General features: G+C 67.6%; 57 protein-coding genes and 1 riboswitch (1 of these 58 only partly in view). Of the genes, 33 read left to right on the top strand and 24 right to left on the bottom strand.

The window, feature by feature from the left end:
• The 4 genes in view from cobI to AUL36_RS20270 are tightly spaced (at most 4 nt apart) and all read right to left on the bottom strand, a layout consistent with a single transcriptional unit that may run on beyond the window.
• Window positions 1–351, bottom strand: partial view of a precorrin-2 C(20)-methyltransferase gene (cobI, locus tag AUL36_RS20285; RefSeq protein WP_062223715.1) — the beginning only. The gene continues 366 nt to the left of window position 1, outside the view; the window shows 351 of its 717 coding nt (coding positions 1–351); the start codon lies at window positions 349–351; its stop codon lies off the left edge, out of view.
• Entirely contained in the window at window positions 348–1,565 is a 1,218-nt protein-coding gene (locus AUL36_RS20280) for a bifunctional cobalt-precorrin-7 (C(5))-methyltransferase/cobalt-precorrin-6B (C(15))-methyltransferase (RefSeq protein WP_062223712.1), read from the bottom strand. Before AUL36_RS20280 ends, cobI begins: the two co-directional genes overlap by 4 nt.
• On the bottom strand, window positions 1,562–2,215 hold the full coding sequence (locus AUL36_RS20275; RefSeq protein WP_062223710.1) for a precorrin-8X methylmutase: 654 nt from the start codon (window positions 2,213–2,215) through the stop codon (window positions 1,562–1,564). Before AUL36_RS20275 ends, AUL36_RS20280 begins: the two co-directional genes overlap by 4 nt.
• Window positions 2,216–2,219: 4 nt before the next feature.
• Entirely contained in the window at window positions 2,220–3,482 is a 1,263-nt protein-coding gene (locus tag AUL36_RS20270) for a sirohydrochlorin chelatase (protein ID WP_062223708.1), read from the bottom strand.
• A gap of 463 nt (window positions 3,483–3,945) precedes the next feature.
• On the opposite strand from AUL36_RS20270, the gene AUL36_RS20265 reads away from it, so the two are divergent.
• The 4 genes from AUL36_RS20265 to AUL36_RS20250 all read left to right on the top strand — a co-directional run bounded on the left by AUL36_RS20265 (window position 3,946) and on the right by AUL36_RS20250 (window position 8,303).
• Window positions 3,946–5,163: an MFS transporter gene (locus AUL36_RS20265; RefSeq protein WP_062223706.1), complete on the top strand. Its 1,218-nt coding sequence runs from the start codon at window positions 3,946–3,948 to the stop codon at window positions 5,161–5,163.
• 145 nt (window positions 5,164–5,308) lie between these two features.
• Window positions 5,309–6,055, top strand: coding sequence for a TSUP family transporter (locus AUL36_RS20260; RefSeq protein ID WP_062223757.1), 747 nt, complete (start codon window positions 5,309–5,311; stop codon window positions 6,053–6,055).
• The gene (locus AUL36_RS20255) at window positions 6,052–7,554 is read left to right on the top strand and encodes a cobyric acid synthase (RefSeq protein ID WP_062223704.1); all 1,503 of its coding nucleotides are present in this window, start codon (window positions 6,052–6,054) and stop codon (window positions 7,552–7,554) included. Before AUL36_RS20260 ends, AUL36_RS20255 begins: the two co-directional genes overlap by 4 nt.
• Before the next feature lie 161 nt (window positions 7,555–7,715).
• On the top strand, window positions 7,716–8,303 hold the full coding sequence (locus tag AUL36_RS20250; protein ID WP_062223702.1) for a cytochrome b: 588 nt from the start codon (window positions 7,716–7,718) through the stop codon (window positions 8,301–8,303).
• Window positions 8,304–8,334: 31 nt separating this feature from the next.
• On the opposite strand, the gene AUL36_RS20245 is transcribed toward AUL36_RS20250, so the two are convergent.
• Both AUL36_RS20245 and AUL36_RS23990 read right to left on the bottom strand, forming a co-directional pair.
• Entirely contained in the window at window positions 8,335–9,186 is an 852-nt protein-coding gene (locus AUL36_RS20245; protein WP_062223699.1) for an SDR family NAD(P)-dependent oxidoreductase, read from the bottom strand.
• Window positions 9,187–9,378: 192 nt separating this feature from the next.
• Entirely contained in the window at window positions 9,379–9,591 is a 213-nt protein-coding gene (locus AUL36_RS23990; protein ID WP_192843499.1) for a hypothetical protein, read from the bottom strand.
• Between AUL36_RS23990 and AUL36_RS20240 the strand changes: the two genes are divergently transcribed.
• The 9 genes from AUL36_RS20240 (at window position 9,581) to cobO (ending at window position 20,387) form a co-directional block, all read left to right on the top strand.
• Window positions 9,581–11,329, top strand: a complete 1,749-nt coding sequence (locus AUL36_RS20240; RefSeq protein ID WP_192843877.1) for an HWE histidine kinase domain-containing protein — start codon at window positions 9,581–9,583, stop codon at window positions 11,327–11,329. The genes AUL36_RS23990 and AUL36_RS20240 overlap by 11 nt on opposite strands.
• 104 nt (window positions 11,330–11,433) lie before the next feature.
• The gene (locus tag AUL36_RS20235) at window positions 11,434–11,811 is read left to right on the top strand and encodes a response regulator (protein WP_082655970.1); all 378 of its coding nucleotides are present in this window, start codon (window positions 11,434–11,436) and stop codon (window positions 11,809–11,811) included.
• A gap of 236 nt (window positions 11,812–12,047) precedes the next feature.
• Complete coding sequence (locus AUL36_RS20230) at window positions 12,048–13,079, top strand: sensor histidine kinase (protein WP_058601136.1); 1,032 nt, start codon at window positions 12,048–12,050, stop codon at window positions 13,077–13,079.
• 43 nt (window positions 13,080–13,122) lie between these two features.
• Window positions 13,123–13,357, top strand: a riboswitch (cobalamin riboswitch).
• On the top strand, window positions 13,315–13,575 hold the full coding sequence (locus AUL36_RS24895; RefSeq protein ID WP_306302843.1) for a CbtB domain-containing protein: 261 nt from the start codon (window positions 13,315–13,317) through the stop codon (window positions 13,573–13,575). It overlaps the preceding riboswitch by 43 nt.
• A 108-nt stretch (window positions 13,576–13,683) precedes the next feature.
• Complete coding sequence (locus AUL36_RS20220) at window positions 13,684–14,424, top strand: CbtA family protein (RefSeq protein ID WP_062223689.1); 741 nt, start codon at window positions 13,684–13,686, stop codon at window positions 14,422–14,424.
• Window positions 14,421–14,933 (top strand): bifunctional adenosylcobinamide kinase/adenosylcobinamide-phosphate guanylyltransferase, encoded by a 513-nt coding sequence (cobU, locus tag AUL36_RS20215; protein WP_062223686.1) that lies wholly within the window; start codon window positions 14,421–14,423, stop codon window positions 14,931–14,933. The genes AUL36_RS20220 and cobU overlap by 4 nt, the downstream gene beginning before the upstream one ends.
• 4 nt (window positions 14,934–14,937) lie before the next feature.
• On the top strand, window positions 14,938–16,017 hold the full coding sequence (cobW, locus tag AUL36_RS20210) for a cobalamin biosynthesis protein CobW (RefSeq protein ID WP_062223684.1): 1,080 nt from the start codon (window positions 14,938–14,940) through the stop codon (window positions 16,015–16,017).
• Window positions 16,018–16,023: 6 nt separating this feature from the next.
• Window positions 16,024–19,749 carry a cobaltochelatase subunit CobN gene (cobN, locus tag AUL36_RS20205; protein ID WP_062223681.1) on the top strand — a complete coding sequence of 1,242 codons (3,726 nt, stop codon included), beginning with the start codon at window positions 16,024–16,026 and terminating at the stop codon, window positions 19,747–19,749.
• Entirely contained in the window at window positions 19,746–20,387 is a 642-nt protein-coding gene (gene cobO / locus AUL36_RS20200; protein ID WP_062223679.1) for a cob(I)yrinic acid a,c-diamide adenosyltransferase, read from the top strand. The genes cobN and cobO overlap by 4 nt, the downstream gene beginning before the upstream one ends.
• Before the next feature lie 90 nt (window positions 20,388–20,477).
• Here cobO and AUL36_RS20195 read toward each other — a convergent pair whose 3' ends face one another.
• The 3 genes from AUL36_RS20195 to AUL36_RS20190 form a co-directional block, all read right to left on the bottom strand.
• Window positions 20,478–21,773 (bottom strand): NAD(P)/FAD-dependent oxidoreductase, encoded by a 1,296-nt coding sequence (locus tag AUL36_RS20195; protein ID WP_062223677.1) that lies wholly within the window; start codon window positions 21,771–21,773, stop codon window positions 20,478–20,480.
• 121 nt (window positions 21,774–21,894) lie between these two features.
• On the bottom strand, window positions 21,895–22,038 hold the full coding sequence (locus AUL36_RS23450) for a DUF3096 domain-containing protein (RefSeq protein ID WP_082640594.1): 144 nt from the start codon (window positions 22,036–22,038) through the stop codon (window positions 21,895–21,897).
• Window positions 22,039–22,068: 30 nt separating this feature from the next.
• Complete coding sequence (locus AUL36_RS20190; protein WP_062223675.1) at window positions 22,069–22,848, bottom strand: 3-hydroxybutyrate dehydrogenase; 780 nt, start codon at window positions 22,846–22,848, stop codon at window positions 22,069–22,071.
• Window positions 22,849–23,041: 193 nt separating this feature from the next.
• Here AUL36_RS20190 and folD point away from each other — a divergent pair, with 193 nt between their 5' ends.
• Together folD and AUL36_RS20180 are read left to right on the top strand one after the other, a co-directional pair.
• Window positions 23,042–23,944 (top strand): bifunctional methylenetetrahydrofolate dehydrogenase/methenyltetrahydrofolate cyclohydrolase FolD, encoded by a 903-nt coding sequence (gene folD, locus AUL36_RS20185; RefSeq protein ID WP_062223673.1) that lies wholly within the window; start codon window positions 23,042–23,044, stop codon window positions 23,942–23,944.
• A gap of 21 nt (window positions 23,945–23,965) precedes the next feature.
• A complete protein-coding gene (locus AUL36_RS20180) occupies window positions 23,966–24,514 on the top strand; it encodes an RES family NAD+ phosphorylase (RefSeq protein ID WP_062223671.1) in 549 nt (182 codons plus the stop codon).
• Window positions 24,515–24,520: 6 nt separating this feature from the next.
• Here AUL36_RS20180 and AUL36_RS20175 read toward each other — a convergent pair whose 3' ends face one another.
• Window positions 24,521–25,426: a LysR family transcriptional regulator ArgP gene (locus AUL36_RS20175; protein ID WP_062223669.1), complete on the bottom strand. Its 906-nt coding sequence runs from the start codon at window positions 25,424–25,426 to the stop codon at window positions 24,521–24,523.
• A 102-nt stretch (window positions 25,427–25,528) separates the two neighbouring features.
• Here AUL36_RS20175 and AUL36_RS20170 point away from each other — a divergent pair, with 102 nt between their 5' ends.
• Entirely contained in the window at window positions 25,529–26,137 is a 609-nt protein-coding gene (locus AUL36_RS20170; protein ID WP_062223755.1) for a LysE/ArgO family amino acid transporter, read from the top strand.
• Between the two features lie 66 nt (window positions 26,138–26,203).
• Here AUL36_RS20170 and grpE read toward each other — a convergent pair whose 3' ends face one another.
• Together grpE and hrcA are read right to left on the bottom strand one after the other, a co-directional pair.
• Entirely contained in the window at window positions 26,204–26,941 is a 738-nt protein-coding gene (grpE, locus tag AUL36_RS20165; protein ID WP_062223667.1) for a nucleotide exchange factor GrpE, read from the bottom strand.
• 115 nt (window positions 26,942–27,056) lie between these two features.
• A complete protein-coding gene (hrcA, locus tag AUL36_RS20160) occupies window positions 27,057–28,178 on the bottom strand; it encodes a heat-inducible transcriptional repressor HrcA (protein WP_082640595.1) in 1,122 nt (373 codons plus the stop codon).
• A 127-nt stretch (window positions 28,179–28,305) separates the two neighbouring features.
• Between hrcA and rph the strand changes: the two genes are divergently transcribed.
• The 6 genes from rph (at window position 28,306) to AUL36_RS20130 (ending at window position 32,885) form a co-directional block, all read left to right on the top strand.
• Window positions 28,306–29,025, top strand: a complete 720-nt coding sequence (rph, locus tag AUL36_RS20155) for a ribonuclease PH (protein WP_058601149.1) — start codon at window positions 28,306–28,308, stop codon at window positions 29,023–29,025.
• Window positions 29,026–29,290: 265 nt separating this feature from the next.
• Entirely contained in the window at window positions 29,291–29,944 is a 654-nt protein-coding gene (gene rdgB / locus AUL36_RS20150; protein ID WP_058636784.1) for an RdgB/HAM1 family non-canonical purine NTP pyrophosphatase, read from the top strand.
• Entirely contained in the window at window positions 29,941–31,143 is a 1,203-nt protein-coding gene (hemW, locus tag AUL36_RS20145) for a radical SAM family heme chaperone HemW (RefSeq protein ID WP_062223665.1), read from the top strand. Before rdgB ends, hemW begins: the two co-directional genes overlap by 4 nt.
• 91 nt (window positions 31,144–31,234) lie before the next feature.
• The gene (locus tag AUL36_RS20140) at window positions 31,235–31,555 is read left to right on the top strand and encodes a YnfA family protein (RefSeq protein ID WP_062223751.1); all 321 of its coding nucleotides are present in this window, start codon (window positions 31,235–31,237) and stop codon (window positions 31,553–31,555) included.
• Entirely contained in the window at window positions 31,552–32,499 is a 948-nt protein-coding gene (gene rsmI, locus AUL36_RS20135) for a 16S rRNA (cytidine(1402)-2'-O)-methyltransferase (RefSeq protein WP_082655969.1), read from the top strand. The genes AUL36_RS20140 and rsmI overlap by 4 nt, the downstream gene beginning before the upstream one ends.
• Window positions 32,496–32,885 carry a YraN family protein gene (locus AUL36_RS20130; RefSeq protein ID WP_062223663.1) on the top strand — a complete coding sequence of 130 codons (390 nt, stop codon included), beginning with the start codon at window positions 32,496–32,498 and terminating at the stop codon, window positions 32,883–32,885. The genes rsmI and AUL36_RS20130 overlap by 4 nt, the downstream gene beginning before the upstream one ends.
• Before the next feature lie 26 nt (window positions 32,886–32,911).
• Here the strand turns inward: AUL36_RS20130 and AUL36_RS20125 are convergent, their stop codons facing one another.
• Window positions 32,912–33,511 (bottom strand): hypothetical protein, encoded by a 600-nt coding sequence (locus AUL36_RS20125; protein ID WP_062236163.1) that lies wholly within the window; start codon window positions 33,509–33,511, stop codon window positions 32,912–32,914.
• Between the two features lie 214 nt (window positions 33,512–33,725).
• On the opposite strand from AUL36_RS20125, the gene gshB reads away from it, so the two are divergent.
• Window positions 33,726–34,664 carry a glutathione synthase gene (gene gshB / locus AUL36_RS20120; RefSeq protein WP_058636788.1) on the top strand — a complete coding sequence of 313 codons (939 nt, stop codon included), beginning with the start codon at window positions 33,726–33,728 and terminating at the stop codon, window positions 34,662–34,664.
• A gap of 147 nt (window positions 34,665–34,811) precedes the next feature.
• Window positions 34,812–35,453, top strand: a complete 642-nt coding sequence (locus AUL36_RS20115; RefSeq protein ID WP_062223659.1) for an SH3 domain-containing protein — start codon at window positions 34,812–34,814, stop codon at window positions 35,451–35,453.
• A gap of 41 nt (window positions 35,454–35,494) precedes the next feature.
• On the opposite strand, the gene AUL36_RS20110 is transcribed toward AUL36_RS20115, so the two are convergent.
• Window positions 35,495–36,109: a LysE family translocator gene (locus AUL36_RS20110; RefSeq protein ID WP_062223657.1), complete on the bottom strand. Its 615-nt coding sequence runs from the start codon at window positions 36,107–36,109 to the stop codon at window positions 35,495–35,497.
• 152 nt (window positions 36,110–36,261) lie between these two features.
• Here AUL36_RS20110 and AUL36_RS20105 point away from each other — a divergent pair, with 152 nt between their 5' ends.
• Complete coding sequence (locus AUL36_RS20105; RefSeq protein WP_062223655.1) at window positions 36,262–37,794, top strand: YifB family Mg chelatase-like AAA ATPase; 1,533 nt, start codon at window positions 36,262–36,264, stop codon at window positions 37,792–37,794.
• Window positions 37,795–37,993: 199 nt separating this feature from the next.
• Here the strand turns inward: AUL36_RS20105 and AUL36_RS20100 are convergent, their stop codons facing one another.
• Window positions 37,994–38,995 carry an adenosine kinase gene (locus tag AUL36_RS20100; protein ID WP_062223653.1) on the bottom strand — a complete coding sequence of 334 codons (1,002 nt, stop codon included), beginning with the start codon at window positions 38,993–38,995 and terminating at the stop codon, window positions 37,994–37,996.
• Between the two features lie 174 nt (window positions 38,996–39,169).
• Between AUL36_RS20100 and AUL36_RS20095 the strand changes: the two genes are divergently transcribed.
• Window positions 39,170–39,949, top strand: coding sequence for a sulfate transporter family protein (locus tag AUL36_RS20095; RefSeq protein ID WP_062223651.1), 780 nt, complete (start codon window positions 39,170–39,172; stop codon window positions 39,947–39,949).
• Here AUL36_RS20095 and nth read toward each other — a convergent pair.
• Window positions 39,879–40,601: an endonuclease III gene (gene nth, locus AUL36_RS20090; RefSeq protein WP_244497184.1), complete on the bottom strand. Its 723-nt coding sequence runs from the start codon at window positions 40,599–40,601 to the stop codon at window positions 39,879–39,881. The genes AUL36_RS20095 and nth overlap by 71 nt on opposite strands.
• Before the next feature lie 377 nt (window positions 40,602–40,978).
• Between nth and AUL36_RS20085 the strand changes: the two genes are divergently transcribed.
• Complete coding sequence (locus AUL36_RS20085; RefSeq protein ID WP_058636805.1) at window positions 40,979–41,485, top strand: DUF2244 domain-containing protein; 507 nt, start codon at window positions 40,979–40,981, stop codon at window positions 41,483–41,485.
• A 9-nt stretch (window positions 41,486–41,494) separates the two neighbouring features.
• Here the strand turns inward: AUL36_RS20085 and AUL36_RS20080 are convergent, their stop codons facing one another.
• On the bottom strand, window positions 41,495–41,992 hold the full coding sequence (locus AUL36_RS20080; RefSeq protein WP_062223647.1) for a cyclic nucleotide-binding domain-containing protein: 498 nt from the start codon (window positions 41,990–41,992) through the stop codon (window positions 41,495–41,497).
• Between the two features lie 253 nt (window positions 41,993–42,245).
• A complete protein-coding gene (locus tag AUL36_RS20075) occupies window positions 42,246–42,929 on the bottom strand; it encodes a response regulator transcription factor (protein ID WP_058636803.1) in 684 nt (227 codons plus the stop codon).
• A 79-nt stretch (window positions 42,930–43,008) separates the two neighbouring features.
• Between AUL36_RS20075 and AUL36_RS20070 the strand changes: the two genes are divergently transcribed.
• Together AUL36_RS20070 and AUL36_RS20065 are read left to right on the top strand one after the other, a co-directional pair.
• Window positions 43,009–43,569 carry a L,D-transpeptidase family protein gene (locus AUL36_RS20070; RefSeq protein ID WP_062223645.1) on the top strand — a complete coding sequence of 187 codons (561 nt, stop codon included), beginning with the start codon at window positions 43,009–43,011 and terminating at the stop codon, window positions 43,567–43,569.
• A gap of 66 nt (window positions 43,570–43,635) precedes the next feature.
• Window positions 43,636–45,963, top strand: coding sequence for an FdhF/YdeP family oxidoreductase (locus AUL36_RS20065; protein WP_062223643.1), 2,328 nt, complete (start codon window positions 43,636–43,638; stop codon window positions 45,961–45,963).
• 48 nt (window positions 45,964–46,011) lie between these two features.
• Here the strand turns inward: AUL36_RS20065 and AUL36_RS20060 are convergent, their stop codons facing one another.
• Window positions 46,012–46,815: an exodeoxyribonuclease III gene (locus AUL36_RS20060; RefSeq protein WP_058636800.1), complete on the bottom strand. Its 804-nt coding sequence runs from the start codon at window positions 46,813–46,815 to the stop codon at window positions 46,012–46,014.
• A gap of 144 nt (window positions 46,816–46,959) precedes the next feature.
• On the opposite strand from AUL36_RS20060, the gene AUL36_RS20055 reads away from it, so the two are divergent.
• The 3 genes from AUL36_RS20055 (at window position 46,960) to AUL36_RS20045 (ending at window position 48,578) form a co-directional block, all read left to right on the top strand.
• Window positions 46,960–47,841: an alpha/beta fold hydrolase gene (locus AUL36_RS20055; protein ID WP_062223641.1), complete on the top strand. Its 882-nt coding sequence runs from the start codon at window positions 46,960–46,962 to the stop codon at window positions 47,839–47,841.
• Between the two features lie 66 nt (window positions 47,842–47,907).
• The gene (locus AUL36_RS20050; RefSeq protein WP_058601590.1) at window positions 47,908–48,222 is read left to right on the top strand and encodes an ArsR/SmtB family transcription factor; all 315 of its coding nucleotides are present in this window, start codon (window positions 47,908–47,910) and stop codon (window positions 48,220–48,222) included.
• A complete protein-coding gene (locus tag AUL36_RS20045) occupies window positions 48,219–48,578 on the top strand; it encodes an SRPBCC family protein (protein ID WP_062223639.1) in 360 nt (119 codons plus the stop codon). Before AUL36_RS20050 ends, AUL36_RS20045 begins: the two co-directional genes overlap by 4 nt.
• Before the next feature lie 62 nt (window positions 48,579–48,640).
• Here the strand turns inward: AUL36_RS20045 and AUL36_RS20040 are convergent, their stop codons facing one another.
• Window positions 48,641–49,084, bottom strand: coding sequence for a GNAT family N-acetyltransferase (locus AUL36_RS20040; RefSeq protein WP_062223637.1), 444 nt, complete (start codon window positions 49,082–49,084; stop codon window positions 48,641–48,643).
• A gap of 122 nt (window positions 49,085–49,206) precedes the next feature.
• Between AUL36_RS20040 and AUL36_RS20035 the strand changes: the two genes are divergently transcribed.
• Window positions 49,207–49,827, top strand: a complete 621-nt coding sequence (locus AUL36_RS20035) for an ATP-dependent Clp protease proteolytic subunit (RefSeq protein ID WP_062223635.1) — start codon at window positions 49,207–49,209, stop codon at window positions 49,825–49,827.
• Window positions 49,828–49,834: 7 nt separating this feature from the next.
• On the opposite strand, the gene AUL36_RS20030 is transcribed toward AUL36_RS20035, so the two are convergent.
• From AUL36_RS20030 to AUL36_RS20015, 4 genes are all read right to left on the bottom strand, one after another.
• Complete coding sequence (locus AUL36_RS20030) at window positions 49,835–50,092, bottom strand: hypothetical protein (RefSeq protein WP_062223633.1); 258 nt, start codon at window positions 50,090–50,092, stop codon at window positions 49,835–49,837.
• Between the two features lie 62 nt (window positions 50,093–50,154).
• Entirely contained in the window at window positions 50,155–50,811 is a 657-nt protein-coding gene (locus AUL36_RS20025; protein ID WP_062223632.1) for an outer-membrane lipoprotein carrier protein LolA, read from the bottom strand.
• Window positions 50,812–51,019: 208 nt separating this feature from the next.
• Window positions 51,020–51,970, bottom strand: a complete 951-nt coding sequence (locus AUL36_RS20020) for a GNAT family N-acetyltransferase (protein ID WP_062223630.1) — start codon at window positions 51,968–51,970, stop codon at window positions 51,020–51,022.
• Between the two features lie 212 nt (window positions 51,971–52,182).
• On the bottom strand, window positions 52,183–54,471 hold a 2,289-nt coding region (locus tag AUL36_RS20015), incomplete at its 5' end, for a DNA translocase FtsK (RefSeq protein WP_062223749.1).

Raw genomic sequence — 54,471 nt, 5'->3', positions numbered from 1 at the left:
GTCGGCGCCCAGCCGCGCGAAGAGATGGAGAAACGAGCCGTAGAAGAACGGATCGCCTTCGCAGAGGACGGCGACGTCCCGCCCCGCTTCCAGATGCGCGGCGATCTCGGGCGCGGCGGCGTCATAGCCGCCCTGCCCCGGCGCGCGCTCGACCGCCATGCAGAGGCCGATCGGCAGCTCGATCTGGCCACCCGGCAGATGCGGTGCGGCGATGCTGCGCGCGAGCGAGGGCGCACTATCGGGCGCGGGATAGGCGATGACGGGCACGGTTTGCAGGATTCGATGGGCCTTCAGCGTCAGAAGCTCGGGGTCGCCGGGGCCGAGACCGATACCATAGAGCGTGCCGCTCATGCGCCCGCCTCCTTCGTCAGATGCCAATGGAGAACGGGCATGGAGGGACGCCAGCCGCGAAACGGACCGACGGGCGAGGCATGGTCCACCGAGACCCTCATCAGATCGCCGCCGTGCTCTGCGTGCAGGCCCAAGAGGATGGCCTCTGATTCCAGGGTCACGGCATGGGCGACGAGCCGACCGCCGGGTTTCAAAGCCTGGTAAGCCGGCGCGAAGACGCTCTCCGTCAGCCCGCCGCCGATGAACACGGCGTCCGGCGCGGCCAGCCCGTCGAAGGCTTCCGGCGCGCGCGCGGGGACGATGGTGATGCCGGGCGCGGCGAGCCGTATGCGGTTTTCGCGGATGAAGGCGAGACGCTCGGGGTTCGGCTCGATGGCGAGTGCCCGAGCAGCCGACGCCGCGCGGCACCATTCCACCGCGATCGCGCCGGAACCTGAGCCGACATCCCACAGGAGTTCGCTCGCGCGGGGCGACAGTGCGGAAAGGGCCAGCGCGCGAAGGACGCGCTTGGTCATCTTGCCGTCATGGCGAAAGGCTTCGTCCGGCAAGCCGGGGCCGGCCGGCCAGACCTTGGCGCCCTCTGCGGCCACGCATTCCACGGCGACGGTGTTGAGCGCAGCAATATCCGTGAGATCGAAGCCTTTCGCCAGCGCCGCGCGGATGCGCTCATGCGGACCGCCGAGATGTTCGAGAACATGGACGGGGCTCGCGCCATAGCCGGCCTGCGTCAGCAGCGCGGCGAGCGCAGCGGGCGAAGCGCCGTCTTCGGAGAGGATGAGGAGTTTTCGCCCCTCAGCGAAATCCGCCGCCGCATTCTCCAGCGCGCGGCCATGCACGGTGAGGCAACGGCAATCCTCCAGCGCCCATCCGAGTCTGGCGGCTGCGAGCGAGAAGGCGGAGGGTGCGGGCCAGACGCGGAACTCCGCGGCATCGAGCACGCCGCGCAGCCATTTCGCCGGGCCGAACCAGGACGGATCGCCCGTCGCCAGCACCACGGCCCGTCGCCCGCGCGCGGCGAGAATGTCAGCGGCGCTCTCCCCGAAGGGCGAGCGCCAGGGCTGACGCTCGGCTGGGTGCGCGGCGGGCAGCATGGCGAGATGCCGATGCCCGCCGAAGACGATCTCGGCGCGGCCGAGGCGCGCCGCAGCCTCCGGTGAAAGCGTCTCCAGGCCGCCATCGCCGACGCCGATTAGATCGAGCCATGGGGCCGTCATGCGAGCCCACCCCGCAGTCCGGCGGCCTGCGCATTGACCGCCGCCGCCGCCATGGCGCTGCCGCCGCGCCGGCCGAGAAGCGTCGCGAAGGGTACGCCGCGTGGGCGGGCGACGAGTTCGTCCTTGGACTCGGCCGCGCCGACGAAGCCGACCGGAAAGGCAAGAATCGCGGCCGGCGGCGCGGCCCCCTCGTCCAGCCGCTCCAGAAGATGGAACAGGGCGGTCGGCGCATTGCCGATGGCGACAACAGCGCCCGCCAACTCGCCGCGCTCGATCCAGAGATCGACCTGCGCGGCCGAGCGCGTCGTGCCAAGGCGCGCGGCGAGAGGGGCAATCTCGGGCTCGCTCAGCCGGCAAACAACAGCATTGCTGGCCGGCAGGTGCCGGGCGATCACGCCATGCGCCACCATCTGCGCATCCACCAGAACCGGCGCGCCGGCTTGCAGCGCCGCGCGACCAGCCGCGATGAGATCGGCGGACAATCGCAAGTCCGCGATCGCATCCACCATGCCGCAACTATGGGCGACGCGGATGGCCAGCTCCCGCGCCTCCTCCGGCAGGCGCTCCAGCAAAGGCGCACCCTCGCGCCGGATCGTGGCGAAGCTCGCCTCGTAGATCGCGGCGGGGTCCTTCAGATAGTCCAGCCCCACGAACTCACCCCCGCTTCAGCGAGCGCGGCCCGAGCGGATGATCGGCATGGGGATAGGGGTGGTGCGTATGCGCGTGGCCGTGAGAATGGTCATGACCGTGGGAATGGCCGTGATCCTGCGCATGGCCGTGCGTGTGACCACCCGCATGATCATGAGAATGATCCGCCGAATGCGCGTGCTCATGCGTGTGAGCATGGTCATGCCCGTGGTCGTGGCTGTGCCCGTGGTCGTGGCTGTGCCCGTGGTCGTGGCTGTGCCCGTGGTCGTGGCTGTGCCCATGGTCATGGCCGTGGTGGTCGTGCCCATGGTGGTGATCGCCATGGTGATGATGCCCGTGGTCATGCCCGTGCCCGTGGCTGTGATCGTGCCCATGATCGTGCGTCGGTTCCGCCGGACCCGTGCCGATGCCTTCGACATGGTGGTGGTGGCTTTCCTGCGGCAGGCCCACTTCCGCCTCGAAGCCGAGCACCTGCTCGCGGTACTTGCACATCTGGCAGTTCATGTTGTTCGTGCCTTCGAGGATCTCGGTCAGGCGATCCACGAAGGTTTCGACCACGAGGTCATGCGCGCCGAGATAGGAGGCTTTCAGGAACTTCACGTCCGGCTGCTCGGCGGCCACCGTGTCGGTCGAGGAATAGATGCGGTCCACCAGAATACCGGTGAACAGGAAATAGGGAAATACGACGATGCGCTTGTAGCCGAGGCGCGAGACATGGCGCAGCGCCGGCTCGACCAGCGGAAAGGTGACGCCGGAATAGGCCGTCTCGCCCCAGCCGAAGCCGAGCCCTTCCCAGAGCATGCGCATGACCTTGGCGACGTTGGAATTGGCGTCGGGGTCCGACGCGCCGCGCCCGACCACCACCAGCATCGTGTCGTGCAGCGGCTCGCCGTCGCGCCAGCCGTCCAACCGCAGCGCCTCGCGAATCCGCTCGCCGGCGGCGCGGATCATCTTGGGGTCGATGCCGAGTTCGCGTCCATAGGTGATGGAAACGTCGTTCGAGGCGGCATAGGTGTTGAGAACCGACGGAATGTCGTTCTTGGCGTGGCCGGCGGCGAACAACATGCCCGGCAGGGCCAGAATCTCCCGCGCGCCCTTTTCGCGCAGCGCGTCGAGCCCGGTGCGGATGATGGGCGTGGCAAATTCCAGATAGCCGTATTCCACCGTCCAGTCCGGCAGGCGGCGGGCCATCTTTTCGGAGAGGCCGCGAAATTCCTCCACCGCGCCGCGGTCGCGCGAGCCGTGGCCGCACAGCATGAGAGCCTTCATGGACGCATGTCCTCCGTCGTCAGGTTGCGCCGGAGAACGGACCTCGCCCATCAGCGAAGCGCCGCGTCCGACAGTTTCCGCTTCGAGCCCCCGGTTTGGGTCGGCCGTCCCGGAATCGTTTTTGCAAGAGCCCGGGCGGAATCGATCCACCTAAAGGCACCGTCAGGCCCCCGCCTTAAAGCCGGGATGAGGGCGCGCGTCAAACCGGGTGTCCGGCCAAGGCGCACCCTCGCCTTCCCCCAGGCCGGCGGGCGGGCGACGAATGCCCAACCCGTAAGCCCTGCTCTTGCGCGCCCTTGCCACTCGACGCGCCTCTGCCCAACAGGCCTCGACGCTCAGTCTCGGCACGATCGCTCGGTCCGGAAAAACGCCCCTTCCCGCTCAACAGCGCGCAGCCCGAGCTCCATCGTCGCGCGCGGGCTGCTAAAGCGAACGCCACGACCGAATCAACGGAAGGCCGCCCGTGCCCGCCCTGTCCTTTCTCACTCGCAATGCGCGCTGGCTGGCGGGCGGCTTTCTTCTGCTGTTCGCCTCGTCCTTCGGGCAAAGCTTCTTCGTGGCTCTGTCCGGGGGTGATATCCGGCGCGAGTTCGCGCTGTCGAATGGCGATTTCGGGCTGCTTTATATGGGCGTGACGATCGCCTCGGCCTTCGCGCTCGCCTGGATCGGTCCGGTGGTGGATCGCTGGCCGGCCCGGCGCTCAGGCATGCTGGCGCTTCTGGCGCTCGGACTCGGCGCGCTCGCCCTCGCCCTATCGCGCCATGGGCTCGGGCTCGTCGCGGCGCTCTTCGCCTTGCGCCTGTTCGGGCAGGGTTTCGCCGTCCACGCGGCCTATACGCTGCTCGGCCGCTGGTTCGGGCCGAGCCGCGAGGGCGGGCGCGGGCGGGCGGTCTCCTTCGCCTCGCTCGGGCTGAATATGGGCCAGGCGCTGCTTCCCTTGGCCTTCACGGCCGGCGCGGCATGGCTTGGCTGGCGCGGCGTCTGGCTCTGCGTGGCCGTGCTCCTCTGCCTCCTCCTGCCGCTCGCCGCGCTGCTGTTTTCGCGCGAGCGGCAGCCCGAGACGCCGGCCGGCACCGTGCCGGAAACGCAAGGCTGGACGCGGGAGCAGGTGCTGCGCGACCCTCTCTTTCCCTTGCTTCTCATGGCCATGCTGCCGCCGGCCTTCATTTCCAACACGATCCTGTTCCATCAGGTCTATCTGGGCGAGCTGCGCGGCTGGTCGCCCGGACTCTTCGCCAGCGCCTTTCCGCTCTATGCGCTGGTGACGGTCGGCTCGCTGCTTCTGGCCGGCTGGTTGGTGGATCGGTTTTCGGCCCACACGCTCCTGTCCTTCTATCTCGTGCCGCTCGGCCTCGGCTGCCTCGTGCTCGGCACCGTGGAAGGGCCCGCCGCCGCGTTCCTCTTCATGGCGCTCTACGCCTTGAGCGACGGATTCTCGCTGACGCTGTTCGGCACGCTCTGGCCGGAAGTCTATGGTGTCAGGCATCTGGGCGCGATCCGCTCGGCCATCGTGCCCCTCATGGTGCTCGCCGCCGCCCTCGGGCCGGGTCTGGCTGGCGTCCTGATCGACCGGGGCGTGTCCTATCCCCTGCTGCTCGGCGCACTGGGCGTCTATTGCCTCGCCCTTCTGCCCCTGATGCTGGCCGTGCGACCCGCCTTGGCAAAACGCATGGCTGGATGACGGCCCGCACCTTGCCACCCTTCCCGCAACGGGCCTAAGAGCGAAGCGGCCATAAAGCGTTCTGACGCTCCGGCCCCCGTTGCTCCTGCGCTCCTGCGCCCTCCCCCTCGGGCTCGCGTCGGCCCGCCCCGCCCATGGTCTCAAAATGCCCCTCGATCTCGTCTTTCTGCTTCTGGTCGGCGCGGCATTTCTGGCCGGGTTCATCGACGCCATCGCGGGCGGCGGCGGCATGATCACGGTGCCGGCGCTGCTTCTGGGCGGGGTCGATCCGCTGACCGCGCTCGGCACCAACAAGCTGCAATCGCTTTTCGGCTCGGGCTCGGCGACCATCGCCTATGCGCGCAAGGGGCATATGCGCATCACCGACATGTGGGCTGCGGGCCTCCTGTCGGCCGGTGGCTCGGCCTGCGGCGCGCTTCTGGCCGCCTCGCTGCCGCTCGACTTCCTGCGCACCCTCCTGCCCTTTCTCCTGATCGCCATCGCGATCTATTTCGCGCTGAAGCCCGGCCTGTCGGATGTGGACCGCGAGCGCCGAATCTCGCCCAAGCGCTTCGCGCTGGTCGTGGTGCCGCTGATCGGCGCTTATGACGGCCTGTTCGGCCCCGGCACCGGCTCGTTCTTCATGCTCGCCTTCGTGGGTCTTGCCGGCTACGGCGTCCTCAAGGCGACGGCGCACACCAAGTTTCTGAACTTCGCCTCCAATCTCGGCGGCTTCCTGGTCTTCGCCAGCGTCGGGACGATCCATTGGAAGCTCGGCCTCGCCATGGGCGTCGCGCAGTTTCTGGGCGCGCGGCTCGGCGCGGCTTCGGCCATGCGCTTCGGCTCGCGTCTCATCCGTCCGCTTCTCGTCACCGTGTGCATCGCGCTCGCCCTGCGCCTTCTCTGGTCATGAGCCGGCCGCGCGTTCCCGCCCTGATGCTGCAGGGCACGGGCTCGGATGTGGGCAAGAGCGCGCTGGTGGCCGGCCTCTGCCGCCTGTTCCGCCAGCGTGGGCTCGCTGTGCGCCCCTTCAAGCCGCAGAACATGAGCAACAACGCCGCCGTCGCGCGCATTCCCGAAACCGGCGAATGGGGCGAGATCGGCCGCGCGCAATGGCTTCAGGCGCTGGCCTGCGGCGCGGAACCGAGCGTCCACATGAACCCGGTTCTCCTCAAACCCCAAAGCGAAACCGGATCGCAGATCGTGGTGCAGGGGCGCGTCGCAGGCGCAGCGCGAGGGGCCGACTATCAGCGACTGAAACCAACGCTTCTGGGCTCCGTGATGGAGAGCTTTCATAAGCTGGGAGCAGAGGCCGATCTGATCCTGGTGGAGGGCGCGGGCTCGCCGGCCGAGATCAACCTGCGCGCCGGCGATATCGCCAATATGGGCTTTGCGCGGGCGGCCGACGTGCCGGTCGTGCTGGTCGGCGATATCGACCGGGGCGGCGTCATCGCCTCGCTGGTGGGCACGCACACGATCCTGCCGCCCGACGACCGCGCGCCGATCCGGGGTTTTCTGATCAACAAGTTCCGGGGCGACGTCAGCCTGTTCGACAGCGGGCTCGCCGCCATCACTGATTTCACCGGCTGGCCGAGCTTCGGCGTGGTGCCTTGGCTTGCCGAGGCACGCCATCTGCCGGCCGAGGATTCGGTGGCGCTGGAAGCGCGCCAGGCGCCGTCACGCGGCGCGGCGCAGCTTCTCGTCGCCGTGCCGGTTCTCGACCGTATCGCCAATTTCGACGATCTCGACCCGCTCGCCGCCGAGCCCGGCGTCGAGGTGCGCTTCGTCAGGCCCGGCGAGCGCCTGCCAGCTGAGGCCGCGCTTGTCGTCCTGCCCGGCACCAAGTCCACGATCGCCGATCTCCAGGCCTTCCGCCGCAACGGATGGGACGGGGACCTCCGCGCCCATCACGCGCGGGGTGGGCGAATCCTGGGTCTGTGCGGTGGATACCAGATGCTGGGAACACGCATTCGCGATCCGGACGGTGTGGACGGGACATGCTCCGAGGCCGAAGGGTTGGGGCTTCTCGAGGTCGAGACGGTGATGAAAGGGCCGAAGACCGTGCGCGCCGCCGCCGGCCTGTCGCATGAGGGCTTGGCCGTCACCGGCTACGAAATCCATATGGGCGCGACGGACGGGGCGGACCGCGCCCGGCCCTTCGCCACGATCGACGGGCGCATGGAGGGCGCGCGCAGCGCCGATGGGCGGGTCGAAGGCACCTATCTCCACGGCGTCTTCGGCTCGGATGCCTGGCGTCGTCGCCTTCTCCAGCGCTTCGGTCTGACGGGCTCGAACCAGTCCTATCTGGAACGCGTGGAAGCCGCGCTGGACGCCATCGCCGCCCAGTTGGAAGCCTGTCTCGATATCGACGCGTTCTGGGCGATTGCGCGGGAACGTGCCCGCAAAACCTGACTTGCCACTCAGATTACCGGAACATGGACGCAATACGACAGGAGTTTCATTCGACTCGGCCCGCCTGTCTGGACTAGCTCGCAGGATGCCCGATCCCGTGCCAGCGAAGCACGCGCGGTCTGCCGAGTCGGGCCGGGGTGTCAGAAGAAGGTAGAAGAGCCATGTCGATGCCAAGCCGCTGGGCGGACAATCCCCATGGATACGGTCTCGTCAGCCGCGCCCTGCATTGGGGCATGGCGCTGATGATCCTCTGGCAGCTCCTGACGGCCATCGTGCGCGCCACCGCCGAGCATGGCGCGCTGGACAACATCCTGTGGGGCACGCATGTCTCGGTCGGCTTCACCATCTGGTGGCTCGCCATCCTGCGCGGCGTCTGGGGTTTGGCGAATCTCTCGCGCCGCCCGCCCCATGAAGGTCATCCGCTGATGCGTGGGGCCGCGACGCTCGGCCATGTCGCGCTTTACGCCCTGCTGATCCTCGAACCCACGCTCGGGATGCTGCGCGCCTTCTTCAAGGGGCGTGAGCTGGTGATCTACGGCTTTCCCATTCTGGTGCGCGGCGATGCGCCGCGCAATGCCGTTCTGGGCTCCTTCGTCAGCGAAGCGCACGAGTTGCTGGGCTGGAGCCTCTTCGTGCTCATCGCGGGCCATATCGCCATGGCGCTCTGGCATCATCTCGTGCGCCGCGACGGCACGCTGCGCGCCATGACGCATGGCTCCACCGCGCCGCGCCTGCGAGCGGGCATCTGACAAAGGACACGGCGCGCGAGCGCCCCGCCTCTCACTCGCCGTCGAGGTAGCTCTTGAAGCGGGGGGCCCAGTTCGGCTCCCAGCGCGACAGCGGCGGGCGGTTGCTCGCGACATCCTCGGCGGCCCAGCGGATGCGCTTCTCGTCCAGCTCGCGGGTCGTCTCGTTGTCGGGGCAGAGAATGTAGAAATCGCCCGCTTCCAGCCGGTCCATCATGAAGGCGACGGTTTCCTCCGGCGTCCAGGCGCCCTCGGGCTTCTGGGTGCGGTCGCGCCGGGTCAGGTCGGTCCAGACGAAGCCGGGGATCAGCAAAGCCGCTTCGACGCGGCAGTCCGCCCGGTTGCGCAATTCGTGCTGGAGCGCCTCGGTGAAGACCTTCACGCCCGCCTTCGACACGTTGTAGGCGGGATCGCCCGGCGGCGTGGTGATGCCCTGCTTGGAGCCGGTGTTGATGATCAGCGCGGGCTGGCCATGCGCGATCATGGCGGGGCCGAAAATGCGCGTTCCGTTGATGACGCCGCCGAGATTGATCGAAAGAACCGCGTCCCACTCGCTCTGCTCGCCGAAGATGGACGAGCCGGGCTGGATGCCCGCATTGTTCATAAGCACATGAACGGGGCCGAGCGTCGCCTCGATATGCTGGGCCGTCTTGGCGAGGCCCTCCCGGTCGCTGACGTCGCAGGCGGCCGCGACGATGCGCCCCTCCTCCTCGCCCGCCAGCGCGACCAGCGCCTCGTGAGCACGAACGAGTTCCTCCATGCGCCGGTCCACGATGGCGACCTTGAGGCCCATCTCCACGAAGCGCTTGGCGGCGGCGAGGCCGATGCCGGTGGCGCCTCCGATGACGACGGCGGTGTGAAGCGGAGCGATGGCGGGGTGGTGCATGGGTCTCTCCCGACGTGAAACGGCGTGCGCAGCGGGCCGGCCAGACAATGCCGGCCTCTTCGGCCTGCCCCGTGTCTGGCCTCAGTTCGCCTTCGATGTCCAGCCCGTGCCGGCGCGTCAAAACCGCAGCGCGCCAGCCGGCCAAACAAAAATGAACCATGCCCGAAGAGAGCGACATCTTGACGTTGCCGCTCACTTTTCCAAGGCCGCCCCATCGTTAGCCGACCAAAACACAACGTGAACGCCCGATCGTGACATTTTCGCCGCCGCACCGGTCAAAGCCTTGGCATTCCTCGCAAAACGCGACAGCCGCCGATTGACGACGGCAGGCGAAGCCGCCAACGTTTTCATCGATGCGACCTGTCCCATGCTCTTCTCCGAATGGCATTCTTCCGTGACCTTCAACCCTCATTCCGCGTCCCGCGACGAGCTTATGGCCGAGGTCGAGCGCCTTCGGGGTCGCCTTGCCTCCGTGCCGATCGCGCCGCCCCTGCCCGATGGAGGCGTCAGCCGGGAGCATCAGCGCGCCATTGCGGAAATGCGGGCCGAGGCGGCGAACCATCTGCGCGCCGCGCGCCGGATCGCGCGCGAGGCCAGTTCGCCCCATCCGGAGGGCGAAGACCTCGCCGCGCGGCTGCGCCGGAGCGAAGCGGCGCGCATCATGTCGGAAGAGCGCCTGTCGCTCGCCTTCGAGGCTTCGGGTTCGCTCGGCTGGTGGGACTGGGACCTGACGACGGACAAGGTCTATGCCGGCCCTTATTTCGCCTCCATGTTCGGGGTCAGCGAGCAGGAAGCCGAAGAGGGCGTCCCGCTCGAACTCTTCGCCTCCGGCATTCACCCCGACGACCGCGAGCGGGTGGCGCTCGCCATCGGGGAGAGCGTGGCGTCGGGGGGCGACTACGAGCAGGACTATCGCTTGTATAGACCGGCGACCGACGAGGTTATCTGGGTCCATGCGCGCGGCCGCGCTTACTTGGACAAGGCAGGCCGTCCTTTGCGCTTTCCGGGCGTCGCGATCGACATCACCGCGTTTCGGGAGAGCGAAGAGCGCAAGCTGGCTCTGGCCGCGCTGGGCGAGCGCCTGCGGGACATGCACGATGTCGGCGAGATCGCCTTTGCAGCGGCCGAGACCATGGCCGTGCAGCTCAACGCGACGCGGGCCGGCGTCGGCGTGGTGGACGCGGTTCAGGAAACCGTGACGATGCAGCCGGACTGGCGGATGCCAGGCATCGCCAGCATTGCCGGCCTGCATCATTTCCGCGACTACGGGTCCTTCATCGACGATCTGAAGCGCGGCGAGATCGTGCTGATCGAGGATACGAGGCGCGATCCGCGCACGACCGGGCATCATGCGTCGCTGGAGGCGATCGGCATTCGCGTTCTTCTCAACGTGCCGATCATCGAGCATGGCCAGCTATCGTTGGTTCTCTTCGTCCATGCCAACAAGCTGCGCTCCTTCTCGGAAGCGGACCTGCGCTTCGTGCGCTCGGTGGCCGACCGCACCCATGCCGCCATCGGCCGCAGCCGGGCGGAGGAGCGCGAGCGCCTGCTCAATCGCGAACTCAGCCACCGCCTCAAGAACACGCTCGCCATGGTGCAGGCCATCGCCTCGCAGACGCTGCGCAACGCGCCCGACATGGCGACCGCGCGCGAAACGCTCGGCAGCCGCCTCGCCGCGCTCAGCCGCGCCCACGATCTGCTTCTGGGTCCGGGTCGGGCGGCCACCGAAATCGGGGCTGTGGCCCATGACACGCTCGCCCTTCATGACGACGGGCAGAACCGCATCCGCCTGTCCGGCCCGCCCGTTCGGCTCGACGCCAACGCCGCCCTGTCGCTGGCGCTGATCCTACATGAGCTGGCGACCAACGCGGCCAAATACGGCGCGTTGTCGGTGCCGGAGGGCACCGTGGATCTTCAATGGGAGATCGAACATCAGGATGGCGCGGACCTGTTCCGCCTTGTCTGGCGGGAGCGCGGCGGCCCTCTCGTCATCGAACCCACGCGCCGGGGTTTCGGCTCGCGTCTGGTGGAGCGCGGCTTGCCGGGCGCGGTCAGCGGCAGCGTGGAACAGCGTTTCGAGCCGGGCGGCCTCGTCTGCCGCATGGAATCCCCGCTCGGCGCCTTGCACAGCTCGGACGGGTAGAGGCATAGCACGCAAGGCACGGGCGTTTTCCTTCGGGCTGTGCCAACAGCCACCGGAGGTTTCGTAGTCCGGAAACTTTTCCCGATGTCGCGCCTTTAAGGAGCATGAGCACGCTCGCAAAACACGCTGTGGCCCTTGTGGCGGAAGACGAGCCTCTCCTGCGAATGGAGGCGGTGGATCTTCTGGAGGATGCCGGCTTCACCGTTTTGGAAGCGGCCAATACCGAGCAGGCGCTCCATCATCTCGCTCAAACCGAAACGATCACCCTTCTCTACACCGACATCGAAATGCCCGGCCCGATCGACGGGATCGACCTGGCACGGGAGGTAGCGGCGCGTTGGCCTCATGTCTCGATCGTCGTCTGCTCGGGCCGCGTCAGACCCGGCGACGGCGAACTGCCCCGGCAGGCTCGTTTCGTTTCCAAGCCGGTCAGCCTCGCCCTGATTCGTCGCGCCGTCGAAAAGGCGCTCCACCCTGGCTAGAAACGCCCGTTTGACGAATCGGCCGACGGCTTTCATGCCCGCGACGAGCGAAATATCGTCCGAAAAAACCGCAATCCAGCGCGCAGGAATTTGCGGACACAGCTAAATAATCTGCCTAAGCTTCTCCAGCACCTTGCCTATTGCCGCTTGGAGGCCAAATCCTGTCATCTGCGTAGAACCGTAACGGGCGGGGATGACGTCGCGGTTGGTCAGGCAGGGTGGAAGGCGGCTTGGGAATGAACCTGTTCGAGGTGTCGGCGCGTGTTCGCGCGACGCCGGCCCTGTCGTGGGGTCTGGCGCTATTGACCTTTGCGGCTGCCCTCTCGCTTCGCTTCGCCACCAACCACATTCTACCGGTGGGCTTTCCCTACCTCACCTTCTTTCCGGCTGTGATCCTGACGGCCTTTTTCGGCGGGTTCTGGCCGGGCGTCACCTGCGCCGTCCTGTCGGGCCTGTCCGCATGGTACTGGTTCATTCCGCCCTTCAACTCGTTCGAGGTGCATCCGGGAACCGCGATCGCCCTTCTGTTCTACGTCTTTGTCGTGGGCGTCGATATCGCGCTGATCGACGCGGTTCACCGGGCCATGGACAGGCTGCAGGATGAACGGGCAACGGTCGGGCGGCTCTACGAGCAGCAGCGCGCCATGTTCCAAGAGCTGCAGCACCGCGTCGCCAACAACATGCAGTTCGTCTCCAGCCTGCTCGGCCTGCAGAAGCGCAAGGTGATGCAGGACCCCGCCAGCGCGGCGGCCGCCTTCGACGACGCGCGAGCCCGGCTCGACACGGTCTCCCGGATTCATCGCCGCCTCTACGATCCCGAAACGCTGAAACAGCCGATCCGCACCTATCTGGCCGATCTCAGCGCCGACATTCTGGAAACCTCGGGCGTCGAAAACATTCGGGTCGAGATCGAGATGGGGCCGGAAATGGAGGGGCGCAGCTTCGAGCTCCAGCATCTCACCACGCTCTCGCTCATCCTGGTGGAGGCGATCACCAACGCCTTGAAACACGCCTTCCAAGGGCGCAACGGTGGCACGATCCGCGTCGGTCTCTCGGCCCTCGGCAACGGGTTCTACCGCCTGAGCGTGGCCGACAACGGCGTCGGCTTTCAGGGGCCCGTCGATCCGGCCACCTCGCGCTCGCTCGGGCAGCGCATTCTCCAGAGCCTTGCCCAGCAGCTCGGCGGAACGATCCGCTATGTGAGCGAGGGGGGCACACGCATGGAGATGGACTTCTCCCCACCCCGCACCCGCTCGGCATCGGCCTGACGAACCGCCTTCCTTGAATCGTTTGACTTGGGACGGCAGCCGTTTAATCTGGGCGATGGATGGTCCCGCGCCGCACCCTGCGCGCACGGGCTAAGAGGGAATGCGAAGGGCCGACTTAAACCAAGGGCCCGGATCGCAGCCGACCCCGCGACTGTAGAGCGGAGAGGTTCCTCCACCGGCGATGATCCGCCGGAAACGCCACTGGATTTCGATCCGGGAAGGCAGGAGACAACCGATGACCCGCGAGCCAGGAGACCTGCCATCCCTTGCGAAGGCGGCCATTTCGGCCGCCGTCACGGAGGTTGATGCCATGACTCGAACCGCCCTTTCGGCCGTTCATCCCATTGCCGCGCCTGCACAGGCGCGCTTCGCCATTGCCGCGTTCGCTCTCGCGCTCGGCGCCTTTCTTGTCTGGGGCGCGGGCTTTGCCAGCGCCGACGCCCTGCACGACACCGCGCATGACGCGCGCCATGCCATGGGCTTGCCCTGCCACTGACGCTTCGCCCTCCCGTGCCGGCCGATCCACGCGTCCGGCCTTGATGCGATTCGTCTCGTTTCTTTGACGGAAGCGCCGGAAAGGCGCTCCGAAGGCAGGATATTGCCCATGTTGACCCGCACACTCGCGGCCGCGCTGTTCGCCGGCCTCGTTGCCGGCGCATCGATCACGCCCGTGCAGCAGATCAAGCTCGTGCCCCTCATCCTCGCGGCCGAGGTCTACGAAGAGGGGGGAGCGCCCGCGCATGCGGCCCACGCGAGCGCACTCGGCCTCGTCTCGCCCGCGTTCGCCCATTCGACCGGCGACCATGCCTCGGCCGGCGGCGAGCACGAAGCGACGACGCTCGTCGCCAGCCGCACGGGCGGCTCGCTTCTGGCCAATCTCGTGCTCGGCTGCGGCTTCGCACTGGTCCTCGCGGCCGCCAGCCTCGCCCTGAACCGGCCGATCACCCTGCGCAACGGCGCGCTCTGGGGCTTGGCGGGCTTCGGCGTCCTGACGCTTGCCCCCGCGCTCGGCCTGCCGCCCGAACTCCCTGCCATGCCGGCGGCGGATTTGGCCGCGCGCCAGTTCTGGTGGCTCGGCACGGTCGCGACGTCTGCCGCCGGGCTGGCGCTTCTGGTGCTGCGCCGCTCGCCCGCCGCGCGGCTCGGCGGGCTCGCGCTCCTCGTCGCGCCCCATCTCGTGCCCGCGCCGCACCCGGCCGATCTCGCCAGCCCCATTCCGCCCACGCTGGCGGCCGAGTTCGCCGTCGCCTCGCTCAGCGTCTCGGCGCTGTTCTTCGTGCTGATCGGGCTCGCGGCGGGCTTTGCCTTCGACCGCTTCGCGCGCTTGGGCACGCGCGCGGCATGAGCGTCCATTTCATCCTCGGCGGCGCGCGCTCGGGCAAGAGCCGGCTGGCCGAAGGGCTCGTGCTGGCGACCGGCCTTGCGCCCGTCTACATCGCGACGGGCCAGGCCTTCGACGCCGAGATGAAAGCGCGCATCGCCGAGCATCAGGCGCGCCGCCCCGCCCCTTGGGTCACGGTGGATGCGCCGCTCGATCTGGCGGAGGCGATTGCCCGAGAGGCCGGCGAAGGCCGTGCGCTTCTGGTGGATTGCCTGACGCTCTGGCTCACCAATCTCATGATGGCGGAGGCCGATATCGAGGCCGAAGCCAGACGGCTTTGCGACGTCCTGAATGGGCTACCGCCCGGCTTCGTCGCGCTCGTGTCCAACGAGGTGGGCCTGTCCATCGTCCCCGAAAATGCCCTCGCCCGCCGCTTCCGCGACGAGGCGGGCCGGCTTCATCAACAGATCGCCGCGCTGGCCTCGAAGGTCACCTTCGTCGCCGCCGGCCTCCCTCTCCAGCTCAAAGGCTGACCCCATGCGTAAGATTCCCGCCACCGTCATCACCGGCTTTCTCGGCGCCGGAAAGACCACGCTGATCCGCAATCTCCTCCAGAATGCCGATGGCCGGCGCATCGCGCTGGTCATCAACGAGTTCGGCGATCTCGGCGTCGATGGCGACATCCTGCGCGGCTGCGGCGTCGAGACCTGCCGCGAGGAAGACGTGGTGGAACTCACCAATGGCTGCATCTGCTGCACGGTGGCCGACGACTTCATCCCCACGATGGAAAAGCTCTTGGAGCGGGCCGACCGGCTCGATCATATCGTGATCGAGACCTCCGGCCTCGCCCTGCCGCAGCCCCTCGTCGCCGCCTTCAACTGGCCGGAGGTGAAGGCGCGCGTGACCGTGGACGGCGTCGTCACCGTGATCGACGCGGCGGCGGTGGCCGCCGGCCGCTTTGCCGACGACGAGGCCAAGGTTCAGGCCCAGCGCGAGGCCGATGAGAGCCTCGACCACGACAATCCGCTGGAAGAGCTGTTCGAGGACCAGATCCGCGCCGCCGATCTTCTGGTTCTCTCCAAGGCCGACCTCGTGAGCGTCGAGGCGCTGGAGGGCGTGAAGGCGGAAATTCAGAACGCGGCCTCCCGCAAGCTCGCGATCGTCACGGCCGAGCAGGGCAAGCTGCCGGCCGACGTACTGCTCGGCCTCGCCGCCGGAACCGAGGATCACATCCACGAGCGCCGCTCGCATCATGAGATGGAGCACGAGGCCGGGCATGAGCACGACCACGACGATTTCGAGAGCTTCGTCGTGGAAACCGGCCCACTCGCTTCGCCCGACGCCTTCATGGCTGGGCTGAAAGCCTTGATCGCGGAACACGACATCCTGCGTGTCAAAGGCTTCGCCGCTGTCGAGGGCAAGGGCGCGCGGCTGCTGATCCAGGCCGTGGGGCAGCGGATCGACGGCTATTACGACCGCCCCTTCGCCGCCAACGAGGCGCGGGTTACCCGTCTCGTCGTGATCGGCCTGCACGATGCGATCGAGGAGAGCGAGGCCGCAATCCGTGAGGCCGTCGCGCAGCTCGCGGCCGGTCATGTGCAGGCTGCGGCGGAGTAAAGCGCCTTGCATCTTCTGGCCGCCCAGCGCGGGACGATCGCGGACGGGGCGGAGGCGGTGGACCTGGGGCAGAGCCCCGGCGACATCCTGTTCCTGTCCGCCGCCGACACGGAACTGGCGGCGCTCGCCGGCGCGGCGCGGCGGCGGGGCTTTGGCGCGGGTGAGTTGCGCCTCGCCAATCTCCTGCGCCTGTCGCATCCGATGTCGGTCGACACTTGGCTCTCGCGCATGGGCGCGCAGGCCAAGCTCGTCGTCGTGCGCCTGCTCGGCGGCGAGCGCTATTGGCCGCATGGCTGCGAGGCGCTGATATCCGGCGCGCAGCGATACGGTTTTCGCTTGGCCATCCTGCCCGGCGACGACAAGCCCGACCCCGGCCTTGAGCGTTTTTCGACGCTCGACCCCGAGGACCGCGAGGCGCTTTGGCGCCTTCTCTGCGAAGGCGGGGCGGCCAATACGGACGCGTTTCTGGAAGGCTGCCGCGCGCTCATCCGTGGCGAGCCTGTGCGGACGGAGGCGCGGCCGATCCTCAAGGCCGGGCTGCTGGAGCGCGGGCGCGCGCCGATCGAGGGCGACACGCGCCCGCTCGTGCCGGTCGTCTTCTATCGCGCGCTGGTGCAGAGTGGGCAGACCGAGGCCGTCGAGGTGCTGTGCGACGCGCTGGAGGCCGAAGGGCTCACGCCCCTCCCCCTCTTCGTATCCAGCCTGAAGGACCCCGTCAGCGTCGAGACGCTGCGCGCCGTCTTCGCGCGCCAGCCGCCCAGTGTCGTCGTCAATCTCACCGGCTTTGCCGTCTCGACGCCCGGCGGCGCGCACAAGGGCACGGTGCTGGACGAGAGCGGGGCCGTGGTGCTTCAGGCCGTGCTCGCCAGCGGCGGGCGCGAGGCCTGGGCGCAATCGACCCAAGGCCTGTCCGCGCGCGATCTCGCCATGAGCGTCGCCCTGCCGGAGGTGGACGGGCGCGTTCTCTCGCGCGCCATCGCCTTCAAGAGCGCGGCCGAATGGGACGCGCTCACCGAGATCGATCTCGTGTCGCATCGCCCGGAGCCCGATCGCCTCCGCTTCGTCGCAGAACTCGCGCGCCGCTGGGCGACGCTTCGCACGGCCGCTCCCCCGGAGCGGCGCGTCGCCATCGTGCTCGCCAATTATCCCAACCGCGACGGACGCATCGGCAATGGCGTCGGGCTCGACACGCCGGCCGGGACGGTGCGCGTGCTCGAAGCCTTGCGGGATGCCGGCTACGGCGTGTCGGACATTCCCCCGGACGGCAACGCGCTGGTGGAGCATCTTCAGAAGGGGCCGACCAATTCGGGCGAGCGCGCGGGCCGGCTCATTCGCGAGACGCTGAGCCTTGCCCGCTACCGCGCCGCTTTCGCGCGCCTGCCTGCCGGCCTGCAAGCCGAGATGACGGCGCGCTGGGGCGCGCCGGAAGACGATCCCTTCTTCGACCCAGCCCATGGCTTCTGCCTGCCGCTCGCGCGCTTCGGCGATGTCCTGGTCGGCGTGCAGCCGGCGCGCGGCTACCAGATCGACCCGAAGGAGACCTATCACGCGCCGGACCTCGTGCCGCCGCATGGCTATCTCGCCTTCTACGCCTTTCTGCGGGAGAGCTTCGGAGCCCATGCCGTCATCCACATGGGCAAGCACGGCAATCTCGAATGGCTGCCGGGCAAGGCGCTGGCGCTGTCTGAAACCTGTTGGCCGGAGGCCGTGTTCGGCCCGCTGCCGCATCTCTACCCGTTCATCGTCAACGACCCCGGCGAGGGCACGCAGGCCAAGCGCCGCGCCTCGGCCGTGATCGTGGACCACCTGACCCCGCCGCTGACGCGCGCCGAAAGCCATGGGCCGGCGCGCGATCTGGAGCGGCTGGTGGACGAATATTACGAAGCGTCGAGCGGCGATCCGCGCCGCGCCGCGCTCTTAAGCAAGGACATTCTGGCGCTGCTGGAGGCGAGCGGGCTCGGGGCGGATGCGGGCCTTCTCCCCGGCGAGGCGGGAGACGAGGCGCTGCAAAGGCTCGACGCTTGGCTCTGCGATCTCAAGGAAATGCAGATCCGCGACGGGCTGCATGTCTTCGGCCTTGCGCCCGAAGGCCGACTGCTGACCGACCTCACCACCGCGCTCGCCCGCCTGCCGCGTGGGCAGGAGCCAGCCGATGCCTCGCTGCACCGGGCGCTGGCGGGCGATCTCGGGCTCGGCTTCGACCCGCTCGACTGCGACTTTTCCACAGGCTGGACCGGCCCACGCCCCCAGCTTCTCCACAGCCTGTCCACCGACGCTTGGCGCACGGTGGGCGATACGGTGGAGCGGATCGAGCTTCTAGCCGCGCGCCTCGTTTCGGGCGAGGCGGAGCCTTCGTCCGAATGGGCACGCACGCTGCCCGTGCTGGCGGAAGTAGACACGCGGCTGAAACCCGCCGTCTCCGCCTGCGGCGCGGCGGAAATGGCGGGGCTCCTGCGTGGGCTGGAGGGCTGTTTCGTGCCGCCCGGGCCCTCTGGCGCGCCCACGCGCGGGCGGCCGGACACGCTGCCGACGGGGCGCAATTTCTTCTCGGTCGATACGCGCGCCGTGCCGACGGAAGCGGCCTGGCGGCTCGGGCGGCTTTCGGCCGAGCGGCTGGTGGAGCGCCATTTCCAAGACCAGGGCGAGTGGCTGAGTTCGGTCGGCCTCACCGCCTGGGGCACGGCGAACATGCGCACGGGCGGCGACGACATCGCACAGGCCCTCGCCTTGATGGGCGCGAAACCCAGCTGGGATCGCACCTCCGGCCGCGTCACCGGGTTCGAGATCGTGCCGCTGGCCGTCCTCGGCCGCCCGCGCGTGGACGTGACCTTGCGCGTTTCGGGCTTCTTCCGCGACGCCTTCCCCGAGCAGATCGCGCTGCTCGACCGCGCCGCGCGGACTGTGGGCGCGCTGGACGAGGAGCCGGGCGAGAACCCGATCGCCGCGCGGATGCGCCGTGAGGAAGCGGAAGCCCGCGCGCGCGGCCTTGCCCCCGACGAAGCCAAGCGCGAAGCGGGGCACCGCGTCTTCGGCTCCAAGCCCGGCGCATACGGCGCGGGGCTTCAGGCGCTGATCGATGAAGGCGGCTGGCAGACGCGCGCCGATCTTGCCCATTCCTATCTCCACTGGGGCGGCTATGCCTATGGCGCGGAAGGCGAAGGGTTGCCGGCGCGGGAGAGCTTCGAGCGGCGCCTCGGCGGCGTCGAGGCCGTCGTCCAGAACCAGGACAATCGCGAACACGATCTTCTGGACTCCGACGATTACTACCAGTTCGAAGGCGGCATGAGCGCGGCGGTGGAAACCCTCTCGGGCACCGCGCCGGTGGCCTATCACAACGACCATTCGCGCCCCGAGCGCCCGGTAATCCGCACGCTGGACGAGGAGATCGCCCGCGTCGTGCGCGCCCGCGTGGTGAACCCCAAATGGATCGCCGGCGTCATGCGCCATGGCTATAAGGGCGCCTTCGAGATCGTAGCCACGGTCGATTACCTCTTCGCCTTCGCCGCGACCACCCATGCGGTCGCCGACCGGCATTTCGATCTCGTCCACGCCGCCTTCGTGGAAGACGAGCGCGTTTCGGCCTTCATGCGAGACAACAACCCGGCGGGCTTTGCCGAGATGCGGGCGCGCCTCGCCGAAGCCATCCGGCGCGGCCTCTGGCATCCGCGCTCCAACTCGGCGAGACTTGCCCTCGAACCTTTGGCCCTCGAAACGGAGACCATCCATCCATGAGCGAGAAGTCGCCCCTCGTGGCCGCCATGAGCGAAGAGGAACTCGACGCGCGCCACGCCGAGAAGATGCGCAAGAAGAAGGCCGCGCGCGACAAGATCCTGGCGACCAAGACGCAGGAAAAGGGCCTCGTCATCGTCCACACCGGCAAGGGCAAGGGCAAATCAACAGCCGCCTTCGGCCTCGTCTTCCGCGCGCTCGGCAACGGCATGAAGGTCGGCATCGTCCAGTTCGTGAAGGGCAAGTGGGAAACCGGCGAGCGCGCCGCGCTGGAGCGCTTTCCGGGCGAGGTGACGATCACCGCCATGGGCGACGGCTTCACCTGGGAGACGCAGGACCGCCAGCGCGACATCGCCGCCGCGCGTCAGGCCTGGGAGCGCGCCAAGGCGATGATATCAGATGAGGAGCACGACATGGTGATCCTCGACGAGCTGAACATCGTGTTGCGCTACGACTATCTGGCCGTGGAAGAGGTCGTGGACTTCCTGCGCGAGCACAAGCCCGAGATGAAGCATGTCGTCATCACCGGGCGCAACGCCAAGGAGGAGCTGATCGACTTCGCCGATCTCGTGACCGAGATGGAGATGATCAAGCACCCGTTCCGCTCCGGCATTAAGGCGCAGCGGGGCATCGAGTTCTAGGGAGGCGACATAACCCTGCGGGGGAGGACCGGCCCCGATGCCGGCCTTGGCTGTGGAAGCTTCCCGTTTCCCTGCCCGTTCGGCGGGCGTTCAATCGCCGTGCAGCTTCAGCGCAGGGCCCTTGGTCGGCGAGATCATGTCGGCGGCGATCGAGACCGTGCCGCGCAGGCGGCCGAGAACGCGCCATTGGTGCTGGCGCTGGAGCGCGTTGTAGGCGGCCGTCGCGAAATGGCCGTGGATGAGGAAATCGTCCTTCTTCCCGAAGCCGATCATGCCGACCGTCCCGGCGCGGCCGAGCGAGACGATCCGACCCTTGTCGGCGTAGCGGAAGGGTTCCACCGGCTCGCCGCGCGCGATCAACGGCAGCACCTCGACGAGATAATCGGCCTGTTGGCTCGCGGCCTGCGCGGTCGGCGGCAGCGGTTTGTCGGCGCCGGGCGGCGTCAGACTGGCTGCATCGCCCATGGCATAGACATGCTCGTCCAGGCTCGAGCGCAGCGTCTGGTCCACCACGATGCGCCCGCGATTGTCGATCTCGAAGCGTCCGAGGCGCTTCAGGATCGGATTGCCGACGAGACCGGCCGCCCAGACGGCGAGGTCACAGGGCCAGCGCTCGCCCGACTTCGACGACACCGCATCCACCTCGATGCGCGAGACATTGACGTCGGTCACGGTCTTGATGTCGAGTCGGCGCAGCCGCTCGGCCAATTGCTGGCGCAGTTCGGGCTCGGCCCCCGGCATGATCTCGGGCGCAGCTTCCAGAATGGTGATGCCCAGAAGCTTGCGCCGCCGCTCGGCCGTGCTCTGGTCGAAGAAGCCGCGCTCGGAGCGGCGCAGATGGGCGGCAAGTTCCGTGCCCGTCGCGCCGGAGCCGACGATCACCACCTCCGCCGGCTCGCCCGACTCGCGCGCCTCGATCATCGCGGCGATGAACCGATCGCGGAAATGGTCGGCATCGGCCTTGGTGTCGAGCCGCACCGCGAACTCCTTGACGCCTGTCGTACCGAAATCGGGCACGACGCCGCCGAGCGCCACCACGCAGACATCATAGGGAATGCGCCGTTCGCGCGCGGCGACCGTCCCGTCCTTTCCGGGAATGGCAGCCAGCACGATCTCGCGACGGTCGTGATCCAGTGCGCTCACCTCGCCCTGCTCGAAGCGGAAGCCCCGAAGATGCCCGAGCATGTAGAAGGACATTTCGGCAAGCGAGGAAGAGACGGTGCCGGCGGCGAATTCATGCAGGCGCGGCTTCCAGAGGTGAGCGAGTTCCCGGTCCACCAGAACCACCTCCAGCTCGCCCTTGCCGGCAAGCTGCGAGGCAAGTTCCAGACCGCCCGACCCGCCGCCCAGAATGACGATCCGCTTGTGCGCCGTGCTGCCTGCCATGATCCTCGCCGTCTCCGTTTCACCTTTCGATCCGAACCGCGTCACCGAGCGCTTGTTCCCCCGCAAACGCGGCACGGCTCCAGAGTTCGGAGCCGCATCGCTCGCCGTAGGGGAAGCTCTTCTACAGACCCCCGGTGCCCATCAGGCCGGTGAGCCCGATGATGATGAGGTAGAAGGCGACGATGTAGTTCAGAAGGCGCGGCATCACGAGGATGAGGATGCCGGCGATCAGCGCCACGATCGGCTGGACGGTGATGATTTCCATGGGTTTGCCCTGTTTCTAGGAACGCGGCCGTCAGGCCATGTACCAGCCGTGGCTGACGGTGATGGACTGGCCGGTGAGCGCCCGCGAGCCGAAGCCGGCAAGGAAGATGGCGACCTCGGCCACGTCCTCGACCGTGGTGAACTCGCCATCGACCGTGCGGCCGAGCATGATTCGGCTCACCACCTCCTCCTCGGGAATGCCGAGCGAGCGCGCTTGTTCGGGGATCTGCTTTTCCACGAGCGGCGTCTTCACGAAGCCGGGGCAGATCGTGTTGGCGCGCACGCCGTGCGGCCCGCCCTCGCGCGCCATGACGCGCGACAGGCCGAGAATGCCGTGCTTGGCGGCGACATAGGCGCTCTTGAGCGGCGAAGGCTCGTGCGAATGCACCGAGCCCATATAGATCATGGAGCCGGACTTCTGCCGGTACATATGCGGGATGCTCGCCTTGGTGACGAGGAAGGAGCCGCCGAGATGGATGTCCACCACGCGCTTGAACTCCTCGTAGGGGAAATCCTCGATCGGGTGGACGATCTGGATGCCGGCATTGGCGATGGCCGTGTCGAGCCGGCCCCAATGCTGGACGACGCGCTCGATGCCGGCCTGGACACCCGCTTCGTCGGTCACGTCCATCGTCAGCGCGAGGGCCGAGCCGCCCGCCGCCTCGATCTCGCCCGCCGCTTCCTCCGCCGCCTCGCCCTTCAGATCGGCGATGGCGACGCGCGCGCCTTCGCGGGCGAAGCGCCGCGCGATCTCGCGCCCGATGCCCGACCCCGCCCCGGTGATCACCGCAACCTGTCCTTCGAGACGCATCGCGCCCTCCTTCGAACCCCGCTTGGCAAGAGGGGAGAATAGTCCCGCGGCGCGTCATGAAAAGATCGTTGCGCATTCCCCGACAAAAAGCGGGCGACTTGTTCGCGCTTTTTCCTTTCGCCCGCGCGGAACGGAGCTATAACGCGGCGCACAAGGCCGAGGCGACGGCCCCCATAGCGAAAGGACCGGCCCCATGCAGGCTGTACGGATCGACGGAAAGGCGAGCGCGGAATCGGTTCTTCGGGACGTGACGGCAGCGGGCGCGGCGCTGCACAAGAAAACCGGCGTCAAACCGGGCCTCGCCGTCGTGCTGGTGGGCGAAGATCCGGCGAGCCAAGTCTATGTCGCCAACAAGGGGCGCACGGCGGAGGCCTGCGGCTTTCATTCCGTCACCCATCGCCTGCCGGCCGACACCTCGCAGGAGGCGTTGCTGGCGCTGATCGACGAGCTGAACGCCGACCCCGCCATCCATGGCATTCTCCAGCAGTTGCCCCTGCCCAAGGGGCTGGACGCGGATGTCGTGGTCGGGCGCATCGACCCGGACAAGGACGTGGACGGGCTGACGCTGGTGAATGCCGGGCGGCTCGCGAGCGGCCTCGCCGATGATGCTTTCGTACCCTGCACCCCGGCGGGCTGCATGGTGCTCCTGCGTCAGGTTCTGGGCGACGATCTCTCGGGCAAGCGGGCGGTGGTGGTCGGGCGTTCCAATCTCGTCGGCAAGCCCATGGCGCAGCTTCTGCTTCTGGCCAATGCCACGGTCACGGTGGCTCATTCCCGCACGAAGGATTTGCCGGCCCTTTGCCGCGAGGCGGACATTCTGGTGGCCGCGATCGGGCGTCCGGGCCTGCTCAAGGGCGACTGCGTGAAACCCGGCGCGGTGGTGATCGATGTCGGCATCAACCGCGTGCCCGCGCCCGACAAGGGCGAGGGCAAGACGCGGCTCGTCGGCGATGTCGCCTATGACGAGGCCGCCGCCATCGCCTCGGCCATCACGCCCGTGCCCGGCGGCGTCGGGCCGATGACGATCGCCATGCTGATGGCCAATACGGTGGCGAGCGCCTGCCGCGCGGCGGGCGAGCCCCGCCCCCGGTTCTGACGGAGAGCCGGGGACCGAGACATGACCGATCCCCGCCCCTCCGCCGTGCCGCTGCGCACAGTCTCCGGCCTGTTCTATCGCTCCGTCGCGGCCGAGCGCGCAGGCGAGGTTCTGGCCCCGCCCGGCCCCAGCAGCGCCGGGCGTTATCATCGGCCGGGCGAGAGCGTTCTCTATATGAGCCCGAGGCTCGAATGGGCGATCAGCGCCGTTTCCGGCTATATCAGGGAGGACGGACACGCGCGTGTCGTCATCGCGCTTCAGGTGAGCGACGCCCATGTGCTGGACCAACACGACGAAGAAGCCTGCCGCCTCGCCGGGATCGATCGCGAGGCCTCCAATCTCTCCTGGCGCTCCGTTCTCGCGGCGGGCGGCGAGCCGCCTTCCTGGCGCACAGCCGACCGGGCGCGCGAAGCAGGGGCCGACGGGCTGATCGACCGCTCGCGACAAATCCCCGGCGGCTGGCATCTCAACCTCTTCCGCTGGAACACAGCGGGCGCGCCCACTGTCACCGTCGCGGGCGAGCCTCAGCCCATCCGCCTGTCGGAAGGCGGGCCGGTCTGGGGTCTGTGAACTCCTTCATTCGGGAGGCACGAGCTCGCTCCGCGCGACCTCAAGCACCGCGCGAGTGAGCGGCTGGAGTGGCTCGGCCCCGAGCCGGCTGACCTGCCAATGGAGCGGCACATCCAGCGGCACGCCGGGCAGAAGCTCCACAAGGCGGCCGGCCTTCAGATGCTCCTCCACAAGTTGCACCGGGTTCAGGCCCCAGCCCATGCCGAGCAGCGCCGCCTCCACGAAGCCCTGCGTCGAGGGTAGCCAATGGGTGGGGTGCGCGAGGTCACGGCCGAAGGCGCGCTTCAGCCAGTCGGCCTGAAGCCGGTCCTTCTGGTTGAAGGTCAGCGCGGGGGCGGACGCCAGCGCGCGCGGCGTGACGCCCTCGGTGAAATGGCGCGCGGCGAACTCGGGGCTGGCGGTCGCGAGATAGCGCAGCGAGCCGAGCGGCAGCGACCGACAGCCCTGCACGGGCCGCGCCAGCGCGCTGACGGCGGCCAGAACTCGGCCCCGCCGCAGCCATTCGGCCGTGTGGTCCTGATCATCCACCGCCATGTCGAGAAGATGCCCGGTTTCCGTCGAGAAGCGCGCAGCGGCCTTCAGGAACCAGGTGCCGAGACTGTCCGCGCTGGTGGCGACGGGCAGCGTGACGCGCGGCGCACCCGCCTCCTCGCCCGCCCCGTTCGGCAGATGGCGAAAGAGATCGGCCTCCAACAGGCCGATCTGCTCCATGTGCCGGCATAGGCGCGCGCCGGTTTCGGTGGCGCGGCAGGGCTGGCCGCGCTCCACCAGAACTGCGCCGACCCGCTCCTCCAGTTGGCGCACGCGCTGCGACACGGCAGAGGGCGTCACGTGAAGATCGCCCGCCGCGCGCTCGAAGCTCCCGGTGCGGACCACGGCGGCGAGCGCGCGAAGGGCGGGATAGTCGAGCATTCGAGGTTTAGCTCCGCTTCATCAGCCTAAGATGGTTTAACACAGCTAACCCATCCATCCATGCTACGTCGCTCCCGTAATCGAACACGGGGCTTTGAGATGATGAGCGCAGACGCCTATGCCACCGGCCTCACCACGGGGCTGACGCTGATCCTGGCGATCGGCGCGCAGAACGCCTTCGTCCTGCGCCAGGGCATTCTCGGCGCGCATGTCCTGGCAGTGTGCCTCGCCTGCGCCCTGTCGGATGCGATCCTGATTGCGCTGGGGGTTTCGAGCTTCGCGCGCGTCGCCGCGCTCTTGCCGGCGTTGGACCCGATCCTGCGCATCCTCGGGGCGGGCTTCCTGATCTGGTATGGCGCCAAGAGCCTGATGCGCGCCTTCCGGGCGAGCGACGCGCTGCGTCTGGCGGAAGTCGGCGCGGGGAGCCGGCGCGAGGCGCTCGCGACCTGCCTTCTCCTCACCTGGGCCAATCCGCATGTCTATCTCGACACGGTGGTGCTGATCGGCAGCCTCTCGACGCGCTTTCCCGGCGCGGAATCCTCGTTCGGCGCGGGCGCGGTCACGGCCTCGTTCGGCTTCTTCTTCGCGCTGGGCTTCGGAGCGCGCTGGCTGCGCCCGATCTTCGAGAGGCCCGCCGCTTGGCGCGCGCTGGAAGCTTTGATCGGGCTGACCATGGGCGCAATCGCGATCAAACTTCTGGCCAGCGGCTGATACGCCATAAAAAAAGTCCCGCATCCCTCAAGGGATGCGGGGCTTGCAATCGAACCGCGAGGACGCTCAGGCGTCCTTGGTGGAATCATCCGGCACGCCGGGCTTGGCAGGCGCGGCGTTGGCATCCGCGCCCACAGCCACTTTCGGCCCGCCCTTGGACACGCCGACCATGGCCGGGCGCAGGACGCGCTCGCCGATCGCGTAGCCGTCCTGCACGACCTGAACCACCGTGTTGCTCGGCAGTTCGGCGTTCGGCACCTCGAACATGGCCTGATGGAAATTCGGGTCGAAGCGCTGGCCCTCGGGCTCCAGCTTCTTCACGCCGTGGCGCTCCATCGTGGACTGCATGGACCGGGCGGTCATCTCCACGCCCTCGGCCAGCGTCTGGAGGCCGGGGTCCGTGTCGCGCGCGCCCTCGGGAATCGCCTGAAGCGCGCGAGCGAGATTGTCCGACACGGCCAGGATATCGCGCGCGAAATTGGCGACGGCGAACTGGCGCGCGTCCTTGACCTCGCGCTCGGTGCGACGGCGCAGATTTTCCATGTCGGCGGCCAGACGGATCAGCCGATCCTTGACGTCGGCATTCTCGGCTTCGAGTTCGGCGATGCGCGCCCGGTCGGCCGCCGCAGCCTCTTCGCCGCCCCAGGAGCCTGCGGGCTCCTCGGCGGTCTCGGCCTGCGCGCCCGCCGCGCCGGGAGCCGCGCCCGCGACGCCCGAGCCCTTGAAATAGGCGCCGCCGCCGGCGGAATGCGCGCCGCTTTCGCTCTCGTGGTCGTTCACGTGCTTCTCGCTCTCGCCTGTCATCGGGCACTCCTGTTCCTGTCGAGGGGACAAACAATCCGGCGCCATGAGGCGGCCGCCGGACTGCTCTCCCGTAAAGGGTCGTCGCTGCGGCATATCGAATGAGGCGGGCCGGAAATCAAGGCCGGCGCACCGGCGCTCCGCCCGCCAGAAGGCGCGACACGAGCCGCGCCGTATAGTCCACCATGGGCACGATGCGCCGATAATTGAGGCGCGTGGGGCCGATCACGCCCACCGCGCCGATCACGCGCTGATCGGAGTCCGAATAGGGCGCGATCACGAGCGAGGAGCCGGACAGCGAAAACAGCTTGTTTTCCGAGCCGATGAAGATGCGCACGCCGTTGCCCGCTTCCGCCAGATCGATCAGCTCCATGATCGAGGTCTTGGATTCCAGATCGTCGAAGAGATGGCGCAGCCGGTCGAGATCGTCGGCCGCCGACAGACTGTCCAGAAGATTGGCCCGCCCGCGCACGATGAGGCGCGAAGGCTGGCCCGCGCCCTCACCCGCCCAGACCGCGAGCCCCGCGTCCACCAGTTGGCGAGACAGCTCGCCGAGCTGGCGGGACGTTTCCTCCTTCAGCGCCTCGATGCGCCGGCGCGCTTCGGCGAGCGTGCGCCCGACCACATGGGCGTTCAGGAAATTGGCCGCTTCCACGAGCTGCGCGGCGGTGATGCCGGGCGGCAGGTCGAGAATGCGGTTTTCCACCTCGCCATTCTCGCCGACGAGAACGACCAGAGCGCGCGCCGCGTCGAGCCGCACGAACTCAATATGCTTGAGGCGCGGATCGGCCTTGGCGGCGACCACGATGCCCGCCCCGCGCGACAGGCCGGAAAGGAGCTGCGAGGCTTCCGTCAGGAGCGCGTCCACCGGGCGGCGCTCGCCATGGTCGCGCACCTTCTTCTCGATCTCGGCACGCTCGCGCTCGGGCACGTCGCCCACTTCCAGAAAGGCGTCCACGAAGAAGCGCAGGCCGACTTCCGTCGGCAGCCGCCCGGCCGAGACATGCGGGGCATAGATCAGCCCCAGCGCCTCGAGGTCGGACATGACATTGCGGATGGAGGCGGGCGACAGCGCGCTCGACAGGAGGCGCGACAGGTTGCGCGAGCCCACGGGCTCGCCGGTTTCCAAATAGGAATCGACGATCAGCCGGAAAATCTCGCGCGAGCGCTCGTCCAGCCCGCCCGCGAGCGGGGTCTGGCTGGGCGTGAGATCGTGGAAGGGAGGCAGGACGCGCTTCATGGCCTGTCTTATAGGGATCGCGAGGGTTTCAGCCAAGGCGGAGAGAGTGGGCCGCCAAGCACCCTGTTCAAGTGTCGCCACACTCTTTAAGAGGCGGGTTCGAAATCGTTAATATGGACTTGTCTTGATGCGGCCTTCCAAACGCCAGAACGACGAACTGCGCCCTGTCTCGCTGGAGCGGGGCGTGTCGCGCCACGCCGAGGGCTCGTGCCTCGTCAAGTTCGGCGACACCCATGTCCTTTGCACCGCGAGCCTCGAGGAGCGCGTGCCCGGCTGGTTGAAGAATTCCGGCAAGGGCTGGGTCACGGCCGAATACGGCATGCTGCCGCGCGCCACGGGCGAGCGCATGAAGCGCGAAGCCGCCAGCGGCAAGCAGAGCGGCCGCACGCAGGAAATCCAGCGCCTCGTGGCGCGCTCGCTGCGCGCGGTGGTGGACCTCGAAGCGCTGGGCGAGCGCATGATCACGGTGGATTGCGACGTGATCCAGGCCGATGGCGGCACGCGCACGGCCTCGATCACCGGCGCCTTCGTGGCTCTGTCGGACTGCCTCGCCTGGATGGAAACGCGCGGCATGGTCAAGCGCGACAAGGTTCTGAAGGACCATGTCGCCGCCATTTCCTGCGGTATCTACAAGGGCACGCCGGTTCTGGACCTCGACTACCCCGAGGATTCGGCCGCTGGCACCGACGCCAATTTCGTGCTCACCGGGCGCGGCGGCATCGTCGAGATTCAGGGCACGGCGGAGGGCGAGCCCTTCTCGCGCGACGAACTCGAGGCGCTGATGAAGCTCGCCGAAAAGGGCATCGGTGAGCTGGTGGCGCACCAGAAGTCCTGCCTCGAAGCTTAGAACTGAGGACGAAACCTCTGGGCGGAGGATGGTCGAGAGATTTTCGTTCGATCGCGAGGAGCGAAGCGCAGTCGATGCTAGGTCAGCATCGGCGAGCATTCGCGACGAAGAGAGCGACGGAAAAATCCGACCAGCCGATCCCACGAGGTTTTGGCCTTAGTTCCTAACAAAGCCTGAAGCCTCGGGTCAGCCTCGGGGCGCATAAACCTTGGGACTGGCGGCGCGCTCCGGCGCGCGCGCCTTCCCCGGAATGGACCCGACAGCGATGACGAACGCCTTCCCCCTCGATCCCGCCGGTGGTCCTCTCCTGATCGCCAGCCACAATGGCGGCAAGATCGCCGAGTTCCGCGAGCTTCTGGCCCCGCTCGGCTTCACCGTGGTCTCGGCCGCCGACAAGGCGCTGCCCGAGCCCGAGGAAACCGGCTCGACCTTCGAGGAGAACGCGGCGATCAAGGCTCTGGCGGCGGCGCGCGCCACCGGCCTTCTGGCGCTCAGCGACGATTCGGGTCTGGTGGTGGATGCGCTGGGCGGCGATCCCGGCATCTATTCGGCGCGCTGGGCCGGCCCCGAGAAAGACTTCACCATGGCCATGCGCCAGATCGAAGAGAAGCTCCAGGCCGCAGGCGCCACCGCGCCCGCGCAGCGCACGGGCCGCTTCGTCGCGGTTCTCTGCCTTGCTTCGCCTGAGGGCGAGACGAAGTTCTACCGCGGCGAGGTCGAAGGCACGATCGTCTGGCCGCCGCGGGGCGCGCTCGGCTTCGGCTACGATCCCTGCTTCCTGCCGGAGGGCGAGACGCGCACCTTCGGCGAGATGCCCTCGCAGGAAAAGCACGGCTGGGTGCCGGGGCAGGCCCACGCCCTGTCGCACCGCGCCCGCGCCTTCCAGCTCTTCGCGCGGGAGGCGCTGGGCGTCGCATGAACATGATGATGCCCCGCCCCCTGTCGCAGATCCGGCCCTATACGCCGCCCGCCGGCGAGCCGGGCTTCGGCGTCTATATCCATTGGCCTTTCTGCGCGGCCAAGTGCCCCTATTGCGACTTCAACAGCCATGTGCGCCACCAGCCGGTGGATCAGGCGCGCTTCGTGGAGGCCTTCCGCCGCGAGATCGCAAGCCAAGGCCGGCGCACGAAAGGCGAAACCGTCACCTCGATTTTCCTGGGCGGCGGCACGCCCTCGCTGATGGAGCCCGCGACCGTTTCGGCCATTCTGGAGGCCGTGGCCGCGCAATGGACCGTTGCCGACGAGGCCGAGATCACGCTGGAGGCCAACCCGACCTCGGTCGAGGCGGACCGCTTCCGGGGCTACCGCGCGGCGGGCGTCAACCGCGTGTCGCTCGGCGTGCAGGCGCTGAACGATGCGGACCTGAAGCGCCTCGGGCGGATGCATGACGTCGATCAGGCCATGGGCGCGATCCGTCTGGCGCGCGAGATCTTTCCGCGCCTGTCCTTCGACCTGATCTATGCCCGGCCGGGCCAGAGCGTGTCGGAATGGGAGCGCGAATTGTCGGAGGCCATTTCGCTGGCGGCCGACCATCTCTCGCTCTACCAGCTGACCATCGAGGAAGGCACGATCTTCCACGCCCTGCACAAGGCGGGCAAGCTCGTGGTGCCGGACGGCGAATTGTCGGCCGAGCTTTACGAGGCGACGCAGCAGCTGACGCTGTTCCACGGCCTGCCGGCCTACGAGATTTCCAACCACGCCGCGCCCGGCGCGGAGTCGCGCCACAATCTCACCTATTGGCGCTACGGCCTCTATGCCGGCATCGGCCCCGGTGCCCATGCCCGCCTGCCGGGCGAGGATGGCGCGCGCCATGCCGTGTCCAACGAGAAACATCCCGAAACCTGGCTCAAGATGGTCGAGGACTGGGATTCGGGGGAGGTCGAGGATGAAGCATTGGAGAGCTATCAGCAGGCCGACGAACTGATGCTCATGGGCCTGCGCCTCGTGGAAGGGATCGACCTCAAGCGCTGGCGCAAGCTGGCCGGGCGCGACATCGACCCAACCGTCGAAGCCGAACTGACCGGCCATGGCATGATCGAGCGCCTTGGCCCCGACCGGCTGCGCGCGACGCCCGCCGGCATGCTCGTGCTCGACGCCGTGGTGGCCGATCTCGCGTGAGAGCGCCGCTTGCCGTCAGGACGCGCGGCGCGGTGCCGCTTGGTGTCGCGGGCCTTCGGAGGATGATCCGCTGACCGGAGCCGCCCCGGCGCTGCTCATCTATGCCGGCGCGGCGCTGGCCGAGATCGCCGGCTGCTTCGCCTTCTGGGCCGTGTTGCGCTCGGGCCGCTCCGCCCTTTGGCTCGCGCCGGGCCTCGCCTGCCTCGTCCTTTTCGCCCTTCTCCTGACGCGGGTGGACGCGGCCTTTGCCGGCCGCGCCTATGCGGCCTATGGCGGGGTCTATATTCTTGCCTCGCTCGGCTGGCTCTGGGCGGCCGAAGGCGTGCGGCCCGACCGTTTCGACCTTCTCGGCGCCTTTCTGTGCTGTGCGGGCGCCTGCGTCATCCTTCTCGCGCCGCGAGGTGTTTCATGAACCCGTTCGACGATCCTTCCGAAGACGAGACACCCGAAGGCGATGAGGTCCCGTTTCAGGATTCCGGCGCAACCTATCTCGTGCGCGGGGCCACCCTGCGCGCGCCCAAGCCCGAGCCGGCCCTCTATCTCGTGGCGACGCCGATCGGAAACCTGTCCGACGTGACCTTGCGCGCGCTCGACATCATCGCCGGGGCGGATGTGCTCGCCTGCGAGGACACGCGCGTCACGCAAAAGCTTCTGGCGCGCTACGGCATCCGCCGGCGGCTCTTCGCCTATCACGAGCACAATGCCGCCGAATCCGGCCCCGCGCTTCTGGACGAGCTGGAGGCTGGCCGCTCCGTCGCGCTGGTGTCCGACGCCGGCACGCCGCTTGTCTCCGATCCCGGCTTCCGTTTGGGCGAAGAGGCCATCGCGCGCGGCCTGCCTGTCGTACCCATTCCGGGCGCATCCGCGCCGCTGGCGGCACTTTGCGCCTCGGGCCTGCCGTCCGACGCCTTCTTCTTTGCCGGCTTCCTGCCGGTGAAGGACGGGGCGCGCCTCGCCAAGCTCGAAACCCTGACGCGCGTGCCCGGCACCCTGATCTTCTTCGAAGCGCCGCACCGCATCGCGGAAAGTCTGGCCGCCATGGCGGAAGGTCTGGGCCCCCGCCCCGCCGCCGTCTGCCGCGAGTTGACCAAGGCCTATGAGACGATCTATCGCGGCACGCTGCCGGAGCTGGCCGAGCGCTTCGCGGCGATGGAGCGGGTGCGCGGCGAGATCGTCGTCTGCGTCGGCCCGCCGGCCGAAGAAGAAGCGGCGGCGAGCGGCGACGTGGACACGATCCTGCGTGGGCTGCTCGCCGAGATGAAGCCCGCCAAGGCCGCGCAGGAGGCGGTGAAGCTCACCGGCCTGCCCCGCCGCGAGCTATACCAGCGCGCGCTGGACCTGAAAGGCGGCGCGTGAAACGCGGGGGCGGCGAGACGGGAATTGACCGCAAGCGCGCCTTCTTCCGTAAGGGGCACCGGGCGGAATGGTTGGCGGCCTGGGCCTTGCGCCTCAAGGGCTACCGCATCCTCGCCACCCGCTATCGCACGCCATCGGGCGAGATCGACCTGATTGCGAAGCGCGGCGCGCTGGTCGCCATCGTGGAGGTGAAGGCGCGCCCGACGCTGCAAGCGGCCATGGACGCGGTGACGCCAGCCGCACAGACGCGCATCGAGCGCGCCGCCGACCTCTGGCTTTCGCGCCAGAAGCGCGCGGCGCATCTCTCCATCCGCTTCGACATCGTCGCCGTCCTGCCCCGCCGCTGGCCGGTGCATGTGACGGACGCCTGGCGCGGGCGGAACTGAACGAGCCCGCACGCCCCGAGACGCCGTCAGACGCCCGCGCCGACGCTTGCAGGCTTCTGCGCGGGATGTGCGGCCGGAGAATGCGTACTCTCCTGCGGCGGCCCCTTGGGCATGGGCGCGGCAAGGTCCGGCACCATCGCGGGCTTGGTCTTGCGGCCGTAGATGCGCTGCTCGATCGTCTCGGCGAGCCCGCGCGCCAGCGCCCGGTCCACGCGCGCCTTGTCCTGCGCCACCGAAATGACCGCGCCCGCGACGCCGTTCAGCATATATTGGTCGATCGCGATCACGTCGAAACGGGCAAGCTCCTGATCGGCCATATCGCGCAGAATGACGTTCGCGCCCAGCTTGTTGGAATCGCCTACGAGAAGCGACATGACCGGGTTCTTGTAGGCCAGAAGGACCAGCCGGACCTCGACCTTGGTCGCCTTGCCGTCCGACACGCCAAGAATCTGCGCCGGCACGGTCTGGCGCACCAGCGACAGGATATCGGTTTCCGCGCGGATCGTATCGGCGGCGCTGACGGACACATCCCGGATCGCGAGGGGGCCGGTGGTTTCCACCACGGGCTTGGCGCAACCGGAGAGAAGCGCGACGAGCATCAGCGCGGCAAGACATCTGGCAAACATGAAAAGGACTTTGCAATCGAGGGAAGGGCTCGCGTCTCACGCGTTCCACCTCCATCGCAACGGGTGAGGTAGACCTGCGCCATCACCAGTGCGTGAGACCACCGACATTCCACCGGCCCTGTTGCGCCGGTGCGACCCGATCACCAGCCCCGTGGACAGAACCGCCGTTCCCCTCTACCTCGGCAAGGACGGAACCGTTCGGGGAATACACCGCATGTCGCTCAAGGTCGCGGTCCAGATGGACCATGTGTCGGGCATCACCATCAAGGGCGATTCCACCTTCGCCCTCTGCCTCGAGGCCGAGCGGCGCGGGCACCAGCTCTTCCACTATACGCCGGACCGCCTCTCCTTGCGCGATGGCGTCGCCACGGCGCGGGTCGAGACGCTGAACCTCGTGGAAGAGCAGGGCAAGCATTTCACCCTCGGCGAGCCCCACAAGGTCGATCTCTCGACCATGGACGTGGTGCTCCTGCGCCAGGATCCGCCCTTCGACATGAACTACATCACCTCGACGCATATTCTGGAGCGCATCCATCCCAAGACGCTGGTGGTCAACGACCCCGCCTGGGTGCGCAACATGCCCGAGAAGATCTTCGTCACCGAATTCGCCGACCTGATGCCGGAGACGATCATCACCAAGGACCCGGCCGAGATCGCGGCCTTCCGCGCCGAGTTCGGCGAGATCGTGCTCAAGCCGCTTTACGGCAATGGCGGCGCGGGCGTCTTCCATCTCACCAAGGACGACCGCAACCTCTCCTCCTTCCTCGAGACCTTCGCGCTTCTGTTCCGCGAGCCCTTCATCGCGCAGCGCTACCTGAAAGACGTGCGCAAGGGCGACAAGCGCGTCATCCTGATCGACGGCGAGCCGGTGGGCGCGATCAACCGCGTGCCCTCCGAGACCGACGCGCGCTCCAACATGCATGTCGGCGGACGGGCCGAGCCGACCGAACTGACCCCGCGCGAGCGCGAAATCTGCGAGCGCATCGGCCCCAAGCTCAAGGAGCGCGGTCAGGTCTTCGTGGGCATCGACGTGATCGGCGATTATCTCACCGAGATCAACGTCACCTCGCCGACCGGCATCCGCGAGGTGAAGCGCTTCGGCGGGGCCGACATCGCGGCGCTCTTCTGGGATGCGGTCGAGGCCAAGCGCTGAAAGCCGGCGCGCGGGTGATGCAACCGCCCGCGCCCTCCCCGCATTGGGGCCGAGCCTGAACAGAGGCTGAACGCGCCGTTCGGACGCCGTTCGGCTTGTGGATGGTGAAATGCCTCATCGAACAGCGCCTCCTTTCCGGATGGTTTCATGACGAAAGCTCGTCTCTTCTCCCTGGTTCTGGCCGGCGCGGCGCTTCTGCCGGGTCTGGCCAGTGCCGCCACGGCCATCGCCACGGCCAATGTCAATTTGCGCGCCGGCCCCTCAACGGCCTATCCGCCCGTCAATGTCGTGCGCGGCGGCGAGGATGTGCGCGTCTACGGGTGCCTGGCCAACCGCGCCTGGTGCGATGTGGACTTCTACGGCCAGCGCGGCTGGATCTCCTCGCGCTATCTGGCTTACGTTCGGGGTGGGCAGCGCTACACCGGCCCGCGCGTCGTGCCCTATATCGGCGCGCCCGTCGTCACCTATTCCTTCGGCCGCTATTGGGACGACCATTACCGCGACCGCGACTTCTACCGCGACCGGCGCCGCTGGGACGGCATCTATGGCCCGCGCATCTTCGATCGCGGCCCGCCCCCGCCGCCGCCCCGCCGCTATGGCGGCTATTACGACGCGCCTCCGCCGCCCCCTCCCCCGCCGCCTCCGGGCTGGGACCGGCGCGACCGGTTCGAGCGGGACCGCGACCGCTTCGAAGGCCGCCGCGACCGCGAGCGCTTCGAGGACGGCCCGCCGCCTCCGCCACCGCCGCGCCACTGGGAAGAGCGCCGCGGTTGGGACGAAGATTATTGATGACAACGAGAGAGCGGCGCCGCGAGGCGCCGTTCTTTCGTTCAGCGGACGGCGACCGTGGCGAGACCCGCGCCGACCATGAGCCCACCGGCCGTTCGGTTGACGCGGCGCACCACGCGCGGCGAACGAAGGAGGCGCCGCGCCCGGCTGGCCAGCAGAACATGGCCGCCGATCACCAAGGCCTCCACCAGAAGAATGACCAGCGCGAACTGCCCCGCCTCGGCCCCTGTCAGGTTCGGGCCGACCACGTTGGGCAGGAGCGCGATATAGAAGAGCGGCATTTTCGGGTTGCCGAGATTGAGCGTCAGCCCCGTGAGATAATCCCGCAGAACACCGCGCCGGGGTGCGAGAACCGAAGCATCGGGAACGACGGCTGGCGAGCGCCAGAGACGAATGCCCATCCAGACCAGCCAAGCCGCGCCGGCATAGCGTAGCACGGTCATCGCGCCCGCCATTTCGCCCGCCAGCACCGACAGGCCCATGGCCGCCAGAAACAGGAAAACGAGAATGCCGCTCACCGTGCCCGCGCCATAGGCGAAGCCGGAGAGTGCGCCCTGATGCAGCGTCCGGGCGACGATCGTCACATTGTCCGGCCCAGGGCTCGCGGCGAAGACGAGAAAGGCCAAGGCGAACAATCCCAGCGTATGCGCATCCATGCCATGCCCTCGCACGCTCGTTAGACGGCGAAAGAATACGGGTTTTGCGGGCGTGCGAAAGAGGGGAGCGCGTTGTCCATCCTTGCCCACACGCCCCTTGCGAACTACCCTCGCCCTGAGAGCGAAAACGCGATTCGAGAGGCGGGGCGGGCATGGTATCGCGTGTGAGGACCGTGGCCTTCCAGGGCGTCGAGGCCGTGCCGGTCGATGTCCAGGTTCTCGTTGCGCCCGGCAAGGTCGGCATGAGCATCGTCGGCTTGGCCGACAAGGCCGTCACCGAAAGCCGCGAGCGGGTTCAGGCCGCGCTCCATGCCTCCGGCCTGTCGATGCCGCCCAAGCGCGTCACCGTCAATCTCGCACCCGCCGACCTGCCGAAGGAGGGCTCGCACTACGATCTCCCCATCGCGCTCGGCCTGATGGCTGCGCTCGGCGCCATTCCGGCCGATGTCTTGCAGCGCTTCATCGTCTTGGGCGAGCTTTCGCTCGACGGGCTGGTGACGCCGGTGAGCGGCGTTCTGCCCGCCGCCATGGCCGCCAATGCGCTGGGCCAAGGCCTGATCTGCCCCGAAGCCGGCGGCGCGGAAGCGGCCTGGGCCGACCCGGAAATGGAGATTCTCGCGCCTCGCTCGCTCATCCAGATCGCCAATCATTTTCGCGGCACGCAGCGCCTGTCGCGCCCCGAGCCGACGCTGGAAGACCCCGCCGCCCATCCGCTGCCCGACATCAGCGACATTAAGGGCCAGACGGTCCCCAAACGCGCGCTGGAGATCGCGGCGGCTGGAACTCATAACCTTTTGATGGTCGGGCCGCCGGGGTCGGGCAAATCCATGCTGGCGCAGCGCCTGCCCTCGCTTCTGCCGCCGCTCGGCCCCCGCGAGCTTCTGGACGTCTCGATGATCGCCTCCGTCGCGGGCGAACTCTCCGAGGGCCGTCTGTCCGCCCGCCGCCCGTTTCGCGCGCCGCACCATTCCGCCTCCATGGCCGCGATGGTCGGCGGGGGCCATCGCGCGCGGCCGGGCGAAGTGTCCATGGCCCATCACGGCGTCCTGTTTCTGGACGAACTGCCCGAATTCTCTCCCGCCGTGCTCGACTCGCTGCGCCAGCCCATCGAAACCGGTGAAAGCGTCATCGCGCGCGCCAATCACCGCGTCACCTACCCCGCCGCCTTTCAGCTCGTCGCCGCCATGAACCCCTGCCGCTGTGGCATGGCCGGCGAGCCGGGGCATCAATGCGCGCGCGGGCCGCGCTGCGTCACCGACTATCAGGCCCGCCTGTCCGGCCCGCTGCTCGACCGGATCGACCTGCGCGTCGATGTGCCCGCCGTCACCGCGCTCGACCTGATCCAGACCGGTGCCTCCGAAGACTCCGCCACCGTGCGCGCCCGCGTCGAGGCCGCCCGCGCGCTCCAGAGCCTGCGCTACGAAGCCCTCGGCCTGCCCGCCGGCACCACCAACGCCCGCTGCCCGGCCGACCGGCTGGAACAGGCCGCCGCGCCCGATGCGAGCGGTCTCAAGCTCCTGCGCGAGGCCGCCGAGCGCATGCGCCTCTCGGCGCGCGCCTACCACCGCGTCCTCAAGGTCGCCCGCACCATCGCGGACCTTGCGGGAGCCGAGACCATCGGCCGCCCGCATCTGGCCGAAGCCCTGTCCTATCGCAGCCTGCCGGAGCGCTTGCAGGCGGCGTGAGAGGGTGGCGGGGCTGCCGCCCCGTGCCCTGCCCGGGAAGGACTTCCCGGACCCTTCCTTTCTTTTGGAACCCTTTCCCTCACCGGGAGGGGCTGAAGCCCCTCCCGGTGAGGGACATGAAGGCGCCCAAACGAATGAGGGGTTCAGGGGAAATCATTTCCCCTGACGGGGTGCAGGGGCAGCGCCCCTGCCTCTCCCCTCACGCGCCGATCAGCCCCCGCGCGCCGGGCAGGTCGATCAGCCGCACCTGCGGGCGAGGGCCGATCTGGCTGATGATGTGGCCGGCGGCGAGCGCGCCCAGCGCCGCGCTGGTCTCGTGCGAGAGGCCGGCGGTGTAGCCGCGCAGGAAGCCGCTGGCGAAGAGATCGCCCGCGCCGGTGGTATCCACCAGCGTATCGACGGCGGTGGCGGGATAGGTCGTGGCCTCACCGTTCTCGACCACGACGCAGCCGTCCGGCCCGCGTGTGACGATGGCGAGACGCTTGGTATCCTGGCCGATGCGGTGGAGCGCTTCTTCGAGGACTTCGGTCTCGTAGAGGGCGAGCGCCTCGGCCTCGTTGGCGAAGACGATGTCGACCGCGCCGGAGCGCATGAGGTCGAGGAACTCGGCGCGGTAGCGATGGACGCAGAAGGAGTCCGACAGGGTCATGGCCATCTCGCGTCCATTGGCATGAGCAATCTTCGCGGCCTGGAGGATGGCATCCTTGGCGCGCGGCGGGTCCCAGAGATAGCCTTCGAAATAGGTGACGAGACTGTCGGCGACGACGGCCTCCTCAATGTCCTCGGGGCCGAGTTCGACGCAGGCGCCGAGATAGGTGTTCATGGAGCGCTCGCCATCGGGCGTGACGAGGATCATGCAGCGCGCGGTCGGCGGATCGCCGGCGAGCGGAGCGGTCTGGTAGTGGACGCCGAGGGACTGGATGTCATGGGCAAAGATCGCGCCGAGCTGGTCGTTCGAGACCTTGCCGAAATAGGCGCCGCGCCCGCCGAGCGAGACGAGGCCGGCGGCCGTGTTGGCCGCGCTGCCGCCCGACATTTCGATGGCCGGGCCCATGCGGTCGTAGATGGCGAGGGCACGGCTGGAATCCACCAGCGTCATCGCGCCCTTTTCGATCTCCGCCTCGCGCAGAAAGGCGTCGTCGGTGCGCGAGATGATGTCGACAATGGCATTGCCGATCGTCAGGAGGTCGAAACGGGACATGGGCGGGGATCTTCGCGAGATGGAACCGAGGAAGGGTCGAAGAGCGCCTTATCGCATTGCCGCGCGCCGCAGACCATCCCATCTTGAAGGCGAGCCCTGTGCCGGGCCGGCGGCGACGCCGCGCCGGCTCCTGTCGGACGAGACAGGGCGGACGAGACGGAGAGAGCCCTGTCCATGATCTTTCGTGCCGCTTATCTTGCGATCCGCGACGTGTTCTCGCCGCCCTTCCGCGCGGTGTTCTGGAAGAGCCTGGGGCTGACGGCCGTGGTGCTGGTGGCGCTCTGGTTCGCGGTGCGCTGGTTTTTCCAGACGGTGGCGATCCCCTTCTTCGCCGGCTTCACGCCCGACATGCCGGACTGGATGAACAATGCCGAGACCTTCGCCGGCTGGGCGGCGGGGCTGCTTCTGGCGGTGCTTCTGGCCTATCTGATCGCGCCGGTGAGCGCGGTGATCGCCGGCCTGTTCCTGGACGACGTGGCCGAGGTGGTGGAGCGCGACCAGTATCCGGGCATGCCGATCGGCCGCGCCATGCCGATCGGACGAAGCGTCGTCCTGTCGTTGAAGTTCTTCGGCGTGGTGATCCTCGGCAATCTCCTGGCCTTCGCGCTGCTTCTGGTGCCGGTGGTGAATTTCGGCGCGTTCTTCCTGGTGAACGGCTATCTCCTCGGGCGCGAATATTTCGAGTTCGCGGCGCTGCGCTATCGCTCGGAGGAGGAGGCGCGGGCGTTGCGCAACCGGCATGGAGCGACGATCTTCTTCGCCGGCCTCGTGCTGGCCGCCTTCCTGGCGGTGCCGATCCTCAACCTTTTGACGCCGCTCTTTGCGGCGGCGACCATGGTGCATCTGCACCAGCGCATTTCACAGCGGGAAACCTCGCCCGAGTTCACCCGCCTGGGCGCGTCGCGCCCGGCGGCAGGGGTTGCGGCCCGGGTGGAGCATCCGGCAGGGCAATGAGCGGGGCCGGCTGGTTGCACCATTTCTCGTCGGCCTGGCAGAGGTCGGCGATGATGCAGTGCTCGCAGTCGGGCTTTCGCGCCTTGCACACGAAGCGCCCATGCAGGATCAGCCAGTGATGGGCGTGGCGCAGGAAGCCCTCGGGGATGATCTTGAGGAAGCCCTCCTCCACCGCTTCGGGCGTCTTGCCCGGCGCGATCTTGAGGCGGTTGCCGATGCGCAGGATGTGCGTGTCCACCGCCAGCGTCTCTTCGCCGAAGGCCGTGTTCATGATGACATTGGCCGTCTTGCGCCCGACGCCGGGCAGCCTTTCCAGCGCCTCGCGCGAGCGCGGCACCTCGCCGCCATGCTCGTCGCGCAGCATTTCCGACAGGCGCTGAACGTTCTTGGCCTTGGTGCGGAAGAAGCCGATCGTCTTGATCGCCTCGCGGATCTCGTCCTCGCCCAGAGCCGCCATGGCTTGCGGAGTCGAGGCGCGGGCGAAGAGGCCGCGTGTCGCCCGGTTGACGCCGGCATCGGTCATCTGTGCCGACAGGACCACCGCGACCAGCAGCGTGAACGTGTTGACGTGCTCCAGTTCGGAGGTCGGATGCGGGCGCTGCACGGCGAAGCGCCGGAAGATTTCCGCGATGGCGTCGGGCGAATAGGGGATGGGCGGCTGCTTCTTCGACGTCTTCCGGCGCGTGGCCTTGGCGACCGCCTCGCACGCCGCCTTGGCGCGCGCGGGGGTCCTGGTCGATGTCACCTTGGGTTTGGCGGTGGAGGGCTTAGCTCTTCGCGCCTTGGCGGCCCGCTCTTTGGCGGCACGAGGCACGGGCCGGCCGGACGCCGCGCCGGCATCGTCCGGCTGTCCCTCGGCAGCGGCGCGCCCTGCTGTCGCAGCCGCTCTCGGCTTGCGCGCGGGAGCTTTCGGAGGAGCGTCGTTTTCTGCCATGCTCGGCCTTCGCAAGGATCGCCACGGGCCACGGCATTGGCCCGTCGAACAGGGCGTCATTGGAACGAATCCAGGCTGGGAGGCAAGAGCCGCGCATGGTGACCGATCTTCGTGACGCCTCGTCCGCGCCCGACGCGGACGCCCCGCTCTTCCAAGCGCTGCTGACGCCCTATCGCTCGCTTGGGCGGCGCGGCTTCCATGTCACCATGGCGCTGTTCGGGGGCGCGAGCCTCGTCTCGGGCCTCGCCTTCGTCGCGAACGGCGCTTGGCCTATCGTCGGCTTTTTCGGGCTCGACGTGCTGCTGCTCTGGTGGGCGCTGCGCGCGTCCTTCCACTCCGCCAGAGCGCGGGAGGAAGTGTCGGTCTCGCGCACGGATCTCTCCATTCGCAAGATTTCACCGCGCGGGGCGGTGCGGGAGGCCCATTACAATCCGGGCTGGACGCGTTTTCTCGTGCGCCGCCATCCCGAATTCGGCGTCACGCAGATGAGCGTCCATGGCGAAGGGCGGGCGACGGAGATCGGCGGTTTCCTGAACCCGGAGGATCGCGAAAGCTTCGCCAAGGCGTTCGGCCGCGCGCTGGCGGAGGCCAAGCGGGGCTAAAGGCGTGCGCTAATCCCGCCGCTCGCCCGGCGCGTCGTCATCGTCGCCGAGGTCGAACTCCAGGGTCTCGCTGAGCGCCAGAATCCGGTTCGCCATGGAGAGAAAATCGTCGCGGATGCGCTGGTGCAGCAGGGCGGCGATCTCGGGATATTCCTGCAACATGCGCCGAAAGAGCGGGCGCGAAATGCGGATGAAGTCGCAATCGGTCGCCGTCACGGCAGAGGACGGGCGGCGCGTGTCGGCCATGAGGGCCATTTCGCCAAGCAAGGTGCCACGGCCCACCGTCATGGCGATATGGCGGGCCTCGCCCTCGCCTTCCACCAGATGCACCTCGCCCGAGGCGACCACGAAGCCGGCATCGGCGCGCGCTTCGGCACGGAAGAGGATTTCGCCCGCGCGCAACACACGGTGCTCGGCCCCGAAGGCCAGAAGACGGAGCTGATCGCGCGAGAGCTCCTGAAACAGGGGCACTTCGCTCAGAACCTCCATGTCGCTTTCGAGGCTCATGCCACGCCGTTCGCTTCTCCTGTGCCGCCCGGCATCGCGGGCGGGACCATGGGGCGGCCCGAGCGGCGGATCGAACGATCCGCCAAGGCCATCTCCGACATCGCAAGATTTCGCCTTATGCGAAAGCCCCTGCGGCCCCGGCGCGCTCGCACAGGCGTCGAAGCGGAGCATGGCGTTCCCCGAAGGCCACAGATCGCATGCCCGCGCTCAGACACCTCGTAGGGTGCGGCGGGCGGCGAACCGAGGCTTTTCGTCAGGGCATCAGCTTGTATCCGCCGGACTCCGTGACGATCAGCCGGGCATTGGATGGCTCGGGCTCGATCTTCTGGCGCAGGCGATAGACATGGGTTTCGAGCGTGTGGGTGGTGACGCCCGAATTGTAGCCCCAGACCTCTTCCAGCAGCACGTCGCGCGTCACGACGCGGCGATCGGCCCGGTAGAGATAGCGGATGATCGCGGTTTCCTTTTCGGTCAGCCGGATCTTGCCGCCCTTGTCGTCCACCAGAACCTTCTGGCTCGGCTTGAACACATAGGGGCCGACCTGGAAGGTCGCGTCCTCGGACTGCTCGTGCTGACGAAGCTGGGCGCGGATGCGCGCCAGAAGCACGGCGAAGCGGAAGGGCTTGGTCACATAGTCGTTGGCGCCCGCCTCAAGGCCCAGGATCGTGTCGGCATCGGCGTCCTGACCCGTCAGGATGATGATGGGCGCCTTGAAGCCGGACTTTCTGAGAACACGCACGGCCTCGCGCCCGTCCATGTCGGGCAGGCCCACGTCCATGATGACAAGATCGGTCAAACCGCCGCGCGCGGCATTGATGCCCTTCGTGGCGTTGTTCTCCTGCGAGACGAGGAATTCCTCATGCAGGGAGAGCTGATCGACCAAGGTCGTGCGCAGATCGTCGTCATCGTCCACGATCAGAATGCTGCGTGCGCTCATGAAGGGGTCCTGTGCAGATGACGATAGAGTGGGATTGGCATATTTTACGAGGTTCCGTTTGAAACAATTTGTGAGCACGATGCGACGATTTCCAGACCAGAGAGTCGAAAAGGCCGGAAAAACGTCGATCCTTCTGGTTCGCCCCTCCCCGCTCGACCCGCGCCAGGGGCTTTTGCAGATGGGGCCGCTGCGGCTGCGCTGCGCGCTCGGCAAGGGCCGCATTTCCACGCGCAAGCGGGAGGGCGACGGCGCGACGCCGCTCGCCTCCATGCGGCTTCTCTCTGCCTACTGCCGGCCCGGCGGGCGCGGCGGCCCGCGCTTCGCCCTGCCGACGCGCCTGACGCGGGCGAGCGACGGCTGGTGCGACGAGGCACGCCACGGGCGCTATAATTGCCCGGTCCGCCTGCCCTTTCCGAAAAGCGCCGAGCGCATGATGCGGGGCGACCGACTCTATGACGGCGTGGTGGTGCTCGACTGGAACGTGACGCGCCGCGCGAGGGGCCTCGGCAGCGCGATCTTTCTGCATGTCGCCCGGCCCGGCTACGCGCCGACGGAAGGCTGCGTCGCCCTTTCGCGCGGGGATCTCGACCGCTTGGCTCCCCATCTCCATCGCGGGATGCGCCTCGTCGTTCGACGCTGACGATCGGAACCCTTCGCTCGGCTCACGATTTCTTTCCTCTTGGACGCATTCCGCAGAGGTCAGGTCATGGAACGCAGCGAACAGCAAAGCTTGCCGGTGGTCGAGCCCTATGATTCGCCGACCGGCGGCTGGGGCTCGGTCAAATCGTTGGCCGAAAAGAGCATCGCGGAAGGGCTCGCCGTTTCCACGATCTGGAACACGCTGTTCAAGCAGAACAAGCCCGACGGCTTTGCCTGCGTGTCCTGCTCCTGGGCCAAGCCGGCCGACAGCCACGCCTTCGAATTCTGCGAGAACGGCGCCAAGGCGACGATCTGGGAGCAGACCAAGAAACGCACCGACCGCGACTTCTTCTCGCGCCACCGCGTCACCGAGCTTCTGGACTGGACCGACCACGATCTCGAAAAGCACGGCCGCCTGACGACGCCGATGCGCTACGACGCCTCGCTCGACCAATATGTGCCCGTCACTTGGGACAGCGCCTTTCGTGAGATCGGGGCGGAGCTGAACAGGCTCGACCCCAAATCGGTGATCTTCTACGCCTCGGGCCGCGCCTCGCTCGAAACGAGCTACATGTACCAGCTCTTCGCGCGCATCTACGGCTCGGCCAACCTGCCCGACTCCTCCAACATGTGCCATGAATCGACCTCGGTCGGCCTGCCGCTATCGATCGGCTCGCCGGTCGGCACGATCCAGCACGAGGATTTCGCCAAGACGGACATGATGTTCTTCTTCGGCCACAACACCGGCACCAACGCCCCGCGCCTTCTCCATCCGCTTCAGGAAGCGCGCAAGCGCGGCGTGCCGGTCTATACGTTCAATCCGGTCGAGGAGCGCGGTCTCATGCGCTTCAAGAACCCTCAGGCCCCCGAGGAGATGCTCTCTCCCGACGAGGGCACCAAGATGTCGACCGAATATTTCCAGCTGCGCTGCGGCGGCGACATCGCGGCGATGACCGGCATCGCCAAGGCCGTTCTGGCGCTGGACGATGCGGCCAAGGAAGCGGGAGCCCCCCGCGTTCTCGACGTCGCGTTCATCGCCGAGCACGGCCATGGGTTCGAGGAGTTCGAAGCCTATCTGCGCGCCGCCGACTGGGCCGAGATCGAGCGCTGCTCGGGCCTGAAGCGCGAGGACCTGGAAGAGGTCGGCCGCGTCTATGCCCGCTCCAACGCCGTGATCGCCCATTACGGCATGGGCCTGACGCAGCACCGGCACGGCGTGCAGAACGTGCAGATGCTGGTGAACCTCCTCCTGATGCGCGGCAATATCGGCAAGCCCGGTGCTGGCATCTCGCCCATTCGCGGCCATTCCAACGTGCAGGGCCAGCGCACGGTCGGCATCACCGAAAAGCCCGAACTCGCCCCGCTCGACAAGTTCGCGGCGTTCTACGGTTTCGAGCCGCCGCGCGAAAAGGGCAAGGCGACGGTGGAAGCCTGCGAGGGGATCATCGACGGCTCGGTAAAAGCCTTTATCGGCCTCGGCGGCAATTTCTCGCGCGCCGTGCCGGAAACCGAACTGATCGAAAAGGCGTGGCGCAAGATGCGCCTGCACGTTCAGATTTCGACCAAGCTGAACCGCAACCATCTTCTGCCGGGCGAGGTCACCTATATTCTGCCCTGCCTCGGCCGCATCGAGCGCGACCGTCAGGAGACCGGCGACCAGACGGTCTCAGTGGAGGATTCCACCGCCTGCATCCACGGCTCCAAGGGCTGGCGCCCGCCGGCCTCGCCGGAGCTTCTGTCGGAGCCCAAGATCGTGGCGGAACTCGCCAAGGCGACGGTGCCGGGCCGCTCCACCATTCCATGGGACGAGTGGGTTGCGGACTATTCTCGCATCCGCGACGAGATCGAGCGCGCCTATCCCGACGACTTCAAGGACTTCAACCAGCGCTTCCTCCAGCCGGGCGGCTTCCACCGCGACCTGCCGGCCTGCAAGCGCATCTGGAAGACCAAGACGGGCAAGGCGAATTTCCTCGTGCCGGAGGGCTTCGACACGGACCCCGATATCGATGTCAACGGCCCCGACGTGTTCAAGCTGATGACGCTGCGCTCCAACGACCAGTTCAACACCACTGTCTACGGCTATGATGATCGCCTGCGTGGCATTTCGGGCTCGCGCATGGTGCTCCTGATGAACAAGGACGACATGGCGCGTCTCGGCCTGCGCGATCAGGACCTCGTCGATGTCGAGACCCATGCCGATGATGGCGTGGAGCGCCGCGTGCAGGGCCTGCGCGTCCATTCCTTCAAGCTGCCGAAGGGCGATGTCGGCGGCTATTATCCAGAGCTGAACAAGCTCATCCCGCTCTGGCACCACGAGAAGACGGCGCATGTGCCGGCGGCGAAATCCGTGCCGATCCGCATCCAGCGTAGCGCAGCCTCGGCGGCTGCGGCTTAAACGATCGAAGCCATGGGGCGCACCCGGCGTCCCATGGCTCCCTCTCCCTCAGCCGTCCAGCGTCACGAGAATGGGCACGTGGTCGGACGGCCGGTCCCAGCCCCGCGCCTCGCGCAACACGCGCACGTCCCGCACCATCGCCGGCAATCCATCCGAGCCCCAGACATGGTCGAGGCGGCGGCCCTTGTCGGCCCCGTCCCAATCCTTGGCGCGGTAGCTCCACCATGTGTAGAGCTTCTGCGGCAGGGGGATGTGATGGCGCACGAGATCGCGCCAATTGCCCTCGTTCAGGATACGGATCAGCCCTTCCGTCTCGATCGGCGTGTGCGAGACGACCTTGAGAAGCTGCTTGTGGCTCCAGACGTCTTCCTCATAGGGCGCAATGTTGAGGTCGCCGACGAGAATGGAGGCAACGCCCGGCTCGGCGTCGGCGCGCATCAGGCGCATCTCTTCCAGGAAGTCGAGCTTGTGGCGGAACTTCGGATTGATCTCCGGGTCCGGCTCGTCGCCGCCGGCCGGAACGTAGAGATTGTGGATGCGCAAGGGTCCGCCCAGCGCCTCGATGCGCACCGAGAGATGACGCGCGTCGCCGATCGCGCAGAAATCCTGCCGCAGGATATCGTGGAAGGGCAGGCGCGAGATCGTCGCGACGCCGTGATAGCCCTTCTGCCCGTGCAGCGCGATATGCTCGTAGCCCAGCGCGCGGAACGCCTCTTCGGGGAAAAGCTCGTTCGGGCACTTGGTTTCCTGCAGGCACAGGACATCCGGCCCTTGCTGGCGCAGGAACTCCTCCACGATCGGCAGGCGCAGGCGCACCGAATTGATGTTCCATGTGGCGACGGTGAAGGACATGGCAGGCTTTCGCGTTCGGCAGGGTCGGCTGTTGCGTAAGCGAAGAGACCGCGGCCCGCAAGGCAACGGAACGGCGCTCCCACGCGTTGACGCGGCTGGACAGGCCGGCGTGTCGCCGGTCGAATTCCGGGGGGAGCGGCATTGATGTTCGAAGGGTTCGAGACGCGCGAGATTGACTGCGGCGACGCCACGCTCTTCTGCCGCATCAAGGGCTCGGGCGAACCGCTGCTCCTGCTCCACGGCTATCCGCAGACGGGCGCGATGTGGGCCCCGATCGCCGAACAACTGGCCGAGCGCTTCCTCGTCGTGGTGGCGGATCTGCGCGGCTATGGCCGCTCCAGCGCGCCCGAATCCACCGGCGGCGAGGCCTATTCCAAGCGCCGGATGGCTGATGACATGGTGGCGCTGATGGCGGCCCTCGGGCACGAGCGCTTTCATTTGGCCGGCCATGACCGGGGCGCGCGCGTCGCCTATCGCCTCGCCTTCGACCATCCGGAGAAGGTCATGCGTCTGGCGCTTCTCGACATCATTCCAACGCTCGAGATGTGGGAGCGCGTCGATGCCGCGGGCATGATCTCGGCCTATCACTGGGCCTTTCTCGCCCAGCCCAATCCCTTGCCCGAACGACTCATCGCGAGCGACCCTGTCTTCTATCTCGACCACACGCTGGCGAGCTGGACCAAGGCGAAATCCACCGCCCCCTTCGCCTCCGAGGCGCTGGCGGAATATCGCAAGAGCTTCTCGCGCCCGACCGCCATCCATGGCGCCTGCGAGGACTACCGCGCCGGGGCGACGATCGACCCCGCCGCCGACGAGGAGGACCGCAAGGCCGGCCGTCGTCTTGCCTGCCAGACCCTCATCCTCTGGGGTACGGATGGCACGCCGGCCAAGAAGGGCGATCCGCTGACTATCTGGCGGGATTGGGCCGACGATGTGGAGGGCCAGGCGATCGACGCCGGCCATTTCCTCGTGGAGGAAGCGCCCGAGGAGACGCTGGCGGCGCTGATCCGGTTCTTCGGCGCCTGATCCCCTTCCCGCCCGTTCGAAGCGAAATCGCTTGCGAATCTCATAAGTCGATGCTTATGTATCGCCATGATCGAAGACGACATCTTCAAAGCCCTCGCCGACCCGACCCGCCGCGCGATCTTCGAGAAGCTGGCGGAGGGGCGCAGGAATGCCAGCGCCCTGCGCGAGGGCATGGGGATCAGCCAGCCCGCCATGTCGCAGCATCTCTCGGTGCTGCGCGGGGCGGGTCTGGTGCGCGAGGAGCGGGAGGGCCGTTTCGTGCAGTACGAGGTGGACCCGGCGGGGCTGCAATGCGTGGCGTCCTGGCTCGCGAAATACCGCGCCTTCTGGCCGGCGCGCGTCGATGATCTGAAAGCGCTTCTGAAGGAGATGGATCAATGAGCGACAGGCCGGACGATGTGACGCTGGATCTCGTCGATGATCTGGATCTCGTCTACGATCTGGACGCGCCGCCGCAGAAGGTCTGGCGGGCGCTCAGCATTCCTGCCTTTCGCGAGCGCTGGCTGCCTGACGTCACGCAGCCCGAGCCGGACGCCGGCTCCGTCATCCCCGGTCAGGAACTGCGCTATTGCCTTCGCGAGGACGGATCGCCTTGCGAGACCAGCGCCGTCACCTTCCGCATCAGCTTGAACGAGGCTGGCGGCACCCGCCTTCGCATCATCCACGAACGCCTCGGCGCGGGCTCTCGCATGATGGCCGCCAACGCCAACCGGGCAGTGCGCGCCCGCGCGGCTTAGTGTTTGTTTGGAAACGCGGCCGGTTCGCCCATGCGACCGCCAGACCACACCGCTTCGGCGTCTCAGGACCGAACGAGTCTCATCACGAGGAGCGTCTGGATCACGCCTGAAAACATCTCCTCATTCTCCTCGCGAAGGACGGTGAAGCCCAAAGCCTCATAGAAAGCCTGTGCGCTGAGACTCGTCTTCAGAACCCTGACCTCGATCACCCGCGCGCTGTTCCGTTCGGCGATGGCGCGCGCCGGCAAACGCCGTCCGACACCGGACCGTTGATAGGCCGGTAGAACATACATGCCCCAGAGGTAGGCGACGCCTCGCACCTCCCGCCCGATCACCGCGCCGATCAACTGGCCACTTCGCGAGAACGCGCCGAACGCTTGGCCATCCGCCGGCACCATTCCGCCGACGGATGGGCCGGAGAGTTGCGCCACCATGTCCGATACGACCGATGACCCCAGACGATCCTCATAGGTGGCTCGCCATGTGACCGCATAGAGTTCGCGCAATTGTTCGAAATGCCCCCTCTTCGATCGGCGAGAGGATGATCTCCTCCGCGTCCGCGAGGGTTTCGTTCCGTTGCGATGCCATCCGAAAACCGTCCCCACAATCCGAACCCAAGGAATTCGCCATGCGCGAAGCGATGCAACTCGTCCCTATGGTGGTCGAGCAATCCAACCGGGGCGAGCGCGCCTTCGATATTTTCTCGCGGCTTCTGCGCGAGCGCGTGATCTTTATCAATGGCGAGGTGAACGATCAGGTCTCGGCCCTCGTCTGCGCGCAGCTTCTGCTGCTGGAGGCGGAGAACCCCAAGAAGCCCATTCACCTCTACATCAACTCACCCGGCGGCGTGGTGACGAGCGGTCTGGCCATGTACGACACGATGCAGTTCATCCAGGCGCCGGTTCATACGCTCTGCATGGGCACGGCGCGCTCCATGGGCTCGTTCCTGCTGATGGCGGGCGAAGCGGGGGAGCGCTGCGCTCTGCCCAATGCCAGCATCCACGTCCACCAGCCGCTCGGCGGCTTTCAGGGGCAGGCGTCCGACATATTGATCCATGCCGAGGAAACGCGGAAGGTGAAGCACCGCATGACCCGGCTCTACGCCGAGCATTGCGGGCGGACCTATGAGGAGGTGGAGCGCAAGCTGGACCGGGACTGTTTCATGTCGGCCGAAGAAGCGCTGGAATGGGGCCTGATCGACCGCATCCTGCACCGCCGCCCGCTGGCGCTGGCGGCCGGGGCGCTCTGACGCTTCCCTACCAGATGCGCCCATAGCCTGCGCCAGGCACGACGCCGCCGACATAGAACGGATCGTCCCGCAGCCGGGCGCGCCGGTCGGCCTCGCGCGACAGGTCGATGCGCTGGAGGCAGGCGGCAAACGCGTCCGTGCCGCGCCGAAAGCCATAATCGGCGCAGCGCGCCTCGTCGCGCCCCCGCAGCGCTTCGGGCGAGACGCTGGTGCAACTCGTCAGAGCCAGGATGGGCAGAAGAAACCAGACCGGACGCAGGGCCATGATTCCTCCTAGACGCGATTTGTCCCGAGGCGGCTCGCCGCCGCCCTCGGCCCCCTCTCCGCTTAGCGCTTGCCGCCGGTCTGGCCCGTCGCGATCTGAGAATAGGGAATCGCGAACAGGTCGTTGTTCACCGATATGCCGTCCTCGACATTGTAGACCATGACGGTCGTGTCCTTGCCCTGCGCGTCGCGGATCGTCCATTGGCGCAGGTCGTAGGTGTTGGGGTCGAACATCATGGTGATGCGCGAATTGCCGAAGATCGACTTGTCGCCCATCACGATCGTGGTGAGGTCCGGCCCTTCCTTCACGCTCTGGATATTGGCCGAGGAGAGGTCGATGCGCTGGTCGAGCAGGAGCTTCAGCGGCGTCTTGGACAAGGGATAGAGGTCCCAGGTGTTGAGCTTGCGATTGTTGACCGCGACCTGGGAGCCGTCAGAGATCACGCGCACGGGCGAGCCGGAATAGTCGAAGCGGATCTTGCCGGGCCGCTCCATGTAGAACGTGCCCTCGGTCTGGTTGCCGGCCGCGTCGAACTGGACGAACTGCCCCTTCATAGAGCGCACGCCCGAGAAATGATCGGCCACGCGCTGCGCCGTCGCGGCCGCCCCCGCCGCCTGCGCCATGGCCGGCCCGGCGGTCAAGGCGGGCGCGAGACCCGCGCCCATCAGCAGCGTGACGGTGAGTCCGGCCTTGGCGATCCGGGTGAAGTTGGTCGTCATGTCCGTTTCTTTCCCTTGGCAGCGCGCCGGGGCCGCCCGGCTCCCGCGCGCTTCGCGTCTCGTGTTCCTTCGCGCCCGGTCTAGCGCATCGCTCTGGCGGCAATGCGGCATCGGCCTTTCCTGCGCCTGATATGCGAGATGGCGCGTCGCGGCACGGATGCCAAGCCTGGATAAGGCCGAGAGGGGTTAGGGATGTTGAATAGGCCGCTCAATGCGTCATGCGGAGACGGGATTGGGTGGAATGGTGGCCTGATCGGGTTAGAAGTACCCTTCGGGAAGCTGCATACCGCAACTTTTCCGATACTGGCTCAAAGCCCAGCCGCTTGTAGAGTCGGAGGGCGATTTGGTTTTGCGATGACACGCTCAGGCCCGCCGAACTGGCTGCTCGACCCATTGAGCCACGCAAGCTGCAAACGACCAACGCTCTACCGATACCGCGGCCTTGGAACTTGGGATCGACGGCAAGAGACTCCAACCATACCGAGTGAGGGTCAGGATCGACGATTGCGTGGCCGACGGTCCGACCGAACAGCAACGCACTCCAGAGCTGCATGCCTTCGAGCTTAGCCAGCATGTCATCCGCAGTGTGCCGCGTGAAGCTGACATCCTCACGGAACGCGGCGTTATGGATCTCTGCCAAGCGCCATGCCAGTATTGACGGCTCCTCCACTCGTGCGACCAGGGTTTCGCCGACCGGATCCGAACTCGGATCGAACGATGGGCAATGCATCCGATACTCTGACTCGATGATCGAGAAGCCCTTGGTTTCCGCGAAGGCACGGCCAGCAGACCAACTCGTTTGGGTATGGCCGTGGAGCGATACCGTCTCATCGCTATCCTGCTCCAAAACCGAACCCAGCAATTGGGTGCCGACACCACGACGGCGGAAGGCAGGATCGACGATCAGCTTGATATATCGGACCAAGCGACTGCCCTGATCGCGAAGGGCCGATTCCGCCAAGCCGATGAGATCAGTTCCAACCAGTGCTACCCGGAAATCACGTCCATTCACGGAGCGGGAGCGGCCGACAAACCCTTGCCACTGGGCTGGGGTGATAGGACCAATGCCGTTCTCCACCCTCGAAGCCATGTCGTAGAGACGGACGACGCCGTCCGTGTCCGTGTCCAGCAAGGGGCGGATAAGGAGGTTCGTGGTCATTCATGTCCTGCAGAAGAGCACACCAGCCATAGGCAGAGCGTTTCTGTATGTCTTGAATTGGGCCATATCACAGCTCGATTCCTGAACTACATATTTCAGCGCTTCAAGGTCTCCTTTGGCTCTAAATACGACGACGGGCGCGATCGCTCGCGCCCGCCTGATCATCTCCCATCGAAGCACGTGCCTTTAGCCGGCGCGCGCCTCGCCTGCCCTCAGGCGTTGTCCGTCGGCACCAGAATCTCGCGCTTGCCGGCATGGTTGGCGGGGCCGACGATGCCTTCGCGTTCCATGCGCTCGATGATCGAGGCGGCGCGGTTGTAGCCGATCTGGAGGCGGCGCTGGACGTAGGAGGTGGAGGCCTTGCCGTCGCGCAGCACGATCGCCACCGCCTGATCGTAGAGATCGGCGCTTTCTTCCATGCCGGCCGTGGAACCGCCGGCGGCGGCCGCCGGGGCCTCCTCGTCCTCGTCCTCCAGAATGGCGTCGAGATATTCCGGCACGCCTTGCGTCTTCAGGTGTTTCACGATCTCCTCCACCTCGTCGTCGCCGACAAAGGGGCCGTGGACGCGCTGGATGCGACCGCCGCCGGCCATGAAGAGCATGTCGCCCATGCCGAGCAGCTGCTCGGCGCCCTGCTCCTGCAGGATGGTGCGCGAGTCGATCTTGGACGTCACCTGGAAGGAGATGCGGGTCGGGAAGTTGGCCTTGATCGTGCCGGTGATGACGTCGACCGAAGGACGCTGCGTCGCCATGATGACGTGGATGCCGGCGGCGCGGGCCATCTGCGCGAGGCGCTGGACCGTGCCTTCGATGTCCTTGCCGGCCACCATCATCAGGTCGGCCATCTCGTCGATGATCACGACGATATAGGGCAGCGGCTGGAGGTCGAACTCCTCCGACTCGAAGATCGGCTCGCCGGTCTCGCGGTCGAAGCCGGTCTGCACCGTGCGCGAGATCGACTCGCCGCGCTCGATCGCGGAGGCGACGCGGGCGTTGAAGCCGTCGATATTGCGAACGCCCACCTTGGACATCTTGCGGTAGCGGTCCTCCATCTCGCGGACCGTCCATTTCAGCGCCACCACGGCCTTCTTCGGATCGGTGACGACGGGGGCGAGAAGATGCGGGATGCCGTCATAGATCGAGAGTTCGAGCATCTTCGGGTCGATCATGATCATGCGGCATTCGGCCGGGCTCATCCGGTAGAGCAGCGACAGGATCATCGTGTTGATCGACACCGACTTGCCCGAGCCGGTGGTGCCGGCGACCAGCAGATGCGGCATCTTGGCGAGATCGGCGATGACGGCCTCGCCGCCGATCGTCTTGCCGAGCGCCAGCGGCAGCTTGGCCTTGGAGCCGGCGAACGTGTCCGAGCCGATCATTTCGCGGAAATAGACGGTCTCGCGGCGCTGGTTCGGCAGCTCGATGCCGATGGCGTTCTTGCCGGGGATGACGGCGACGCGCGCGGCGATGGCCGACATGGAGCGGGCGATGTCGTCGGCGAGGCCGATGACGCGGCTCGACTTGATGCCGGGCGCGGGCTCCAGCTCATAGAGCGTCACGACCGGGCCGGGGCGCACTTCGATGATCTCGCCCTTCACGCCGAAATCATCGAGCACGCCTTCGAGCAGCCGCGCGTTCTCCTGCAGGATTTCGGGCGTCAGCGAATTGTCGCGGTTGCGCGGCTTGGGCGGAGCCAGAAGCTCGATCGGCGGCAGGATGAACTCCTCGTTGAGATCGGGATGGCCGAACTCGGCAAGGCGCGCGCGAGAGGACTGGTGCGCGTGCATGTCCATGGAAGGCTGCATCTGGACGCGAACCGGTCGCGGGTCGGCGGCCATGGCGCCGCGCGCGGCGACACCGGCCTGCGGGGCGGGACGCGGGGCGACGGGCGCGGGGCGCGCGGGCTCCGGCTCGGGGCGCTGTGCGCGCTTCAGGCCGGGAAAGGCCACGATATTGTTGGCGATGAAACCGCGCCAGCCGCCCTGCTCCTCGGGCTCGGGCTCGCGGCGCATCTCGGCCTCGACGCCATAGGGCTCGTCGTGGAAGCGGTCCTCGTCCTCTTCTTCGGCGGCGATGCGCTCTTCCAGGGTCGGGCGCGATTCGTCACCGAGATGAGCATGGGTTTCCAGCTCGAACGGCGCGTCCTCGAATTCGTCCTCTTCGTAGCGCTCCGTCTCGAAGCGCGGCTCGTGATGCGCCTCGTCATGGGCGCTCTCGTGATAGTCCTGCGCGGGGTCGTAGTCGCCCTCCGTGTCCGGGGCCGGCAGGCCGAGTTCGGCCGCGCGGGCCGCCTCCGCCGCCGCCAGCAGCGCCGCTTCGCGCTGGGCCATCTTGTAGGAGCCGTTCCAGTCGGAGCGGCCGTGGCGCACCGTGGCCTTGCTCGTGTCCACCGTGCGGCGCGCCGGCATCTCGGGCGCGGCGACGCTCGGGGCCGGAGCGCGGGCAGCAGGAGCGGGAGCCGGCGCTTGCGGGCGAGCAGGCGCGGCCGCGCGGGGCTGTGC

Source organism: Aureimonas sp. D3 (genome assembly GCF_001463805.1).
GTDB classification, from domain to species: domain Bacteria; phylum Pseudomonadota; class Alphaproteobacteria; order Rhizobiales; family Rhizobiaceae; genus Aureimonas; species Aureimonas ureilytica_A.
The sequence above is the reverse complement of the archived record's forward strand: the minus strand, read 5'-3'. Positions and strand labels throughout refer to the sequence as shown.

Excerpts from the sequence above, each read along its gene's own strand:
- AUL36_RS20280 (WP_062223712.1), bottom strand. The coding sequence starts at position 1,565 with ATGACGGCCCCATGGCTCGATCTAATCGGCGTCGGCGATGGCGGCCTG.
- AUL36_RS20270 (WP_062223708.1), bottom strand. The coding sequence starts at position 3,482 with ATGAAGGCTCTCATGCTGTGCGGCCACGGCTCGCGCGACCGCGGCGCG.
- AUL36_RS20260 (WP_062223757.1), top strand. The coding sequence starts at position 5,309 with ATGCCCCTCGATCTCGTCTTTCTGCTTCTGGTCGGCGCGGCATTTCTG.
- AUL36_RS20255 (WP_062223704.1), top strand. The coding sequence starts at position 6,052 with ATGAGCCGGCCGCGCGTTCCCGCCCTGATGCTGCAGGGCACGGGCTCG.
- AUL36_RS20250 (WP_062223702.1), top strand. The coding sequence starts at position 7,716 with ATGTCGATGCCAAGCCGCTGGGCGGACAATCCCCATGGATACGGTCTC.
- AUL36_RS20245 (WP_062223699.1), bottom strand. The coding sequence starts at position 9,186 with ATGCACCACCCCGCCATCGCTCCGCTTCACACCGCCGTCGTCATCGGA.
- AUL36_RS20235 (WP_082655970.1), top strand. The coding sequence starts at position 11,434 with ATGAGCACGCTCGCAAAACACGCTGTGGCCCTTGTGGCGGAAGACGAG.
- AUL36_RS20230 (WP_058601136.1), top strand. The coding sequence starts at position 12,048 with ATGAACCTGTTCGAGGTGTCGGCGCGTGTTCGCGCGACGCCGGCCCTG.
- AUL36_RS24895 (WP_306302843.1), top strand. The coding sequence starts at position 13,315 with ATGACCCGCGAGCCAGGAGACCTGCCATCCCTTGCGAAGGCGGCCATT.
- AUL36_RS20220 (WP_062223689.1), top strand. The coding sequence starts at position 13,684 with ATGTTGACCCGCACACTCGCGGCCGCGCTGTTCGCCGGCCTCGTTGCC.
- cobU (WP_062223686.1), top strand. The coding sequence starts at position 14,421 with ATGAGCGTCCATTTCATCCTCGGCGGCGCGCGCTCGGGCAAGAGCCGG.
- cobW (WP_062223684.1), top strand. The coding sequence starts at position 14,938 with ATGCGTAAGATTCCCGCCACCGTCATCACCGGCTTTCTCGGCGCCGGA.
- cobO (WP_062223679.1), top strand. The coding sequence starts at position 19,746 with ATGAGCGAGAAGTCGCCCCTCGTGGCCGCCATGAGCGAAGAGGAACTC.
- AUL36_RS20195 (WP_062223677.1), bottom strand. The coding sequence starts at position 21,773 with ATGGCAGGCAGCACGGCGCACAAGCGGATCGTCATTCTGGGCGGCGGG.
- AUL36_RS23450 (WP_082640594.1), bottom strand. The coding sequence starts at position 22,038 with ATGGAAATCATCACCGTCCAGCCGATCGTGGCGCTGATCGCCGGCATC.
- AUL36_RS20190 (WP_062223675.1), bottom strand. The coding sequence starts at position 22,848 with ATGCGTCTCGAAGGACAGGTTGCGGTGATCACCGGGGCGGGGTCGGGC.
- folD (WP_062223673.1), top strand. The coding sequence starts at position 23,042 with ATGCAGGCTGTACGGATCGACGGAAAGGCGAGCGCGGAATCGGTTCTT.
- AUL36_RS20180 (WP_062223671.1), top strand. The coding sequence starts at position 23,966 with ATGACCGATCCCCGCCCCTCCGCCGTGCCGCTGCGCACAGTCTCCGGC.
- AUL36_RS20175 (WP_062223669.1), bottom strand. The coding sequence starts at position 25,426 with ATGCTCGACTATCCCGCCCTTCGCGCGCTCGCCGCCGTGGTCCGCACC.
- AUL36_RS20170 (WP_062223755.1), top strand. The coding sequence starts at position 25,529 with ATGAGCGCAGACGCCTATGCCACCGGCCTCACCACGGGGCTGACGCTG.
- grpE (WP_062223667.1), bottom strand. The coding sequence starts at position 26,941 with ATGACAGGCGAGAGCGAGAAGCACGTGAACGACCACGAGAGCGAAAGC.
- hrcA (WP_082640595.1), bottom strand. The coding sequence starts at position 28,178 with ATGAAGCGCGTCCTGCCTCCCTTCCACGATCTCACGCCCAGCCAGACC.
- rph (WP_058601149.1), top strand. The coding sequence starts at position 28,306 with ATGCGGCCTTCCAAACGCCAGAACGACGAACTGCGCCCTGTCTCGCTG.
- rdgB (WP_058636784.1), top strand. The coding sequence starts at position 29,291 with ATGACGAACGCCTTCCCCCTCGATCCCGCCGGTGGTCCTCTCCTGATC.
- hemW (WP_062223665.1), top strand. The coding sequence starts at position 29,941 with ATGAACATGATGATGCCCCGCCCCCTGTCGCAGATCCGGCCCTATACG.
- rsmI (WP_082655969.1), top strand. The coding sequence starts at position 31,552 with ATGAACCCGTTCGACGATCCTTCCGAAGACGAGACACCCGAAGGCGAT.
- AUL36_RS20125 (WP_062236163.1), bottom strand. The coding sequence starts at position 33,511 with ATGTTTGCCAGATGTCTTGCCGCGCTGATGCTCGTCGCGCTTCTCTCC.
- gshB (WP_058636788.1), top strand. The coding sequence starts at position 33,726 with ATGTCGCTCAAGGTCGCGGTCCAGATGGACCATGTGTCGGGCATCACC.
- AUL36_RS20115 (WP_062223659.1), top strand. The coding sequence starts at position 34,812 with ATGACGAAAGCTCGTCTCTTCTCCCTGGTTCTGGCCGGCGCGGCGCTT.
- AUL36_RS20110 (WP_062223657.1), bottom strand. The coding sequence starts at position 36,109 with ATGGATGCGCATACGCTGGGATTGTTCGCCTTGGCCTTTCTCGTCTTC.
- AUL36_RS20105 (WP_062223655.1), top strand. The coding sequence starts at position 36,262 with ATGGTATCGCGTGTGAGGACCGTGGCCTTCCAGGGCGTCGAGGCCGTG.
- AUL36_RS20100 (WP_062223653.1), bottom strand. The coding sequence starts at position 38,995 with ATGTCCCGTTTCGACCTCCTGACGATCGGCAATGCCATTGTCGACATC.
- AUL36_RS20095 (WP_062223651.1), top strand. The coding sequence starts at position 39,170 with ATGATCTTTCGTGCCGCTTATCTTGCGATCCGCGACGTGTTCTCGCCG.
- AUL36_RS20085 (WP_058636805.1), top strand. The coding sequence starts at position 40,979 with ATGGTGACCGATCTTCGTGACGCCTCGTCCGCGCCCGACGCGGACGCC.
- AUL36_RS20080 (WP_062223647.1), bottom strand. The coding sequence starts at position 41,992 with ATGAGCCTCGAAAGCGACATGGAGGTTCTGAGCGAAGTGCCCCTGTTT.
- AUL36_RS20075 (WP_058636803.1), bottom strand. The coding sequence starts at position 42,929 with ATGAGCGCACGCAGCATTCTGATCGTGGACGATGACGACGATCTGCGC.
- AUL36_RS20070 (WP_062223645.1), top strand. The coding sequence starts at position 43,009 with ATGCGACGATTTCCAGACCAGAGAGTCGAAAAGGCCGGAAAAACGTCG.
- AUL36_RS20065 (WP_062223643.1), top strand. The coding sequence starts at position 43,636 with ATGGAACGCAGCGAACAGCAAAGCTTGCCGGTGGTCGAGCCCTATGAT.
- AUL36_RS20060 (WP_058636800.1), bottom strand. The coding sequence starts at position 46,815 with ATGTCCTTCACCGTCGCCACATGGAACATCAATTCGGTGCGCCTGCGC.
- AUL36_RS20055 (WP_062223641.1), top strand. The coding sequence starts at position 46,960 with ATGTTCGAAGGGTTCGAGACGCGCGAGATTGACTGCGGCGACGCCACG.
- AUL36_RS20050 (WP_058601590.1), top strand. The coding sequence starts at position 47,908 with ATGATCGAAGACGACATCTTCAAAGCCCTCGCCGACCCGACCCGCCGC.
- AUL36_RS20045 (WP_062223639.1), top strand. The coding sequence starts at position 48,219 with ATGAGCGACAGGCCGGACGATGTGACGCTGGATCTCGTCGATGATCTG.
- AUL36_RS20035 (WP_062223635.1), top strand. The coding sequence starts at position 49,207 with ATGCGCGAAGCGATGCAACTCGTCCCTATGGTGGTCGAGCAATCCAAC.
- AUL36_RS20030 (WP_062223633.1), bottom strand. The coding sequence starts at position 50,092 with ATGGCCCTGCGTCCGGTCTGGTTTCTTCTGCCCATCCTGGCTCTGACG.
- AUL36_RS20025 (WP_062223632.1), bottom strand. The coding sequence starts at position 50,811 with ATGACGACCAACTTCACCCGGATCGCCAAGGCCGGACTCACCGTCACG.
- AUL36_RS20020 (WP_062223630.1), bottom strand. The coding sequence starts at position 51,970 with ATGACCACGAACCTCCTTATCCGCCCCTTGCTGGACACGGACACGGAC.